The 57,671-nt window shown below is 64.7% G+C and carries 48 protein-coding genes (2 of these 48 cut by a window edge); 31 read left to right on the plus strand and 17 right to left on the minus strand.

Features of this window, described 5'->3' with window-relative positions; all coding sequences use genetic code 11:
* The 3 genes from AB4Y73_RS07805 to AB4Y73_RS07815 all read right to left on the minus strand — a co-directional run.
* A protein-coding gene (locus AB4Y73_RS07805) for a fumarylacetoacetate hydrolase family protein (protein ID WP_441870580.1) crosses the window boundary here: on the minus strand, positions 1 to 609 show its 5' portion. It extends 225 nt beyond the left edge of the window; only the first 609 of its 834 coding nucleotides appear in the window; it begins with the start codon at positions 607 to 609; its stop codon lies off the left edge, out of view.
* Positions 606 to 1,739, minus strand: coding sequence for a cupin domain-containing protein (locus AB4Y73_RS07810; protein WP_441870582.1), 1,134 nt, complete (start codon positions 1,737 to 1,739; stop codon positions 606 to 608). Before AB4Y73_RS07810 ends, AB4Y73_RS07805 begins: the two co-directional genes overlap by 4 nt.
* A gap of 116 nt (positions 1,740 to 1,855) precedes the next feature.
* Positions 1,856 to 2,701, minus strand: coding sequence for an IclR family transcriptional regulator (locus AB4Y73_RS07815; RefSeq protein WP_441870584.1), 846 nt, complete (start codon positions 2,699 to 2,701; stop codon positions 1,856 to 1,858).
* Positions 2,702 to 2,749: 48 nt separating this feature from the next.
* On the opposite strand from AB4Y73_RS07815, the gene AB4Y73_RS07820 reads away from it, so the two are divergent.
* The 6 genes from AB4Y73_RS07820 to AB4Y73_RS07845 all read left to right on the plus strand — a co-directional run bounded on the left by AB4Y73_RS07820 (position 2,750) and on the right by AB4Y73_RS07845 (position 8,201).
* Positions 2,750 to 4,087, plus strand: a complete 1,338-nt coding sequence (locus AB4Y73_RS07820) for an MFS transporter (RefSeq protein WP_441870586.1) — start codon at positions 2,750 to 2,752, stop codon at positions 4,085 to 4,087.
* Positions 4,080 to 5,330 (plus strand): FAD-dependent oxidoreductase, encoded by a 1,251-nt coding sequence (locus AB4Y73_RS07825; protein ID WP_441870588.1) that lies wholly within the window; start codon positions 4,080 to 4,082, stop codon positions 5,328 to 5,330. The genes AB4Y73_RS07820 and AB4Y73_RS07825 overlap by 8 nt, the downstream gene beginning before the upstream one ends.
* Positions 5,331 to 5,499: 169 nt before the next feature.
* Positions 5,500 to 6,009, plus strand: coding sequence for an HAD domain-containing protein (locus AB4Y73_RS07830; protein ID WP_441870590.1), 510 nt, complete (start codon positions 5,500 to 5,502; stop codon positions 6,007 to 6,009).
* Positions 6,010 to 6,161: 152 nt separating this feature from the next.
* Entirely contained in the window at positions 6,162 to 7,379 is a 1,218-nt protein-coding gene (locus tag AB4Y73_RS07835; protein ID WP_441870592.1) for an anion permease, read from the plus strand.
* On the plus strand, positions 7,376 to 7,597 hold the full coding sequence (locus tag AB4Y73_RS07840) for a hypothetical protein (protein ID WP_441870594.1): 222 nt from the start codon (positions 7,376 to 7,378) through the stop codon (positions 7,595 to 7,597). Before AB4Y73_RS07835 ends, AB4Y73_RS07840 begins: the two co-directional genes overlap by 4 nt.
* Before the next feature lie 43 nt (positions 7,598 to 7,640).
* Complete coding sequence (locus AB4Y73_RS07845) at positions 7,641 to 8,201, plus strand: dihydrofolate reductase family protein (protein WP_441870596.1); 561 nt, start codon at positions 7,641 to 7,643, stop codon at positions 8,199 to 8,201.
* Here the strand turns inward: AB4Y73_RS07845 and AB4Y73_RS07850 are convergent.
* Positions 8,190 to 8,663 carry a hotdog fold thioesterase gene (locus AB4Y73_RS07850; protein WP_441870598.1) on the minus strand — a complete coding sequence of 158 codons (474 nt, stop codon included), beginning with the start codon at positions 8,661 to 8,663 and terminating at the stop codon, positions 8,190 to 8,192. The two genes, AB4Y73_RS07845 and AB4Y73_RS07850, sit on opposite strands and share 12 nt — an antisense overlap.
* 199 nt (positions 8,664 to 8,862) lie before the next feature.
* Between AB4Y73_RS07850 and polA the strand changes: the two genes are divergently transcribed.
* From polA to rpsA, 4 genes are all read left to right on the plus strand, one after another.
* Positions 8,863 to 11,505, plus strand: a complete 2,643-nt coding sequence (polA, locus tag AB4Y73_RS07855) for a DNA polymerase I (RefSeq protein WP_441870865.1) — start codon at positions 8,863 to 8,865, stop codon at positions 11,503 to 11,505.
* 78 nt (positions 11,506 to 11,583) lie between these two features.
* Entirely contained in the window at positions 11,584 to 12,867 is a 1,284-nt protein-coding gene (locus AB4Y73_RS07860) for a GNAT family N-acetyltransferase (RefSeq protein WP_441870868.1), read from the plus strand.
* Positions 12,868 to 12,894: 27 nt separating this feature from the next.
* Complete coding sequence (locus AB4Y73_RS07865; RefSeq protein WP_441870600.1) at positions 12,895 to 13,833, plus strand: polysaccharide deacetylase family protein; 939 nt, start codon at positions 12,895 to 12,897, stop codon at positions 13,831 to 13,833.
* A 202-nt stretch (positions 13,834 to 14,035) separates the two neighbouring features.
* On the plus strand, positions 14,036 to 15,514 hold the full coding sequence (gene rpsA / locus AB4Y73_RS07870; RefSeq protein ID WP_190989028.1) for a 30S ribosomal protein S1: 1,479 nt from the start codon (positions 14,036 to 14,038) through the stop codon (positions 15,512 to 15,514).
* A gap of 76 nt (positions 15,515 to 15,590) precedes the next feature.
* Here the strand turns inward: rpsA and AB4Y73_RS07875 are convergent, their stop codons facing one another.
* Together AB4Y73_RS07875 and AB4Y73_RS07880 are read right to left on the minus strand one after the other, a co-directional pair.
* Complete coding sequence (locus tag AB4Y73_RS07875) at positions 15,591 to 16,136, minus strand: GNAT family N-acetyltransferase (protein ID WP_441870602.1); 546 nt, start codon at positions 16,134 to 16,136, stop codon at positions 15,591 to 15,593.
* Entirely contained in the window at positions 16,120 to 16,815 is a 696-nt protein-coding gene (locus tag AB4Y73_RS07880) for an IMPACT family protein (RefSeq protein WP_441870604.1), read from the minus strand. Before AB4Y73_RS07880 ends, AB4Y73_RS07875 begins: the two co-directional genes overlap by 17 nt.
* Positions 16,816 to 16,899: 84 nt before the next feature.
* Between AB4Y73_RS07880 and coaE the strand changes: the two genes are divergently transcribed.
* The 3 genes from coaE to AB4Y73_RS07895 all read left to right on the plus strand — a co-directional run bounded on the left by coaE (position 16,900) and on the right by AB4Y73_RS07895 (position 21,544).
* Entirely contained in the window at positions 16,900 to 18,129 is a 1,230-nt protein-coding gene (gene coaE / locus AB4Y73_RS07885; RefSeq protein ID WP_441870606.1) for a dephospho-CoA kinase, read from the plus strand.
* Positions 18,130 to 18,193: 64 nt separating this feature from the next.
* Complete coding sequence (gene uvrB, locus AB4Y73_RS07890; RefSeq protein ID WP_441870608.1) at positions 18,194 to 20,293, plus strand: excinuclease ABC subunit UvrB; 2,100 nt, start codon at positions 18,194 to 18,196, stop codon at positions 20,291 to 20,293.
* 222 nt (positions 20,294 to 20,515) lie between these two features.
* Positions 20,516 to 21,544 (plus strand): TerC family protein, encoded by a 1,029-nt coding sequence (locus tag AB4Y73_RS07895; RefSeq protein ID WP_441870610.1) that lies wholly within the window; start codon positions 20,516 to 20,518, stop codon positions 21,542 to 21,544.
* 157 nt (positions 21,545 to 21,701) lie between these two features.
* Here the strand turns inward: AB4Y73_RS07895 and AB4Y73_RS07900 are convergent, their stop codons facing one another.
* Genes AB4Y73_RS07900 through AB4Y73_RS07915 form a run of 4 tightly spaced genes read right to left on the minus strand, consistent with a single transcriptional unit; the run spans position 21,702 to position 27,574 of the window.
* Complete coding sequence (locus AB4Y73_RS07900; protein ID WP_441870612.1) at positions 21,702 to 23,087, minus strand: alpha/beta fold hydrolase; 1,386 nt, start codon at positions 23,085 to 23,087, stop codon at positions 21,702 to 21,704.
* Complete coding sequence (locus AB4Y73_RS07905) at positions 23,080 to 23,580, minus strand: GNAT family N-acetyltransferase (RefSeq protein ID WP_441870614.1); 501 nt, start codon at positions 23,578 to 23,580, stop codon at positions 23,080 to 23,082. Before AB4Y73_RS07905 ends, AB4Y73_RS07900 begins: the two co-directional genes overlap by 8 nt.
* A gap of 47 nt (positions 23,581 to 23,627) precedes the next feature.
* Positions 23,628 to 25,016, minus strand: a complete 1,389-nt coding sequence (locus tag AB4Y73_RS07910) for a CoA transferase (RefSeq protein ID WP_441870616.1) — start codon at positions 25,014 to 25,016, stop codon at positions 23,628 to 23,630.
* 11 nt (positions 25,017 to 25,027) lie between these two features.
* Entirely contained in the window at positions 25,028 to 27,574 is a 2,547-nt protein-coding gene (locus tag AB4Y73_RS07915) for a DEAD/DEAH box helicase (RefSeq protein WP_441870618.1), read from the minus strand.
* A 96-nt stretch (positions 27,575 to 27,670) separates the two neighbouring features.
* Here AB4Y73_RS07915 and AB4Y73_RS07920 point away from each other — a divergent pair, with 96 nt between their 5' ends.
* From AB4Y73_RS07920 to AB4Y73_RS08000, 17 genes are all read left to right on the plus strand, one after another.
* Entirely contained in the window at positions 27,671 to 28,456 is a 786-nt protein-coding gene (locus AB4Y73_RS07920; protein WP_441870620.1) for a trans-aconitate 2-methyltransferase, read from the plus strand.
* Between the two features lie 165 nt (positions 28,457 to 28,621).
* Positions 28,622 to 30,361: an ABC transporter ATP-binding protein gene (locus AB4Y73_RS07925; RefSeq protein WP_441870871.1), complete on the plus strand. Its 1,740-nt coding sequence runs from the start codon at positions 28,622 to 28,624 to the stop codon at positions 30,359 to 30,361.
* 86 nt (positions 30,362 to 30,447) lie between these two features.
* The gene (locus tag AB4Y73_RS07930; protein WP_441870874.1) at positions 30,448 to 32,157 is read left to right on the plus strand and encodes an ABC transporter ATP-binding protein; all 1,710 of its coding nucleotides are present in this window, start codon (positions 30,448 to 30,450) and stop codon (positions 32,155 to 32,157) included.
* A complete protein-coding gene (locus AB4Y73_RS07935) occupies positions 32,154 to 32,534 on the plus strand; it encodes a GntR family transcriptional regulator (protein ID WP_441870622.1) in 381 nt (126 codons plus the stop codon). Before AB4Y73_RS07930 ends, AB4Y73_RS07935 begins: the two co-directional genes overlap by 4 nt.
* A gap of 46 nt (positions 32,535 to 32,580) precedes the next feature.
* Positions 32,581 to 35,508, plus strand: coding sequence for an excinuclease ABC subunit UvrA (gene uvrA, locus AB4Y73_RS07940; RefSeq protein WP_441870624.1), 2,928 nt, complete (start codon positions 32,581 to 32,583; stop codon positions 35,506 to 35,508).
* Between the two features lie 77 nt (positions 35,509 to 35,585).
* Positions 35,586 to 36,299 carry an HAD hydrolase-like protein gene (locus AB4Y73_RS07945; protein WP_441870626.1) on the plus strand — a complete coding sequence of 238 codons (714 nt, stop codon included), beginning with the start codon at positions 35,586 to 35,588 and terminating at the stop codon, positions 36,297 to 36,299.
* On the plus strand, positions 36,286 to 36,954 hold the full coding sequence (locus AB4Y73_RS07950; protein WP_441870628.1) for a lysophospholipid acyltransferase family protein: 669 nt from the start codon (positions 36,286 to 36,288) through the stop codon (positions 36,952 to 36,954). The genes AB4Y73_RS07945 and AB4Y73_RS07950 overlap by 14 nt, the downstream gene beginning before the upstream one ends.
* 19 nt (positions 36,955 to 36,973) lie before the next feature.
* Complete coding sequence (gene uvrC / locus AB4Y73_RS07955) at positions 36,974 to 38,980, plus strand: excinuclease ABC subunit UvrC (protein WP_441870630.1); 2,007 nt, start codon at positions 36,974 to 36,976, stop codon at positions 38,978 to 38,980.
* A 71-nt stretch (positions 38,981 to 39,051) separates the two neighbouring features.
* Complete coding sequence (rapZ, locus tag AB4Y73_RS07960; protein ID WP_441870632.1) at positions 39,052 to 39,975, plus strand: RNase adapter RapZ; 924 nt, start codon at positions 39,052 to 39,054, stop codon at positions 39,973 to 39,975.
* The gene (locus tag AB4Y73_RS07965) at positions 39,975 to 40,994 is read left to right on the plus strand and encodes a gluconeogenesis factor YvcK family protein (RefSeq protein ID WP_441870634.1); all 1,020 of its coding nucleotides are present in this window, start codon (positions 39,975 to 39,977) and stop codon (positions 40,992 to 40,994) included. The genes rapZ and AB4Y73_RS07965 overlap by 1 nt, the downstream gene beginning before the upstream one ends.
* A 9-nt stretch (positions 40,995 to 41,003) precedes the next feature.
* Complete coding sequence (gene whiA, locus AB4Y73_RS07970; protein ID WP_108597830.1) at positions 41,004 to 41,984, plus strand: DNA-binding protein WhiA; 981 nt, start codon at positions 41,004 to 41,006, stop codon at positions 41,982 to 41,984.
* A 112-nt stretch (positions 41,985 to 42,096) separates the two neighbouring features.
* Entirely contained in the window at positions 42,097 to 42,723 is a 627-nt protein-coding gene (locus AB4Y73_RS07975) for a superoxide dismutase (RefSeq protein WP_441870636.1), read from the plus strand.
* A 263-nt stretch (positions 42,724 to 42,986) separates the two neighbouring features.
* Positions 42,987 to 43,997, plus strand: a complete 1,011-nt coding sequence (gene gap, locus AB4Y73_RS07980) for a type I glyceraldehyde-3-phosphate dehydrogenase (RefSeq protein ID WP_275215062.1) — start codon at positions 42,987 to 42,989, stop codon at positions 43,995 to 43,997.
* Positions 43,998 to 44,007: 10 nt separating this feature from the next.
* Positions 44,008 to 45,234, plus strand: coding sequence for a phosphoglycerate kinase (locus AB4Y73_RS07985; RefSeq protein WP_441870639.1), 1,227 nt, complete (start codon positions 44,008 to 44,010; stop codon positions 45,232 to 45,234).
* A gap of 86 nt (positions 45,235 to 45,320) precedes the next feature.
* Positions 45,321 to 46,136 (plus strand): triose-phosphate isomerase, encoded by an 816-nt coding sequence (tpiA, locus tag AB4Y73_RS07990; protein WP_441870641.1) that lies wholly within the window; start codon positions 45,321 to 45,323, stop codon positions 46,134 to 46,136.
* A gap of 50 nt (positions 46,137 to 46,186) precedes the next feature.
* The gene (gene secG / locus AB4Y73_RS07995) at positions 46,187 to 46,444 is read left to right on the plus strand and encodes a preprotein translocase subunit SecG (RefSeq protein WP_164199881.1); all 258 of its coding nucleotides are present in this window, start codon (positions 46,187 to 46,189) and stop codon (positions 46,442 to 46,444) included.
* Between the two features lie 123 nt (positions 46,445 to 46,567).
* Positions 46,568 to 46,963, plus strand: coding sequence for an RNA polymerase-binding protein RbpA (locus AB4Y73_RS08000; RefSeq protein WP_441870643.1), 396 nt, complete (start codon positions 46,568 to 46,570; stop codon positions 46,961 to 46,963).
* Here AB4Y73_RS08000 and pgl read toward each other — a convergent pair.
* From pgl to tkt, 6 genes are read right to left on the minus strand one after another with little or no spacing between them, the layout of a single operon-like run.
* The gene (gene pgl / locus AB4Y73_RS08005; protein WP_441870877.1) at positions 46,916 to 47,686 is read right to left on the minus strand and encodes a 6-phosphogluconolactonase; all 771 of its coding nucleotides are present in this window, start codon (positions 47,684 to 47,686) and stop codon (positions 46,916 to 46,918) included. The genes AB4Y73_RS08000 and pgl overlap by 48 nt on opposite strands.
* 37 nt (positions 47,687 to 47,723) lie before the next feature.
* Positions 47,724 to 48,665 carry a glucose-6-phosphate dehydrogenase assembly protein OpcA gene (locus AB4Y73_RS08010; protein WP_441870645.1) on the minus strand — a complete coding sequence of 314 codons (942 nt, stop codon included), beginning with the start codon at positions 48,663 to 48,665 and terminating at the stop codon, positions 47,724 to 47,726.
* On the minus strand, positions 48,662 to 50,233 hold the full coding sequence (zwf, locus tag AB4Y73_RS08015) for a glucose-6-phosphate dehydrogenase (protein ID WP_441870647.1): 1,572 nt from the start codon (positions 50,231 to 50,233) through the stop codon (positions 48,662 to 48,664). The genes AB4Y73_RS08010 and zwf overlap by 4 nt, the downstream gene beginning before the upstream one ends.
* A gap of 15 nt (positions 50,234 to 50,248) precedes the next feature.
* Positions 50,249 to 51,883, minus strand: coding sequence for a glucose-6-phosphate isomerase (locus tag AB4Y73_RS08020; RefSeq protein ID WP_441870649.1), 1,635 nt, complete (start codon positions 51,881 to 51,883; stop codon positions 50,249 to 50,251).
* A 6-nt stretch (positions 51,884 to 51,889) separates the two neighbouring features.
* A complete protein-coding gene (tal, locus tag AB4Y73_RS08025) occupies positions 51,890 to 53,005 on the minus strand; it encodes a transaldolase (protein WP_441870651.1) in 1,116 nt (371 codons plus the stop codon).
* 23 nt (positions 53,006 to 53,028) lie between these two features.
* Positions 53,029 to 55,146, minus strand: a complete 2,118-nt coding sequence (tkt, locus tag AB4Y73_RS08030) for a transketolase (protein WP_441870880.1) — start codon at positions 55,144 to 55,146, stop codon at positions 53,029 to 53,031.
* 505 nt (positions 55,147 to 55,651) lie between these two features.
* Here tkt and AB4Y73_RS08035 point away from each other — a divergent pair.
* Positions 55,652 to 56,611: a heme o synthase gene (locus AB4Y73_RS08035; protein ID WP_441870653.1), complete on the plus strand. Its 960-nt coding sequence runs from the start codon at positions 55,652 to 55,654 to the stop codon at positions 56,609 to 56,611.
* Between the two features lie 303 nt (positions 56,612 to 56,914).
* Here AB4Y73_RS08035 and AB4Y73_RS08040 read toward each other — a convergent pair whose 3' ends face one another.
* On the minus strand, positions 56,915 to 57,671 hold the 3' portion of the coding sequence (locus tag AB4Y73_RS08040; RefSeq protein WP_441870655.1) for a COX15/CtaA family protein. It continues 188 nt past the right edge of the window; 757 of the gene's 945 nt are visible here — the last part of the coding sequence; its start codon lies beyond the right edge, outside the window; the stop codon is at positions 56,915 to 56,917.

Genomic DNA, 57,671 nt, shown 5'->3' on the forward strand with positions numbered 1-57,671 from the left:
TACTTCACCATCGACGGCGGTGGTCATCAGGCCGCCGCTGAACTCGTCCTTAGTGACCAGGGCGGGGCCGAACGGGGTGGACTTCTCCCAGGTCTTGCCCTGCAGCCACTGGATGGTGCGGAACTGGTAGTCGCGCATGGAGACGTCATTCAGGACGGCGTAGCCGGCGATGTGGTCCGCGGCGTCGGCTTCGGAGATCCGGCGGCCCTTCTTGCCAATCACGACGGCGAGTTCGGATTCCCAGTCCACGGTGTCCGATTCCTGCGGCAGGGCCAGGTCGTCGTTCGGGCCGATGAGGGACTCGGCGTACTTGGCGAACAGGGTGGGGTACTCGGGAACTTCCCGGCCCATTTCCTTGATGTGGTTGCGGTAGTTGTGGCCCACGCAGATGATCTTGCCCGGGACCGGGACCACGGCATCAAGGTCGGCGCCTTCGAGCGGGTGCGTGGTGCCGGAAGCGGCGGCGGCGATGGACTCCCAGGCTGCGTCCTTCAACAGGGCCCCGACGTCGGAGAACCCGTCGATTTCGGTCAGGGTGTCGCCGTCCTGGCGGACAGCCTTCGTGACGGTTTTGTCCCCTTGGGCGAGGCGGAGTGTCAGGAGTTTCATGCGTTCTTGCGTCCTTCGGTGTAGGTGCGGTTAAAGTCCAGCCGTTCAAAGATGGGGGCGTCGCTGAAGCGGAACAGATCAAACTCTGTCTCGGCCTGCAGGGACCATTCAGCCCAGGACGGGACCACAAACAGGTCCCCCGTCTCCAGGGTCCGGGTCTCGCCGTTCAGGACCACACTGCCGGAGCCTTCGAAGACCTGCCAGACGCTGGAGCCGACCTCACGGACCGGCTCGGTGGACGCGCGGGCCCGGAAGCGGTGGAATTCCGCCCGGATGGTGGGCATGACGTCCCCGCCGGTGGTCGGGTTGGTGTAGCGGACGGCCGCGTGGCCCTGGGAGACGGTGGCCGGGTGGCCCTCGTCTTCGAGGAGGAGCTGTTCACGCAGGGCGGCGTCGGTGTACTTCCAGCGGTACGCGGCGATCGGGGAGCTGGTGGTGTCATCCAGGCCCGAGAGCGGACGCAGGCCAGGGTGGGCCCAGAGCCGCTCGGAGCGGGAGATGTCCGGGGTCGCTTCGTCGGTGACGCGCTCGGTGCCGAACTCGAAGAACCCGGCGTCCGCGTAGTGCACGAACGGGATGTCCAGGCCGTCGATCCAGGCCATCGGTTCATCGGTGTCGTTGTGGTGGCCATGGAAGTTCCAGCCCGGGGTCAGCAGGAAATCGCCGCGGGACATCCGGACCGGGTCCCCGTTAACAACGGTCCAGACGCCTTCGCCTTCGACGACGAAACGGAACGCGTTCTGGGAGTGGCGGTGCTCCGGGGCGGTCTCCCGGGCGCCGAGGTACTGGATGGCAGCCCACAGCGTCGGGGTCGCGTACGCGGTACCGGCCAGGCCCGGGTTGGCCAGGGCGATCGCGCGGCGTTCCCCGCCCCGGCCCACCGGCACCAGGTCACCGGCACGGGCAGCCAGGGGGTACAGATCACTCCACCGCCACACATGCGGCACAGCCTTCGGCGACGGGACCATCGGCATCAGATCCGCGATCTGGGTCCAGAGCGGGATCAGGTTCTCCCGGTCAAAATCCTTATACAGCTGTTCGAGCTGCGCCGCCTCTTCAGGCGTCGGCCCAGGGACAGTCTGCCCCGCGGCCACTGATTCATGGGTCGTGTTCTCGGCGCTGATGGACACGTCGGCCTCCTCTAAGGTCAAAACACTATTTGGCGTAGTCAGACTCTACGGATACGCCCGTGTGACCCCCAACATATTCTGCCAGTCAGAATTAGCTCGGGAGACTTGCTTTTCACTCAGTCCTCATCGGCCGGATTAGCGGCAATGTCAATCTCGAGTTGCCGGCAGGTTTCCCGCAGGGCGGGGACTAGTCCGGCGTCGAACACCTTGCGGAAACGCGTGGCGGGAGTGGCAACGCTGAGTGCACCGACCACGTGCCCGTGCCGGTTGTGCAGTGCCATCCCCAGAGCGCTCACGCCATCCTCGGTGCCTTCGAAATTCGCGGCGAAGCCGTTGCTGCGGATGGATTCGAGCTCCCGCAGAAAGGCCGGGTAGTCCTCTGCGGGAATCGTGTCGCCGCCGATTTCCGCGTTGCTGCTGCGGAAGAGTTGCTCAATCATCGGGGGTTCAAGCTCGGCCAGCATGACCTTGCCGCCGGAGGTCTTGTCGGCCGGCATCACCGTTCCCTGCCGGTCGCCAATACGCAGGACATTGTTTCCCTCCACCGTGGCCAGGAAACGCACTTTTGTTCCCACGCGCACCATGAGGTTGACCGTCTCGTTGAGGCGGGCGGAGAGCAGTTCCATGTGCGGCTGCGCGAGCGAGCGGAGCAGCCGGGACCAGCTCAGCCCGGCGGGCCCTACACCCATGGCTGGGCCGGGAACGTAACGGCGGGTTTCGTCCTGAATCGCAAAACCCCTGTAGACCAGCATGGCCAGCAGCCGGTGGGCGGTGGACGGCGCGACGCCCAGCTCATGCGCTGCGTCTTTAAGGCGCAAGGTTCCGCCGTCGCGAAGCAACTGCAACAGCTGCAAAGCATTATCTACTGCCTCGATGGAATACGTGGGGCGCTTCTGAAGGGGCTTCCGGGCAGGCCTCGCCGCAGGATTGGGCGCGGACGGTGAGGTGGGGTTTTTCTGCACATCAGAATTGTATTGTGGTTCACCTTAGGGTGCCATGACAGTAGTGGGATGAATCACACACTTCCCGCTGCAGTGCCGCAACGGCCTTCGCCGGGGGCTTCCGGCCCGCTCGCCGCCGACGGTCCTGTCACGCGGTTCTCCAAAGCTTCGGCCGCGGCCGTCCTCGTTTGTTGGCTTCTGGTGGTCTTCGATGGGTATGACCTCATCGTGTACGGCACCGTCCAGTCCTCCCTGATCTCCGAGACCGGCTGGGGCCTGACCAAGGCCACCGCCGGAACCATCGGATCCATGGCCTTCGTCGGCATGATGATCGGGGCGATCTTCGCCGGCCGCATGGCCGACTCGTGGGGCCGGCGCCGCACCATCCTCGGCTGCGCTGTCGTCTTCTCCGTTTTCACCGTGCTGTGCGCATTCGCTCCGAATGCCGCCATCTTCGGCATCCTCCGGCTCCTGGCCGGTATCGGGCTCGGCGGCCTGGTGCCTTCCGCGAATGCCCTGGTGGCAGAACTGGTCCCGGCTAAATGGCGGTCCATCATCGCCACCCTGATGATGTCGGGTGTCCCGATCGGCGGATCCATCGCCGCTCTCGTGGGGATCCAGCTCATCCCCGCCTTTGGTTGGCAATCCATGTTCCTTGTGGCCATCCTGGCCCTGGTGGTCGTGGTGCCGCTCGGGCTGAAGTACCCTCCGGAGACCCTGGCCCCGGCCAGCGCTGCCGAGAGAGCGGCCCGCAAGGCCGCCGGCAAGGACAAGGCAGACCAGCAGCCCGCCGGCTTCTCGTCCCTGCTCCGCGCCCCCTACCTGGGCATTAGTCTGCTTTTTGCCGTGGCAACGATCGCCACACTGTTTGCCTGGTACGGGTTGGGCACCTGGCTGCCAAACCTCATGCAGCTCGCCGGGTACAACCTGGGTTCTGCGCTGACCTTCGCCCTGGCCCTGAACCTGGGTGCGGTGGCCGGTTCGGTGATCACCGCCTGGGCCGGAACCCGATTCGGGCCGGTACCCACCGCCATCGCCGCAGCCCTCGTTGCCGCCGTCGCGCTGATGGTCCTGGTCACGGGGCCGCCAGTCACGGTCGTGTATCTCATGCTGGTCCTCGCCGGCGTCGGAACTCACGGCACGCAGTGCCTTATTATCGCCGCGGTCGCCAGCCACTATCCCGGACACCTCCGGGGAACAGCTCTCGGCTGGGCACTCGGCACCGGCCGTATCGGTGCCGTCGCAGCTCCCCAAATCGGTGGCCTCCTGCTGGCTGCCGGGCTGGGCGTCAATTCCAACTTCCTGGCCTTCGCCGGTGCAGCCGCCGTCGCCGCGGTCCTGCTGGCCGCCGTCGGCATGAATCTCAAGTCAAAACTCGCAACATCTCAAGGAGCAAACAATGTCTGAGCACGCCACATCCACTGATGTCCTCGTCATCGGAGGAGGAATGGCCGGGCTGGCCGGAGCCCTCGCACTGCGTGAAAACGGCGCCGAGGTGACCCTGGTGGAGCGGGCTCCTGAATTCGGCGAGGTGGGCGCGGGCCTGCAGATGGCCCCCAACGCTTCCCGCGTACTTCAGCGCTGGGGCCTCCTGGAAAAAGCGCTTGAAATCGGTGTCCAGCCCAAGCACCTGGTCTTCCGCGACGCAGTCAGCGGCGAGGAACTCACCCGCCAGACCCTCGGCGCGGAATTCGAGGAGCGCTACGGCGCCCCCTACGTTGTGATCCACCGCAGCGACCTGCACCGTGTCCTGCTCGAGGGCTGTGAAGCTGCGGGCGTCAAGCTTGTCAACGACGTCATGGTCGAAAGTGTTGAAACCGTGAACGGCCGCGGCGTGGCCCACACCGCTGCCGGCGTTGACTACGAAGCTGACGTCGTGATCGGTGCCGACGGCCTCCGCTCCACCCTTCGCCCGCTCGTGGCCAACGATGAGCCCGTCTCCTCGGCCTACGTCGCCTACCGCGGTACCGTGCCGATCACCGAGAACACGCCCAAGGCTGACCTGGAAGATGTCATCGTCTACCTCGGACCGGACTGCCACCTGGTGCAGTACCCGCTGCGCAAGGGTGAGTTGCTGAACACCGTGGCCGTCTTCAAGTCGCCGTCCTTCGAGGCCGGCGTTGAACAGTACGGTGGAGTGGACGAGCTTGAGGCAGCCTACAAGGACTGCGTTCCGGCCGTGCAGGAAGCACTCAAGAACCTGGCTACGGGCATCCGCTGGCCCATGTACGACCGTGACCCCATCGAGAACTGGGTTGCCGGCCGTATGGTCCTGATGGGCGACGCCGCACACCCAATGCTGCAGTACCTCGCCCAGGGCGCCTGCCAGGCCCTCGAAGACGCTGCCGTACTGCAGGACGCCACCAACGGAACTGTCTTCACCGCCGAAGGGGCAAACCCCGGTGCCTGGGACGCTGCCATCAAGGAATTCAACGGCATCCGTGCCGGCCGCACCGCCCGGGTCCAGCGGACCGCGCGCGTCTGGGGCGAGTCCTGGCACGTCTCCGGCCTGGCCCGGACGCTGCGGAACCTGCTGTTCAAGAGCCGCAAGGACGGCGATTTCCAGTACAACGACTGGCTGTACGGCCAGGACCAGCCCGGCACGCCGGAGCGCCGCGAAGCCACCAAGACGGCGGCGCTTTCAGCCTGAGCTGAAGTCCGCTCCAGCCGGGGCCGGACTGACTCCCAGTAGTCCTTGAGAAGGGGCTGCACGCAATGCAACCATTGATGCGTGCAGCCCCTTCTGCATTTAACGGCCGGTCCGGTGTTGAGGGCTGGCCTGGGATGGCGGTCCGGGGCCCTTATTGAGGGGAGCCCCCTTGCTGAATGTCACCATGTATTTGGACGTCGACGGCGTCGTGTGCCCGTTTGGAGCGACCGGAACCACCCCGTGGGGATCTCCCTGGAGCCTGGCGAACGCAGGCATGCTTGAAGTGGCGTACGCCGCGGAACTGGTGGCCGGGCTGAACGGCCTCGCCCGGTTTCCGGGCCTGCGCTGTGTCTGGTTAACCAGCTGGGAGGACATGGCTCCCCGGTACCTCTGCCCGGCCATCGGACTGGCCGGCGGCCGGTGGCCCTGGCTCACAGCCGAGGGTCCCGGGGTGGGGGAGGGCTGGTGGAAGCTGGGCGCCCTCCAGGCAGACCTTGCCGCCGCGACCCCGAAACGGATCGTCTGGATCGACGACCAGCTCCGGTATGAGCGGGATGCCCAGGATTGGGCCGGCTTCCTGGGGGCACGCATCCTTGCCGTCTCGCCTGATCCTCGCCGCGGAATTTCGCCCGGCGAGTTGGCCGCCGTCAGCGCTTTCGTCACCGCGCCCGTGTTTTGACCTAATGCCGCGGGCGCGTACGATCGATGAGGTTTCAAGCTGGTCCCATTAACACGGCAGGTCATTCCACGTGAACTCCACGTGAATTATGCTGTGCAGGGCAGGCGGGGTTAAGGAACTGCTGAACGTCGACTCTGCAGATTGGGCAACAGGTGGATATCACCTTCATGGTGGCGCTGGTCATCGCACTGGCACTATTTTTCGACTTCACAAACGGCTTCCATGACACCGCCAACGCGATGGCCACACCCATCGCCACCGGTGCCATCAAGCCGAAAACCGCCGTGACCCTGGCCGCAGTCCTGAACCTGGTGGGTGCCTTCCTCTCCACGGAAGTTGCCAAGACGGTTTCCGGCGGCATCATCCGCGAAGGCTCTGACGGCGTCCTGATCACCCCCGACATCATCTTTGCCGGCCTGATGGGTGCCATCCTGTGGAACATGATCACCTGGCTGAAAGGCCTGCCGTCGAGTTCCTCCCATGCACTGTTCGGCGGCTTGATCGGCGCGGCCATCGCGGGGATCGGCTTCAATTCCGTGAACCTGGAGACCCTCCTTCAAAAGGTCATCCTGCCGGCCGTTTTCGCCCCGTTGATCGCCGGGATCGTGGCCTACGTCTGCACCAGGCTCGCTTACGCACTCACGGCCCGCCACGACCCCGAAAGCGGAAGCAAGCTCACCCAGAAGCGCGGCGGTTTCCGCACCGGCCAGATCTTCACCTCCAGCCTCGTTGCCTTGGCCCACGGCACCAACGACGCCCAGAAGACCATGGGCATCATCACCCTGGTGCTGATTTCCGCCGGTACGCAGGCGCCCGGTTCCGGCCCGCAGTGGTGGGTCATCGCAGCCTGCGCCCTGGCGATCGCCATCGGCACATACGCCGGCGGCTGGCGCATCATCCGCACCATGGGTTCAGGCCTTACCGAGGTCAAGCCCGCCCAGGGCTTCGCAGCGGAGACCAGCACTGCCTCCGCCATCCTGGCCTCCTCCCACCTGGGTTTCGCCCTCTCCACTACGCAGGTGGCCTCGGGTTCCGTCATCGGCTCGGGGATGGGCCGCAGGGGCACCACAGTGCGCTGGAACATGGTGGGCAAGATCGCCCTCGGCTGGCTGTTCACCCTGCCGGCCGCCGGCATTGTGGGTGCGCTGACGGCGCTGCTTGTGAAGACCGGGGTGGTGGGCCTGGTGATCGCCGCCGTCGCTGGAACAGCAGCGGTGTTGTTGATGTTCTTCTATTCCCGGAAGTCCCATGTGAGCCACCACAACGCGGTGGAGGTCGAGGAGGCAGGGCAGGCCGTCCGCTTCGCCAAGAAGAAAGCACTCGCCCGTGCGCGCGCCAGGGCGAATGAGCGTAAGGATACTCAGCGATGAAGTGGTTGGAACTGCTGACGGTGGGCGGCGCAACGCTCGTGGCCGCCGTGACCGTGGTGGTCCTTTATTCGCTGGGCGTCCGGCTGACGGCCATTGCCGGGGACGCCCGGCAGAGCTCACCCCGAAGCAAGCGCGCCCTGGCAAACATGTGCTTCGGGCTCTGCGGCGTGGCCGTCCTGTTCGGTCTGTACCTGATCATCCCGTACTTCAGCAGGTAGGCGTTCCTTAGCAACTGTGCACCGTCACGGCTACGCTGGGTCCATGTCCAGGATCCAGTATTTTGTTGCAGCCTCCCTCGACGGCTTCATCGCCACAGCCAAGGATGACCTCACCTGGTTGCTCGAGTTTGACGGTTTCGAGGGCGGCAAGGAAAGCTACGAGTCCTTTATGGACGGGGTCGGCTGCATTGTGATGGGCGGCGAGACGTTCGCTTGGCTGATGGAGCATGAGCCGGGCAAATGGCCATACCTCGGCACGCCCTGCTACATCTTCACCCACCATGAATTCGCGGCCCCGCCGGGTTCGGACGTGACATTCGTCCGGGGTCCGGTGGAGGAGTTCATCGCAGACTTCATCTCAGACGCCGGCACAAAAAACATCTGGGTGGTGGGCGGAGGCAACCTCGCCGCGCAGTTCGCTGCCGCCGGGCGGCTGGACGACATCATCCTGTCCGTCATCCCCGTTGTGCTGGGTGACGGCAAGCGCCTGCTGCCGTTGGACGGCCCGACGCCGCCGCTCGAGCTGACGGCGTCCCGCACCTTGGGGCGGGGGATTGTGGAGCTCCGCTACAGTTTCGGTTCCCGGGAGCAGTCAGCGGTCTGAAGGCGAATTGTCCCGCAGCATGTTGGTGATGCGGGCGGTCGAGAGGCGCCTGCCCTGTTCGTCGGTCATCACAATCTCATGCGTGGTCAGGGTCCGGCCCAGGTGGATGGCGGTGCAGGTCCCAGTGACAGTGCCTGCCGCAACGGCGCGGTGGTGGGTGGCACTGACTTCAATTCCGAGTGCATGCCGGCCGGTCCCTGCATGCATTCCGGCCGCGAAAGAACCCAGCGTTTCAGCGAGGACCACATGGGCGCCGCCGTGCAGGATGCCAGCCACCTGCGTATTGCCATCCACCGGCATGGTGGCCACCGACCGTTCCGGGCTCATCTCCAGGAAGTGGATCCCCATCTTGACCACCAGGGCGCCGATGCCGAACGGGCCAAGCCAGCCATGAAGGTGCTCCGGTATTCCGGCTGTGACTAATTCCTCAGTGAAGGGGCCGGGCGTGAAATTGTCCATCATGGGAACTAGGCTGGCACCTGTGAGTGAAACTACCAAACCGGCCCCTTTCCCGTCTGAAACCGCTGTGCTTGACGCAGACGCCGCTGCCCTGCAGGACGTCAGCGTTCCGCCGTCGGCCGGGGGCCCGGTTTCCGCCACCGAGGCTCCCGTCGTCCCCCTGACGGACCAGCCGCGCCTGTTGGTGCTGGATGGGCACTCAATGGCCTTCCGTGCCTTCTTCGCCCTGCCGGCGGACAAGTTCTCCACTGCCAACGGCCAGCACACCAACGCGATCCACGGCTTCACGTCCATGTTGATCAACCTGATTAAGGAACAGAAGCCCACCCACGTCGCCGTCGCTTTCGATGTTTCGGACGACACCACTCACCGCAAGGCGGAGTACAGCGAGTACAAGGGGGGCCGCAATGAAACTCCGCGGGAGATGAGCGGCCAGATTGACCTGATTGACAAGGTCATGCAGGCCTGGGGCATCAAGACCATCAAGATGCCCGGCTACGAAGCTGACGACATCCTGGCCACCCTTGCCACGATGGGTGAAAAGGCCGGCTTCGAGGTGCTCCTCGTCTCGGGCGATCGTGATGCCTTCCAGCTAATCACCGAGAACGTCTTTGTGCTTTACCCGCGCAAGGGCGTCAGCGACATCCCGCGCATGGACGCGGCGGCCATCCAGAAAAAGTACTTCGTAACCCCGCCCCAGTACTCAGACCTCGCTGCCCTCGTCGGCGAGACTTCGGATAACCTGCCCGGCGTCCCTGGCGTCGGGCCCAAGACTGCGGCAAAGTGGATCAACCTGTACGGCGGCCTCGAAGGCGTCCTTGAACACCTGGACGCCATCGGCGGCAAGGTGGGTGATGCCCTCCGCGAGAACGTCGAGGACGTCAAGCGCAACCGGCGCCTCAATAGGCTTCACACGGATCTTGAGCTTCCAGTCACGCTGGAGGACCTCGCGGACCCGCGGCCGGACGAGGCCGCCCTCGAGCAATTGTTCGATGAGCTCGAGTTCAAGACCATTCGTGCGCGGCTGTTCGACCTCTACGGCAGCGAGGACCTCGAGCCGGCCGAACGGGAAAGCGTAGACATCCCGGAATACGTGACGCCCGCCGAAGCAGCCCAGCTGACGGCGTTCCTCGCCGCCGGAGCCGGGAAACGCTCGGCCGTGGCCGTCGACCTCGTACCGGGAAGGATCGGCGAAGACGCCGCAGCCATCGCCATCGTCCGTGACCACGCGGGCGTCTACATTGACCTGGCCGCCCAGGATGCTGAAGCCGAAAACGTCCTGGCGGACTGGCTGCGGGACCCCGCTTCCCCAAAGGTCATGCACGGCTACAAAGCCGCCCTGAAAGCCCTCTCCAGCCGTGGCCTTGGCTTGGAGGGCGTGGTGGATGACACCTCCATTTCCGGCTACCTCATTCAGCCTGACCGCCGGACGTATGAGCTGGCCGAGCTGGCACAGCACCACCTCAACGTCAGCATCTCGGCCGAGACGTCCAAAGCTGGCCAGCTTGAGCTGGCGTTCGACGGCGACGACGCCGCGGCCGCGGACGCACTGGTTCAGGTGGCGGCCGTTGTGCAGGCCCTCAGCCGGCACTTCGAATCGGAATTGACCGAACGCAAGGCGGGCGACCTGCTCACCACGCTCGAGCTGCCGGTCAGCCGTGTCCTTGCCGAGATGGAAACCGCCGGAATCGCCGTCGACATGCAGCGCATGGACGAGCAGCTCGCTGATCTGGCCAAGGTCATCGACAATGCGCAGGAGTTGGCCTTCGCCGCCATCGGGCACGAGGTCAACCTTGGATCGCCCAAACAGCTGCAGACCGTCCTCTTCGACGAACTCCAGCTGCCCAAAACCAAGAAGATCAAATCCGGGTACACCACCGACGCCGCCTCTCTCAAGAACCTGCTGGAAAAGACCGGACACGAATTCCTGGTCCAGTTGATGGCTCACCGGGAATCCTCGAAGCTGCGCCAAATGCTGGAGTCGCTCAAGAAGTCGGTTACGGAAGACGGCCGGATCCACACCACCTATGCCCAGAATGTCGCGGCGACGGGCCGGATCTCCTCCAACAACCCCAACCTGCAGAACATCCCCATCCGCAGCGAGGAAGGCAGGCGCGTCCGCGGCATCTTCGTGGTCAGCGATGGCTACGAATGCCTGCTGTCCGCCGACTACTCACAGATCGAAATGCGCATCATGGCGCACCTGTCCGGGGATGCCGGCCTGATCCAGGCATACCGGGACGGCGAAGACCTCCACCGTTTTGTGGGCTCGAACATCTTCCACGTGCCCACGGACCAGGTCACCAGTGCCATGCGTTCCAAGGTCAAGGCCATGTCCTACGGGCTTGCTTACGGTTTGACCTCCTTCGGGCTGTCCAAGCAGCTGGAAATTTCCGTGGACGAGGCCCGCACGCTCATGAAGGACTACTTCGACCGGTTCGGCGCCGTGCGTGACTACCTCCGCGGTGTTGTTGACCAGGCGCGTATAGACGGCTTCACGGCCACCATCGAAGGCCGGCGGCGGTACCTCCCGGACCTCACCAGCACCGACCGGCAGCTGCGTGAAAACGCCGAACGCATTGCCCTGAACTCTCCCATCCAGGGATCGGCCGCGGACATCATCAAGCGCGCCATGCTCGGCGTGCAGGCTGAACTGGCATCTCAGGGCCTCAAATCGCGCATGCTCCTGCAGGTCCACGACGAACTGGTACTGGAAGTCGCGCCCGGAGAACGGGAAGCAGTGGAGAAGCTTGTCACCGAACAAATGGGATCAGCGGCAGACCTCAGCGTCCCGTTGGACGTCCAGATCGGCGTCGGGCCCAGCTGGTACGACGCCGGCCACTAGGCCGGGCGGCCAGGCGGCGGGCGTGTTCCCGCTGGCCAGGGGCGGGAGTGATTGGTTAGGCTCGGCGTTGTGGCTGAACTGAGTGATGACTACGAAATCCGGCGTTTCGCCGCGGCCGTCAAGGGGGAACCCGGATATCCGGAAGCGGAAAGGTGGGTCACGGCGGTCTCGTTCGGCTTCCATGAATCCACGCGGACAGCGGAACACGTAGCCAAGTCACTGGAGACCTACCGCGCCGACCGGCGGATCCTGACCGGCGCCTACCAAAAGCAGGACGTCGCGCCCCGGTCCCTGCCGGCGGACGTTCCGGTGGCCACTTTCGGCACCTTGCGAAAGACCCTCAACATCGGCTTCGGCAGGATGCTGGAGACCCAGCTGGTCACCGCCGTGACAGTGCGGACGTCACATCGGCGCCGCGGCCTGCTTCGCCGCATGATGTCGGAGGACCTGGCGCTGGCCAAGGCCGAAGGCGTGGCGATGGCGGCCCTGACAGCCTCTGAAGGGTCCATTTATGGACGCTTTGGTTACGGAGTGGCCACTTTCGAGCGCACCGTCAAAGTTGATACCACGGCCCGGTTCCGGCTTAACCACCAGCCCGTCGGCAGCGTCGATGTCGCAGAGCCAAAGGTACTTCTTGATGTGGCACCTGAAGTTTTCGACCGCGTACACCGGCTGACCCCGGGGTCGATCGGCCGCCAGGAGTGGTACCGGCAGTTGGCCTCAGGCTCCATTGCCCGCGACGGCAAGGAGGACCCCGCTGTCAAGGTGGCCCTGCACTACGGCCCGGACGGCAGCGTGGACGGTTACGTGTCCTACAAATTCCTGGGCTGGGATACGGAGCCACACACGATGCACGTGGTGGACCTGGTGGCGGCCACCCACGGAGCCTACTTGGAGCTCTGGCAGTTCCTCGCCGCCATTGATCTTGTCGAACGGATCACATGGGAGGAAGCGCCACTGGATGACCCCCTTACCTTTGCCCTGGCCGATCCACGCTGTATCGATTCGTCGGACAGCAGGGACATGCTGTGGCTCCGCATCCTGGACGTCGTCCAGGCTCTGGAAGCGCGGCACTATCCGGTGAACGGCCGGCTGGTGCTGGAGGTCCTGGACCCCCTTGGTCTGACGGCAGGAACCTTCGCGCTCGGCGCCAGTGGCGGTGAGGCCGCCGTCGAACGCGTTGACTCCGATCCGGACCTGACATTGGATGTCTCCGCGCTGTCATCAATTTTCCTGGGTGCGGTCTGTCCGGTTACGCTGACGGCGGCTGGGCGAATCCGCGAACACAGGCAGGGCGCGTCGCTCCAGGCCCGTGGGCTGTTCGCCGTCGAGCGCGCCGCCCACTGCCTGACCCATTTCTAGGGCTCCTGCGTCATCGAAGGAATACCAATGGGGGACATCCCCGCGCGGAAAATGCCCGGGCGCCGGTCCTTGCTGCTCGGAATGGCCGGGTTGGCGTCAGTAGCGCTCTCGGGGTGCACGGTCACCCCCGGCACCGCGCAGGAGGAAGTGCCCCCAACACCGGAAGCATTGACCCTTGTGGATCCGGCGGCTGCCGCGCCCTCACGTACGGCCCCGGCGGAAGCCCCTACGGATGAGCCCTACCGTCCGGCGCCACCGACGAAGCAACAGATCATTGCCGAATTCGGGTCGCGCAAACCCCAAGAGTGGGGGCTGCAGGTGACTGGCACCGTGGGCAAGTCGCCCGCTCGGGACATAGCGCTGACGCTCGATGCCTGCGGAGGCCAGGGCGGCACCGCGTGCGATCAACAGCTGCTGACGACCCTGCGGAAGCTCAATGTGCCGGCCACCCTGTTCCTCAACGAACGGTGGATCAAGGCGAACCCGGCGCTGACAGCGGAGTTGGCCCGAGACCCCCTTTTTGAACTCGCAAACCATGGATTCCTGCATCGTCCGCTATCCGTCAGCGGGAAATCGGCCTATGGCATCACAGGAACAACGGACATAGGCCAGGTCTATGACGAGGTCATGGGAAACCAGGCTGTCCTCCAGGACGTGATAGGCCACGTCCCGGCGTTCTTCCGGCCCGGAACGGCGTATTACGACGACGTTGCGGCGGCCATCACGCGCCGCCTGGGCGTCGTGCCCGTAAATTTCTCCATCAATGGTGACGGCGGCGCCACCTTCGCACCGTCCACCGTGGCGGCCGAGGTCGGCAAGGCCCGGAACGGGGACATTGTTATTGCCCACTTCAACAAGCCTGGCAGCGGCACCGCCGCAGGGCTTGCGCAGGCCCTGCCCCGGCTCCTGGGCCAGGGTGCAACGTTTGCAAAACTGGGGGCGGTCCTGCATTATGACCTGCCCTGACTTTGACCCGTGTTGGCCGCTGCGACTAGAATAAGTGGGCGCGTACTACGTGCGCGTTCTCTGCAGTTAATAAACACCAATCCACAAAATCAGGATGACCCGGCGGATCTCCGTGATCCGCCGCAATCTGTGCCTGCGTTCCATAACGCGGATGCAGTGGTTGGCCTGACCAACTAACTATCCACAACGGAGCCCCTACTACATGACCATCACCTCCACCGAGAAGCCCGGTACCCCCGTAGTCGCGATTAACGACATCGGTACCGCTGAGGACTTCCTCGCAGCAGTCGACGCCACGATTAAGTACTTCAACGACGGAGACCTCGTCGAAGGTACCGTCGTCAAGGTCGACCGCGATGAAGTTCTGCTCGACATCGGTTACAAGACCGAAGGTGTCATCCCCTCCCGCGAGCTGTCCATCAAGCACGACGTTGATCCCGGAGACGTCGTCTCCGTTGGCGATCAGGTCGAAGCCCTGGTGCTCACCAAGGAAGACAAAGAAGGCCGTCTGATCCTCTCCAAGAAGCGTGCTCAGTACGAGCGCGCCTGGGGCGACATCGAGAAGGTCAAGGAAGAAGACGGTGTTGTCACCGGTACCGTCATCGAGGTTGTCAAGGGTGGTCTTATCCTCGACATCGGTCTGCGCGGCTTCCTGCCCGCATCCCTCGTCGAGATGCGCCGTGTGCGCGACCTGGCTCCGTACATCGGTCAGCAGATCGAAGCCAAAATCATCGAGCTGGACAAGAACCGCAACAACGTGGTCCTCTCCCGCCGTGCATGGCTCGAGCAGACCCAGTCCGAGGTCCGCTCCACGTTCCTCAACAAGCTGGAAAAGGGCCAGGTCCGTCCCGGCGTCGTTTCCTCCATCGTCAACTTCGGTGCCTTCGTGGACCTGGGCGGCGTAGACGGCCTGGTTCACGTTTCCGAGCTGTCCTGGAAGCACATCGACCACCCGTCCGAGGTTGTCGAAGTTGGCCAGGAAGTCACCGTCGAGGTTCTCGAGGTCGACCTGGACCGCGAGCGTGTTTCCCTGTCGCTCAAGGCTACGCAGGAAGATCCGTGGCAGACCTTCGCCCGCACCCACGCCCTGGGCCAGGTTGTTCCGGGTAAGGTCACCAAGCTGGTTCCGTTCGGTGCGTTCGTTCGCGTCGAAGACGGCATCGAAGGCCTCGTGCACATCTCCGAGCTGGCTGTCCGCCACGTTGAACTGGCCGAGCAGGTTGTCTCCGTTGGTGACGAGCTGTTCGTCAAGGTCATCGACATCGACCTGGAACGCCGCCGCATCTCGCTGTCCCTCAAGCAGGCCAACGAGGGCGTCGACGCCGACAGCACCGAATTCGATCCGGCTCTCTACGGCATGGCCGCTGAGTACGACGAAGAGGGTAACTACAAGTACCCGGAGGGCTTCGATCCGGAGTCCAACGAGTGGCTTGAAGGCTACGAGAACCAGCGCGCCGCCTGGGAGCAGCAGTACGCTGACGCTCAGACCAAGTGGGAAGCACACAAGAAGCAGGTTGCCCAGCACGCTGCCGACGACGCTGCAGCTGCAACGTCCGGTGACAGCGATTCCGGCACCACCAGCTACTCCTCGGAGCCTGCTGCTGAGTCCAACGCCGGTGCAGGCACGCTTGCATCCGACGAGGCACTCGCCGCTCTGCGCGAGAAGCTGACCGGCAACTAATTGCCACCGGCCCGGTTTCCCGGGCCAACACAGCGGGCCCCTGCGAAAGCGGGGGCCCGATGTGTTTAACCCCGGGCTACAGGATGACCTCGGCCCGAACCGTCCCGTCGTCGTGGTGCGTCAGTTTGGCCCCGGCGCCGGCAAGGAGACGCTGGGCGCCGAGGTTGCCGGCCAAGGTGCGGGCCATCACCCGGGAGAGGCCGGATTCGCGGGCCTTCGCCAGGACGAGGCGCATCGCGGCGCTTCCGATGCCGTGGGAGCGGAAGCTCCGCCCCAGCCAGATACCCGTTTCCCCAGCAGCCCCGGCACGGTATGGCTCCGCACTGCCTGATTCCAGGCGGCGGAGGCGGATGGACCCCGCAAGGCTCCCGCCAGCCACAATGCCCCAGGTCTTTTCCCCGGTATCCCCGTCCAGCCCAGAGGCAGCGCGATGGTAGTTGAGGAACCACGCCGTACGCTCTGGATTCCATCCCGGGCCGCCCAGCGGGGGAGCAACCTCGTCCGGGGAGGCGTCGTGTTTCGCCAGTTCGAGGAGTTTTTCCAGCACCGAGTCGTCCACGTCCACCAGGCCCACGTCAGCGGGGCCCACGTCAGCCGCGCGGACCTCAGGGGTGCGGGACATCGAGCCACTCCGTCCCGCCGGGCGTGAGCTCCACTGTTCCGGCAGTAAACGAAAGCGTGCGCTCCGCGGCAGCCGAAAGTTCCGCCGCGTTATCAGGGATTGCCACCCGCAGCACGGTCTCCCGGGCGCCGTAACTGGTTTCCGCCATGACGAACCCCGCCGCCCGCAGATCGTTCTCCAGCCGGCCAGCGGCGGAGTGGGGCACGGATGCCGAACAGATCCGCAGCCGGCGGCGCCGAACCAGCGGTGCCCGGTCAAGGGCAGCGGACACCGATTCCGAATAGGCGCGCACCAAGCCACCGGCACCCAGCAGGATGCCACCGAAATAGCGCACGACGACGGCGCTGACGTCGCTAAGGTCCGTCACCTCCGGTGCGGTTTCCCGCTTGAGAATCGCTTCCAGCATGGGGATACCCGCCGTGCCGGAGGGTTCGCCGTCGTCATTGGAACGCTGGATGTCCCGGTCCGGTCCTAAGACGAAGGCTGAGCAGTGGTGGCGGGCGTCGTGGAATTCGCGCCGCAACCCTGCCACGAGGTCCCGGGCGGTGTCCTCGTTGTCGGCGCGGCGCAGCACCGTGATGAACCTGGACCTCTTGATCTCAATCTCGTGCCGGAAATCCGGACCTGCCGCGAGTGCGGTGTACGAGGTTACCCGGCTCTCCTGCTCTTGCTTCTGCACGGCCCAAGTCTATTCCCACCGTCCCCTCAACTCGCTGCGCCCGGCCAGGGGCCCCCGGCAGCGTGGCCCTAGTAGGCTGATGGCGTGCTGAAGATTGGTCTGACGGGCGGCATCGCCTCAGGGAAGTCAGTGGTGGCCTCGCGCCTGGCTGAGCTGGGGGCTGTGCTGGTGGATGCAGACGCCCTTGCCCGGGACGTGGTTGAGCCCGGTACGCGAGGCCTGGCCAGGGTGGTGGAGGCTTTCGGGGCGGACATGCTCGACGCCGGCGGCCGGCTTGACCGCGCCAGGCTTGGATCTGTGGTTTTTGGCAATCCCCCTCAGCTGGCCGTGCTCAACGGTATAGTTCACCCGCTGGTCCGCGAGGCAGCGAACCGCCTCATCGACCAGGCACCGGCCGGCGGCATCGTGGTCCAGGACATACCGCTGCTCGTGGAGTCGGGCCAAGCCGGCACGTTCCATCTGGTGCTGGTGGTGGATGCACCCGACGACGTCCGCATCGCCCGCATGCTCGACCACAGGGGAATGACCCGGGACCAGGCTTTGTCACGTATGGCGGCGCAGGCCACGCGTGCCGACCGGCTGGCGGCGGCGGACGTGGTTCTGGACAATTCGGGCTCCGTGGATGCGCTGCTGGCGCGCGTGGACAGGCTCTGGGCCGAACGGTTGGTGCCGTTCGCGGACAATCTCCGGCGCGGTGTCAGGGCGGCCCGGGCAGGCTCAGCCGTCTTGTCGCCGCCGCAGGCTGGCTGGGCGGCCCAGGCTGCACGGCTCCGAGCCCGGGTCTTGGCCGCAGCACCAGATGACATTCTGTCCGTTGACCATATTGGCTCTACCGCGGTGCCGGGGTTGGCAGCCAAAGACGTGATCGATCTCCAAGTGACCGTGGCAGGCCTCGATGTCGCGGACAGGATAGCGCCGCTGCTGTCGGATGCCGGGTTCCCGGCCGTGCAGGGGGCCAACTTCGACACCCCGAAGCCGCCTGCATCGGACCGGGCGGACTGGGAGAAACGGTTCCACGCCAACGCGGACCCCGGCCGTGCCGTGAACTTGCATGTCAGGCCGGCCGGATCGTCCGGTTGGCGGTACGCGCTGCTGTTCCGCGACTGGCTCAGGAGCGACCCCGAAGCCGCCGCGTTGTATGCCGGGCATAAACGCGCCCTGACCGAACAGATTGCCGAGACCAAAGGCACCCACGCCTACGCTGAGGCGAAGGAGCCATGGTTCACGGAAGTAGCGTGGCCGCGCATGGATGCGTGGGCTGCGCACACAGGCTGGCAGCCGCCGTCGTACGTCTCCGAAAGTCCCAGCCCCTGAACCGGGCTGTTCGCCTGTAACGGATCCGGGCCTTGCTGTCGGTCCCCGGTTGTAGATTAGATGCATGAGCCTTGCGCAGGAGATCAACCGTTTCGTGGCCCCCTTTGAGGTCATCAGCGAATTCCAGCCCGCCGGTGACCAGCCCGCCGCCATCACCGAACTGACGGAGCGCATCAAGAACGGCGAAAAGGACGTTGTCCTGCTCGGCGCCACCGGTACCGGCAAGAGCGCCACCACTGCCTGGCTCATAGAACAGGTCCAGCGGCCCACCCTGGTGATGGTGCAGAACAAAACCCTCGCGGCGCAGCTCGCCAACGAATTCCGGGAACTGCTGCCCAACAACGCAGTGGAGTACTTCGTCTCCTACTACGACTACTACCAGCCCGAGGCGTACGTCGCGCAGACGGACACTTTCATCGAGAAGGACTCCTCCATCAACGAGGAAGTCGAACGGCTACGGCACTCCGCCACTAACGCCCTGCTGACCCGACGTGACGTCATCGTGGTCGCCACCGTGTCCTGCATCTACGGCCTGGGCACCCCGGAAGAGTACATCGCGGGAATGGTCACGCTCCGCAAGGGTGCCGAGATGAACCGCGACGACCTGCTCAGGAAATTCGTCTCCATGCAGTACGCCCGCAACGACATGGACTTCCATCGTGGCACGTTCCGGGTCCGTGGCGACACCGTGGAGATCATTCCGATGTACGAGGAACTGGCCATCCGGATCGAGTTCTTCGGGGATGAGATTGAGAACATCCACACACTTCACCCGCTGACCGGCGAAGTGATCCGGGACGAAGAGGAGATGTACGTCTTCCCGGCCTCGCACTATGTGGCCGGTCCCGAGCGGATGGCCCGCGCCATCAAGCGGATCGAGGACGAGCTCGCTGAACGGCTGCAGGTCCTGGAGAGCCAGAACAAGCTCGTGGAGGCCCAGCGGCTCCGCATGCGCACCACCTATGACCTTGAAATGATGCAGCAGATGGGCTTCTGCAACGGCATCGAAAACTACTCGTCACACATCGACGGGCGCGCCCGCGGGACCGCTCCACACTGTCTCCTGGACTACTTCCCGGACGACTTCCTGCTGGTGATCGACGAATCCCACGTCACCGTGCCGCAGATCGGCGCCATGTACGAAGGCGACATGTCCCGCAAGCGCAACCTCGTGGACTTCGGCTTCCGGCTGCCGTCTGCCATGGACAACCGCCCCCTTAAATGGGATGAGTTCCTCGAACGCGTGGGCCAGACCGTCTACCTCTCGGCCACCCCGGGCAAGTACGAGCTCGGCAAGGCCGACGGCTTTGTGCAGCAAATCATCCGGCCCACCGGCCTGATCGACCCCGAGGTGGTGGTCAAGCCGACCAAGGGCCAGATCGATGACCTTCTCGGTGAGATCAAGACCAGGACGGCGAAGAATGAACGCGTCCTGGTCACCACCCTCACCAAGCGCATGGCCGAGGACCTCACGGACTACCTGCTGGGCCATGGCATCAAGGTAGAGTACCTGCATTCCGACGTCGATACGCTCCGCCGGGTGGAACTGCTCCGCGAACTCCGAATGGGCGTCTTTGATGTTTTGGTGGGCATCAACCTCCTCCGCGAAGGCCTCGACCTGCCCGAGGTGTCGTTGGTGAGCATCCTGGACGCGGACAAGGAAGGCTTCCTGCGGTCCTCCACGTCGTTGATCCAGACCATCGGCCGCGCCGCCCGAAACGTCTCCGGACAAGTTCACATGTACGCGGACCGCATCACCGACTCCATGGCACACGCCATTGATGAGACCAATCGGCGCCGCGCCATCCAGGTGGCGTACAACACGGAAAAGGGCATCGATCCGCAGCCGTTGCGGAAGAAGATCGCGGATATCACCGATCAGCTGGCCAAGGAAGATGCGGACACGCAGGAGCTCCTCAACAACAACCGCCTGGCCAAGGGCGCGAAGCGCGGGAAGTCTGCGGCCAAGGGCGCAGCCCAAGTCCGCAAGGATGGCCTCGCCGCTGCCCCGGCCGAAGACCTCGTGGGCCTCATTGAACAGCTGACCGAGCAAATGCACGGCGCCGCAGCCGAGCTGCAGTTCGAGGTGGCCGCGAGGATCCGGGACGAGGTCAGTGAACTGAAGAAGGAGCTCCGGCAAATGCAGGCGGCCGGCCACGCCTAGGGCCACCTGACTCGCCGGCATCAACGCACGGATTTAGTCCGGCGGATTCGCGTGCCTGCTGTAGAGTTAACCCCACGTAGGGGAGTATCCCAAGTGCTACGATCGTCAACACGCCAGGCATGGTTGCCTGGCCGGGCGTAGCGGGTCGCCAATTCAGCACCAAGTGCACAGGCCGGCCGGAGAGACTTACACCATTTCTCTGTGCCCTGCGAAAGGCTACCTGTGCTCGATTTACCCGTGTGGTTTGAGGTCGGCTCCTTTGTGGTCCTCGGCCTGATTATTCTCCTGGACCTTCTGCTTGTTGTCCGGCGCCCGCATGAACCGTCCATGAAGGAAGCCGGCCTGTGGGTGGCTTTCTACGTCAGCCTGGCCCTGGTGTTCGCCGGCGCCATGTTCGCCTTCACGGGCGCTGAACACGGCGGCCAGTTCGTTGCCGGCTGGGTCACCGAATACAGCCTCAGCATCGACAACCTGTTTGTCTTCATCATCATCATGGCCAGGTTCTCCGTACCCCGGAAATACCAGCAGGAAGTCCTGATGGTGGGCATCATCATTGCCTTGATCCTGCGCGGAATCTTCATTCTCCTCGGCGCAATCGTTATTGAGCAGTTCAGCTGGGTCTTCTACATCTTCGGCGCGTTCCTGCTCTGGACCGCGTGGAAGCAGGCCCAGGATGAAGGCGAGGACGAAGAGGACAAGGAAAACCCGCTCATCGCCCAGATTCGCAAAGTCATCCCCATGTCGGAGAAGTTTGACGAAGGCAAGCTGCGCACCACGGTGGACGGCAAGAAGGTCTTCACTCCGATGTTGGTCGTGTTCGTCACCATCGGCCTGACCGACCTCCTCTTTGCAGTGGACTCCATTCCCGCGATCTTCGGCCTCACGCAGAGCCCGTTCATCGTGTTTACTGCGAACCTGTTCGCGCTGATGGGCCTGCGCCAGCTCTACTTCCTTCTCGGTGGGCTGATGAACCGCCTCATCTACCTGAAGCATGCACTGTCCTTCATCCTCGCGTTCATCGGTGTGAAACTGGTACTGCACGCGATGCACGTGAACGAACTCCCGTTCATCAACGGTGGCAACCACATCGAATGGGCTCCGGAGATCCCCACCTTTGTCTCCCTGGCCGTTATTGTCGGCACCATCATCGTTGCCGTCATCGCCAGCCTCATGAGCTCCAAGGCTGAGGCAGCCCCGATGGACCCGCGCCTCGAGGAAGACGCCCGGAAGAGCCTCAGCGACTCCGAGTAGTCAGTACGCCGTGCATGGTCACAGCAGTCCCGGTCGCCCAGCGGCCGGGACTGCTGGCGTTAATTCCCCTGTAGGAGCAGACCGGTGAGGACTATGCTCCTTGCCCAGCTCAGCGGCCGGTCCTGTCGGCGGCTGAGCGGCCGCATGTGCTTCCGAGTCAGCCGCCAGCCGTGGTGCCGGCCGGGCGCACCATCGCCAGGAGGCGGCTGAAGATGGCTTCGCCGTCGTCGGAGATGCCGTCGTGGTGGAACTCGGCCGTCTCCCAGACCTGGAGGCCGCGCACGGCGGCAGCGGTTTCCAGCGACAGTTCACGGTCCACGTAGATATCGTCGCGGTAGACCGCGGCGGCCGTAGGAACGGTGTTGGCGGCCAAGCGATTGCGGTCATACAGCGGCTTCCAGTCAGGCTTGGCGGCGAGCAACTGGGCCACGTCCCGGAGTGGTTCCAGCGCCGGGTCCTGCTCGAAGTACCACGGGTACACCATCTCGCCGGTCAGCAGCAGCGGCTGCGCATCGGGGCGGAATTCCGGATACTCGTCCAATACGCGCCAGGCGGCCCAATCGGTGGGCTCGCCCTGACCGTAAATGGACTCGTGCATCAGGGCATAGAGCGGATTACTCCGGCGCGACACTATTCCCTCCACCTGGTCCAGAAATGTATCGGACAGCCTGGGTCCCTCCGGCGTGTCAGTGAAGGCTCCCTCGAGGAGGTAGTGCAGGCCGTCCACGCGGGTGTTTCCGCCGAGAAAGGCGCCCACCATCTGGAAGCGTTCCACCGTCAGCCTGCCGCCGTCGGGAAGGAACTCTTCGGTGAGGCGCAGGTGGTCGGCAATCCGCTCCACGGCCAGGCGGTCTTCCGGATACCACTCAAAGTATTCGGTGTTACGCGCCGCGACGCGACTAAAAGTGGCGCGGTAGACGTCGTCCGCAGGCCCGCCCAGCGGCGCCAGGCCTCCAGTGATGAGGGCCTCCTTGACACCTTCCGGGGCGAAGGAAAGGTACGTGAGCGCGCAGAATCCGCCATAGCTTTGTCCGTAGATGCTCCAAGGCCCGGAGCCGAACGCTGCACGGATGAGTTCCGCATCGGCCACGATGGAGTCGGCGCGGAAGTGTTCCAGATAGGCAGCCTGTGCCTCGGCCGTTCCCCGGACCGGCAAGGAGTTCCGGTCGATGGGTGCGGAAAGGCCGGTGCCGCGCTGGTCCAGCATGAGGATCCGGAATTCCCGGGCGGCTGCCTTGCTCCAGCCGCCCAGCGAAGCCAGTCTGTTGCCGCGGCCGCCGGGACCGCCCTGGAGGAAGAGCAGCCATGGAAGGTCTTCGGCCTCAGCACCGGAGTGGTCCGAGGAGACGTACTCCCGGGCGAAGACAGTGATGGTCTCCGGCCCTGCGCCGCTGCCATCGGCTGCAGGCGCGAAATGGTCCAGCGGCACCGTGAAGTAGTGCTCGGCGGTGCGCATGCCCCGGAATTCGTGGCGGGCCTTGACACTGTGGCGGACAGGGAGCACCGTGCGTAGGGCTCCGGCGGCGCCGTCCTGTTCAGGCATGTGCGGCTGCCGGCGTGTTGGTGCCAAAGCTCTCCAGCGCGTCGCCGGTCAGCCGGAAGGTGGACCAGCCGTCCATCGGATTGGCGCCAAGGCTGCGGTAGAAGTTGATGGACGGCTCGTTCCAGTCCAGGACGCTCCATTCCACCCGGGCGTAGCCGTTTTCGACGGCGGTGGCGGCCAGGTGCTTCAGGAGCGCCTTGCCGTGGCCTTCGCCGCGGGCGTGCGGGCTGACGTAGAGGTCCTCCAAGTAGATGCCGTGGACACCTTCCCACGTGGAGTAGTTCAGGAACCAGAGCGCAAACCCCTGGACCTCGCCCCCCGCGTTTTCAGCCATGGTGGCAAACACCCGGGGGTTCTCGCCGAACAGGGCCTCGGACAGCATCTCCGGCGTGTTGCGGACTGCGTCCGGTTCCTTCTCGTAGATGGCCAGGTCATGGATCATCTGCAGGATGGCGGGGACGTCTTGCCGGGTGGCGGGGCGGATTACACTCATGGGTCGAGTTTACAAGGGGTCTGTTGAACAGGGTGCCGCCGGCCTGCTTACCGCCACCGGAGCTGGGAGCTGCCGTACAGGACCGGGCCCGCGGCATATCCAAGCGGCACACCGTCCGCCAGAATGGGTGGCCCCACAAAGCGCAGCTTCCCGTATGGGCCCTGCAGCACGTGAAAGTCCGGTTCAGGCAGGCTACCACCGGCGACGCGTACGTCCGGGAGCCGCAACAACTCCTCAGCGGTCCGGGCCAGGGACAGCCGGGCCACTCCGCCATTTCCGCTGCTGCGCCTCTCGGCCAACAAGGCGAGGGCTGCTGCCGCCAGGCCATAACCCGTAGCGTGATCCAGGGCCTGCACCGGGAGTGCGCCGGGCATCCACCCGTTGCCGGCTGTGTGGCCGTACTTTGCAGCGATCCCGCACGCTGCCTGCACCAGGCTGTCGAAACCCCGCCGGCCGTTCCACGGGCCGCCGTCACCCCAGGCGCTGAGCGTGACCACCACAAGGCCGGGCCGGGCCGACATCAGCGACTCAGCCCCCAGACCGAACCGGTCGAGCCCACCGTCCCGGTAACCGGTCACCACCACGTCCGCGGAATCAACGAGGCCCCTCACGGTCTCCAATGCCGCGGGATTCCGGAGGTCCGCCACTGCGCTGCGTTTGTCGAAGCCCGAGTCAATGAACGCATCGGTCAGCTCCGGAAGGTGCGGCGGGTCGACGCGCAGGACATCGGCGCCGAGGGCTCCCAGCAGGCGTGTGGCGGTGGGGCCGGCGATAACGCGGGTCAGATCCAGCACCTTGAGCCCCGCCAGTGGACGTCGGGGATCCGGCGAGGGCTTCCATGACGGGAACGCGACGCCTCGTCGGGACTGTTCGGGTCGTCCGGACTGTTCGGGCGGGCGGGAGATGCGGATCCACGGCCCTGCGCCGGCCGCCGCGTGCATGGGGGTCGCCAGCCAATCCCCGCGCCTGCGGACGGCAGCGGCCACGCCGTTGTGCGCCGTGATGGCCTCCTCCGCCCCGAGGGACGTCATGCGGAGGAGGGCTTGGTCAACGTCCGGTGGTGTGGCCGCGGAGAGCGCCGCCATGAGGCGGGCCGCGTGGTGCGGATAGTTGGCATGGAGCCGGATCCAGCCGTCCGAGGTGGGGCGGAACCCCGATAACGCAGCGAAACCTTCCGCTTTCTTGCCCGCGATCCGCAGGTGCCCCAGTGAATCGAAGGAAGCGGCCGTGGAACCTGCGGACACGGCATATCTCCCGGGAGCCGCCGTCAGGGCGTTCAGCGCCGTGGCGGCCGCCTGGACTGCGCCAAGGGCCAGGCCTTCAACATCCAGCGGGCCGTGCCACCACTGCCGCGGTCCCTCGCACTGCGCCGCAGGCTGGGACCTCAAGGCGTCCAAAACCCGCAGGCTGGCGGTCAGGTCGGGAACGGAGTCCATGGCACGATCACTTACAGCCGGTTGACATCGGTGACTTGGACCACGGCAGTTCCGGTTTCGTCCGACGCCGCCAGGTCCACCTCGGCTGAGATACCCCAGTCATGGTTGCGGGCCGGATCGTCGAAGATCTGCCGGACCTTCCAGAGCCCCGGTTCCTCGGTGATGATGAGCAGCCCGGGGCCACGGGCGTCCGGCCCGGTGCCGATGTCGTTGTGTTCGTCAAAATAGTCGTCCAGGACGTCTTCCCACCGGTCGGCATCCCAGCCCGCGCCGGCGTCGAGCTCACCCAGCGCGGCCGCGTCCTCGTCGGCGAACAGTTCCACGCGCCGGAACATCTCGTTGCGGACCATCACGCGGAAGGCCCGGATGTTGGAGGTCAGCGACGGCGGCGGGGGAGGGGGAGCGTCGTGCGGGGTGGGTGCCGCGCCGGAGGTCAGCTCCTCCCATTCGTCCAGGAGGCTGGAGTCCACCTGCCGCACCAGTTCACCAAGCCACGCGATGAGGTCCTCGAGATCCTCCCGCAGCATGTCCTGCGGCACGGTCTGGCGCAGCGCCTTGAAGCAGTCCGCGAGGTACCGCAGGATGATGCCTTCGGAACGGGCCAGGCCGTAAAACTGGACGAACTCGCCGAAGTTCATGGCTCGTTCGTACATGTCCCGGACCACTGACTTGGGCGCCAATTCAAAGTCGCCCACCCATGGTGCGGCCTTGCGGTAGACCTCGAATGCTTCGCCCAGCATTTCCGCGAGCGGCTGCGGGTAAGTAACCTCCTCCAGCATCGCCATCCGCTGGTCGTACTCTATGCCGTCCGCCTTCATCGCCGCGATGGCTTCCCCACGGGCCTTTTTCTGCTGGGCGGACAGGATCTGCCGGGGCTTTTCGAGCGTCGCCTCGATCACGGATACCACGTCCAGGGCGTACGACGGCGAGTCCGGGTCAAGCAGTTCCAGTGCCGCCAGCGCAAACGGCGAGAGCGGCTGGTTCAGCGCAAAGTTGGCCTGCAGGTGGACGGTGAGCCGGACCGTCCTGCCGTCTGCACCCTGTTCCGCCTCGGGAATGCGCTCCACCACCTCGGCGGCAAGGAGCTCACGGTAGATTCCCAGGGCGCGTTTCATCAGCCGCAGCTGCGAGGATCGCGGCTCGTGGTTCTCGGTCAGGAGCCGTCGCGCCGCGGCGAACGGGTCCCCGGGCCGTTCCATCAGGTTCATCAGCATCGAGTGCGTGACGCTGAAGCTCGAGCTCAAGGGATCCGGCACGGACTCGACGAGCCGCTTGAACGTTGGTTCGCCCCACGACACGAAACCCTCGGGCGGCTTCTTCCTGACTACCTGGCGAAGCTTCTTCTGGTCATCGCCGAACTTGGCCGTGGCCTTCGCCATGGCTTTCACGTTCTCGGTCACATGCTCCGGCGCCTGGACCACCACCGTCCCCGCGGTGTCGTACCCGGCGCGACCGGCCCGGCCGGCAATCTGGTGGAACTCCCGGGAGTTGAGCAGCCGGGTGCGTACGCCGTCGTACTTGCTTAGCGCGGTGAGCAGGACGGTACGGATGGGCACATTGATGCCCACCCCCAGGGTGTCTGTTCCGCAGATCACCTTGAGCAGCCCGGCCTGTGCGAGCTGTTCCACCAACCGCCGGTACTTCGGCAGCATGCCGGCGTGATGGACGCCGATGCCGTGGCGGACAAGCCGGTTGAGGGTCTTGCCGAACCCCGCGGCGAAACGGAAATTGGCGATCAGCTCCGCGATTTTGTCCTTTTCCTCACGCGTGCAGACGTTGATGCTCATCAGGGTCTGGGCGCGGTCAATGGCCTCGATCTGGCTGAAATGCACAACGTAAACGGGCACCTGCCGGGTGGAAAGCAGCTCCTCCAGCGTCTCGTGGACCGGAGTCTCGTGATAGTAGTAGTGCAGCGGAATGGGACGCTCGGCCGAACTGACTGTGGTGGTGGGGCGGCCCGTGAGCTCGGTGATCCCCTCCTCGAAGCGGCTGACGTCACCCAGCGTGGCGGACATCAGGAGGAACTGGGCCTGGGGAAGCTCCAGGAGGGGCACCTGCCACGCCCAGCCACGCTGCGGGTCAGAGTAGAAATGGAATTCATCCATGATCACCGAGCCAAGATCGGCGGCCTCGCCCTCTCGCAGGGCGATGTTCGCGAGGATTTCTGCCGTGCAGCAGATGATGGGCGCATCCTGGTTGACCCCTGAATCACCGGTGATCATGCCGACGTTTTCGGCGCCAAAGATGTCGCACAGCGCAAAGAATTTCTCGGAGACCAAGGCCTTGATAGGTGCCGTGTAATAGCTGCGCTGCCCCCGTGCCATGGCCTGGAAATGCGCCGCGATGGCAACCAGCGATTTACCCGACCCCGTGGGCGTAGCGAGAATGACGTTGGCGCCCGTGGCCAGCTCCATAATGGCCTCGTCCTGGGCCGCGTACAGCTCGAGGCCGCGGCTCTCGGTCCATTCGAGGAACCGGCTGTAGAGCGCGTCCGGGTCGATGCCTGCGGCCGGGCGGTTCGAGGCGGACAGGACAGGCAGCTGGTCAACGAGTTTCATTGATTTCCAGCTTAGTGCCCTCACGTGCCCGATATCCGGGCCCCACGGGGTTAGGCTCGCGGTACTGCCAGGCAGCACCGGATCGTGGAGGAAACTGTGAAGTGGGATCCCCTGAAGTACGTCCAGTTCGGCGACTACCGCGACCGGCCGTTTTTTGACCTGACAGGCCGGATCCATGCCGACCTGCCGCGCTATGTGGTGGATCTGGGCTGCGGACCCGGGAACCTGACGGCCACCCTTGCCCAGCGGTGGCCGGACGCAGAGGTCGTAGGGCTCGACACGTCGGCCGAGATGCTGGCCAAGGCCGCCACGCAGGCCGAAGGGCATCCCGGCCTGGCCTTTGGACTCGCCGATATCGCCCACTGGATGCCCACACCCGAAACCAACGTGGTGGTCACCAACGCGGCGCTGCAGTGGGTGCCCGGGCACCAGGAAATGCTGGAGCGTTGGCTGGCGGCCCTGAGGCCCGGGACGTGGTTCGGCATGCAGGTGCCGGGAAACTTCAACGCCCCTTCCCACACCCTGATGCGCGAACTGGCCGCCACGGCCCGCTGGCGGCCCCTCTTGGAGGACGTACTCCGCGGCGGGGAATCCGTGGGGGAGCCGGCCGACTATCTCCGCATCATGCTGGACGCGGGCTGTACAGCGGACGCTTGGGAGACCACCTACCAGCAGGTCCTCCCGGGAACAGACCCTGTGCTCGAATGGGTGCGCGGCACGGCCCTGAGGCCGGTGCTGGCGGTCCTGTCGGTCGAGGAGGGCCGGGCCTTTGAGGCTGAATATGCTGCCGCGCTGCGGGTTGCCTACCCGGGGACCCCCCACGGCACGGTTTTCCCCTTCAGGCGGATCTTTGCCGTAGCGCAAAAGCAACTTACCGCCTAAACTCCATTCGATCGATGTTCTTTACAAAGCCCGTATAGCCATGTGACCGGCAGTGAAAGTCGATGCCGCCGACGAGGTGCCTACGGCCTCTTGGGGATGGCCGCAAGCCGCAACCTCATCGGTCTCCCCACCAATCCAGGAGGTGCAGTGCTTTTCGCCTTATTGATGAGGTTGCTGGCGGGCCACAAGGGCCGGGTTGCCGCCATCATTGCCCTGCAGTTGGTGCAGACCGCTGGCATTCTGCTCCTGCCCACCATCAACGCCGCCATCATCGACGACGGCATCGTGGCTGGGAACACCCCCGAAATTTTCCGGCTCGGCACGGAGATGGCCTTAGTGGCGGCCGTCCAGGCGGCGGCGGCTGTGGCCGCCGGCTACCTCGGTGCCGTGGTGGCTATGACCCTCGGCCAACAATTGAGGGGTGAGGTTTTCACGAAGATTCAGTCGCTTTCGTCCCAGGAGGTGGCAGGCTTTGGCGCCCAAAGCCTTGTCACCAGGGCAACTAACGACACCCAGCAGATCCAGTCGTTCGCCGTCCTGGTGTTTACCATGCTGATGGCGGCACCGGTCATGGCCGTGGGCGGCGTGTACCTTGCCTGGCAGCAGGACATCGTGCTTTCGAGCATTGTCATCGTCATCATGCCGGTGCTCCTGCTCATCATGTACCTGATCGTCCGGCGCCTGGTGCCTCTCTACCGCGACGGCCAGGAGTTGCTCGATGCGACCGGGCAGATCCTGCGCGAGCAGATTATTGGTGCCAACGTCATTCGTTCCTTTGTCAGGCAGGGACACGAAGCACGCCGTTTCGCCCGGGCAAACACAAAGCTGACGGGAAACAACCTGCAGTCAGCACTGCTCATTGCCGCGATGCTTCCGCTCATTATGATCGTGGTGAACCTCTCATCGGTGGCGGTGGTGTGGTTCGGCGGACACCGGGTGTTTTCCGGAGAAATGAACATCGGGGCCCTCACAGCCTTCATCGCCTACATCATGCAGATTCTTCTTGCCATCATGATGGCCATGTACGTGCTGACCACGGCACCGCGTGCCGCGGCGTGTGCAGAACGGCTCAACGCGGTACTCAACACCCAACCGTCCGTCAGGGACGCCGCGCAGAGCGGTAGCGGCAGCGACACGGTGGACGCCAGGGAAGCCATCGGCGGGGGCAGCATCACCTTCACGAATGTCCGCTTCGCCTATCCGGGCGCCGAAAGTCCGGTGCTCCAAAACATCAGCTTTACCGCAAATCCCGGCACCACCGTTGCCGTCATTGGCTCAACCGGCAGCGGCAAATCAACGCTACTCGGCCTGCTGCCCCGGTTCCTTGAAGCCACTGCCGGAACCATCACCATCGCCGGCCGGAATATCCGTACAGTCCCGTTGGACGTCCTCCGCCGGGCCATGGCTGTTGTTCCGCAGCGGTCGTATCTGTTCACCGGGACCATCGCCCATAATCTGCGGATCGCCGACCCTGCAGCCAGCGACAGCCGGTTGTGGCAGGCATTGGAAACGGCCCAGGCCGCAGGGTTCGTCCGCGACCTGCCCCTCGGGATGGCCACTGAAGTCGGCCAAGGAGGAACCAATCTCTCCGGCGGCCAGCGCCAACGTATCTGCATCGCCCGCGCACTGGTCCGGCAGGCGCCCATCTACCTTTTTGATGACAGTTTTTCCGCGCTCGATTTCGGCACGGAGAACCGGCTCCGGGACGCCCTGGCGGACACCCTGACCGATGCCGTCGTAATCGTGGTCGCCGAACGGATCTCCACCGTCGCGGGCGCGGACCGGATATTGGTGCTCGACGACGGACGGCTGGTCGCGCAGGGGACCCACCTTGAGCTGCTGGAAACCTCCACGACCTACCGGGAAATCGCCGAGTCGCAATTGGCGCTGGAGAGCCTGCCGTGACCGGACCGCTCGCGGGAGGAGGAAGTAAAGCGTTCTGGCCGGCTGCCCGCCGACTGCTCAGCCTGCTGCACCCGTTCAGATGGCGGATGCTTGGTGCTGTAGTAGCCACATGCTGCTTTGCCGGCCTGAACGTGGCGGCCCCGAACTACCTCGGTGATGCCACGGATATCGTGGTCGACGGGGTTTACAGCGGCGTGTTCGAGCAGGAGCGGCTGGGACGTCTGCTTGCAGTCGTCGCCTTGATGTACGTCGGGGCTTCACTTTTCAACTGGATTCAGGGAAAGCTGACCGCGGGCTCGGTCCAGGGCCTGATGCACAGCCTCCGCGCAGCGGTGGAGGAAAAGCTGCACCGGCTTCCCTCCACCTACTTTAACGAGAAGTCCCGCGGCGATGTCCTGAGCCGGGTCACCAACGACATAGATAACATCTCGCAGTCGCTGAGCCAGGTCCTGACACAACTGATCATCTCCGTTCTGATGCTGTCCGGTGCTTTGGCCATGATGCTCTGGATATCTCCCCTCCTTGCATTGATTGCCCTCGTCTCAGTGCCGGTGTCCACCTTGATCACGGTTCTGGTGGCCCGCAAATCCCAAGCACATTTCGCGAGCCAGTGGACCGAAACCGGCGCACTGAATGCGCACGTGGAGGAATTCATCACCGGCCATGAGGTCATCATGGCCTTTGGACACCAAGACCAGGCAGCGGTGGTCTTCCGTGCGAGCAACGCCCGCCTGGCCCGGGCCTCCGCCCTCGCCGAATATTCTTCGGGGCTGGTGCAGCCGCTCATGATCCTGATTTCCAATCTGACTTACATTGCAGTCGCAGTGGTGGGCGCGTTCGAGGTCACCCTCGGTGCCATGACCATCGGCGGCATCCTGGCGTTTATCCAATTCAGCCGTTTGTTCACGCAGCCCGTCAGTCAGGTCGGCGGCATGCTGAACGTCATTCAGTCCTGTGCGGCTTCGGCCCACCGCGTCTTCGAGCTCCTTGACGCCGAAGAGATTCCTGCTGAGCCCGAAAAAGCCGGCCCACACGCCAGGTTGGGCGGACGCATCGTTTTTGACCACGTCACCTTTGGCTACGCGCAGGAACCGGTTATCCGTGACCTCACGTTTACGGTGGAGCCTGGCCAGACCGTGGCAATCGTCGGGCACACCGGCGCCGGTAAGACCACGATTGTGAACCTGCTCATGCGGTTCTACGAACCTGGCGCAGGACGGATCACCATCGGCGGAACAGACATCGCCGCCATTCCCCGGGATACCCTGCGTGAGGGTTTCGGGGTAGTGCTCCAGGATGCCTGGCTGTTTGCCGGCACCATCAGGGAGAACATCGAGTACGGCCGGCCCGGCGCCACAGACGCTGAGGTAATCGCGGCCGCGGAGGCCAGCCACCTGGACCACTTCGTGCGATCGATGCCGGCCGGCTACGACTCAGTCCTGGACAGCGGCGGCGAGCCGCTGAGCCACGGGCAACGCCAGCTCATCGCGATTGCCCGGGCGCAGCTCGCGGACCGTGGGGTGCTGATCCTCGATGAAGCCACGAGTTCAGTCGATTCGCGGATCGAAGTGCTCATCCGGCAGGCCATGCAGAGATTGCGGCGAGGCAAGACAAGTTTTGTCATAGCCCACCGTTTGTCTACGGTGCGGGACGCTGATCTAATCTTGGTCATGGATCACGGACGCATCGCAGAGCAAGGTACCCATCAGAACTTGCTGGCTGCCAACGGCCATTACGCAAGGCTGTACAAGGCCCAGTTCGCCGGCCGGGCAGGAACCCTGGAGGCAGGGCGGTGACTCCCGTGGCTGCGTTCCCGGGGACCTGGAAGCCCAACCAAGCCAGCACGGTGGCACTCTTTGAACAGCTCCGGCTGCAGGTGATCCGCCTGGCGGACAGCGGTGACCTGCCCCCGGGCACCAGGCTCCCGGCGGTCCGTGCACTGGCGGAACTGCTTGACGTGGCCCCTCACACGGTGGCACGTGCTTATAAGGAGCTCGAGGCAGCCGGCGTGGTGACCACCAAGGGCCGGAACGGCACCGTCGTCAGCGCGCGTGATGAGCGGTCGGATGCGCTCTCTGCCGCCGCCAACATCTATGCGTCGGTGGCCAGGGCCCAGGGGGCCACGTTTGCCGAAGCAGTCAAGCTGCTGGCGGCCGCCTACGACGCCCACTGACCTACCCGCATGGAAATTCGAAGAAGTTTTCGATTAGCATTAGTAAGTGCCTAAAGCCGTAGCTGAAGAAACAGCAGTCGAATCCGTCCCCGTCACCATTGTCCAGGGCGGAGCCACGCCTGCCCGCCCTGACCTGTCCCGCCTCGTCGTCAAGGGAGCGCGGGAGCACAACCTGCGGAACGTGGACCTGGACTTGCCCCGCGACGCCATGATCGTCTTCACGGGGCTGTCCGGATCCGGAAAGTCGTCCCTGGCGTTCGACACCATCTTTGCCGAGGGCCAGCGGCGCTACGTTGAATCGCTGTCGGCCTACGCCCGGCAGTTCCTGGGCCAGGTGGACAAGCCGGACGTCGACTTCATCGAGGGGCTCTCTCCGGCCGTTTCCATCGACCAGAAGTCCACCAGCAAGAACCCGCGCTCCACGGTGGGTACCATCACCGAAATTTATGATTACATGCGCTTGCTGTGGGCGCGCGTCGGACGGCCGCACTGCCCCGTCTGTGGTGAGGTCGTCGCCAGGCAGACACCGCAGCAGATTGTGGACCAGCTGCTCGAGCTTGAAGATGGCACCCGGTTCCAGGTCCTGGCGCCGGTAGTCCGGGGACGCAAGGGCGAATTCGTCGACCTCTTCAAGGAACTGACCGCCAAGGGCTACTCCCGCGCCAGGGTGGACGGTGAGCTCATCCAGCTCAGTGAGCCGCCGAAACTCGGGAAGCAGTTCAAACACACCATCGAAGTGGTGGTTGACCGGTTGGTGGTCAAGGAAGGCATCAGCCAGCGCCTCACCGATTCGGTCGAGACGGCGCTGGGCCTCGCCGAAGGCCGCGTGCTGGCGGAGTTCGTGGACGTGGATGCCGACGCCCCTGGCAGGCTTCGGGCCTTCTCGGAGAACCTGGCCTGCCCCAACGAGCATCCCCTGGCCATCGACGAGATCGAGCCGCGCTCGTTCTCCTTCAACAATCCGTTCGGTGCCTGCGCGGCCTGCAGCGGCATCGGCACGCGGCTGGAGGTGGATGAAGACCTGATCGTCCCCAACCCGGAGCTGTCGCTGTCTGAAGGTGCCATCGCGCCCTGGTCACTGGGAACGGCCACCACTGAGTATTGGAACCGCCTGCTGGAAGGCCTGGCCAAGGAACTGGGCTTCTCCATGGTCACGCCCTGGGAGAAGCTGGGCAAGGACGTCCGCCAGACCGTGCTGCACGGAAAAGACCACAAGGTGGTGGTGCAGTACAAGAACCGGTTCGGACGTGAACGCAAGTACAGCACCGGCTTCGAAGGCGCCATCCAGTATGTCCACCGGAAGCACGGCGAAACGGATTCTGAATGGGCACGCGACCGCTACGAAGAATACATGCGGCAGATCCCTTGCCCGGCCTGCAACGGCGCCCGGTTGAACCCCGCTTCGCTGTCCGTGCTGATCAATGGCAAGTCCATCGCCGACGTCGCCGCCATGCCCATGCGAACCTGCGCTGACTTCCTGAACAACCTTGTACTGACCGGCAGGGAAGCCCAGATCGCCCATCAGGTGCTCAAGGAGATCCAAGCCCGGCTGACCTTCCTGCTCGACGTCGGGCTCGAATACCTCAACCTCGAGCGGCCCTCCGCGACCCTGTCCGGCGGTGAAGCCCAACGCATCCGGCTCGCCACGCAGATCGGCTCCGGACTGGTAGGGGTCCTGTACGTCCTCGACGAGCCCTCTATCGGCCTCCACCAGCGGGACAACCGCCGGCTCATCGAAACCCTCACCCGGCTGCGGGACATGGGGAACACCCTCATAGTGGTGGAGCACGACGAAGACACCATCCATGTGGCTGACTGGATTGTGGACATCGGTCCCGGTGCCGGCGAGCACGGCGGCCAGGTGGTGCATTCGGGTTCCTACAAGGAGCTGCTCGAGAACACCAACTCACTGACCGGCGATTACCTGTCCGGCCGCAAGAAAATCGACGTTCCCAAAAAGCGGCGCAAATACGACAAGAAGCGCGAGCTCAAGGTCATCGGCGCCCGGGAAAATAACCTGGTCAACGTGGATGCGGCGTTCCCGCTGGGGCTCTTTACCGCAGTAACCGGCGTCAGCGGCTCCGGCAAGTCCACCCTGGTCAACGAGATCCTCTACAAGGTGCTGGCCAACAAGCTCAACGGTGCCAAGCAGGTTGCCGGACGCCACAAGAGCATCCAGGGCCTGGAGCACCTCGACAAGGTGGTCCACGTGGACCAGAGCCCGATCGGTCGCACCCCCCGGTCCAACCCGGCCACGTACACCGGCGTGTTTGACAACATCCGCAAGCTTTTCGCGGAGACCACCGAGGCGAAGGTCCGCGGTTACCTGCCGGGCCGGTTCTCGTTCAACGTCAAGGGCGGGCGCTGCGAGGCCTGTTCAGGTGACGGCACGCTCAAGATCGAGATGAACTTCCTGCCGGACGTTTATGTGCCGTGCGAAGTGTGCCATGGTGCCCGGTATAACCGGGAAACGCTCGAGGTCCACTACAAGGGTAAAACCATCGCCGATGTCCTGAACATGCCCATCGAGGAGGGAGCGGAGTTCTTTGCAGCCTTCTCGCCCATCGCCCGCCACCTGAACACCCTGGTGGACGTTGGCCTGGGCTATGTCCGGCTCGGGCAGCCCGCCACCACACTGTCAGGTGGCGAGGCGCAGCGCGTCAAGCTGGCGGCGGAATTGCAGAAGCGGTCCAACGGGCGCAGCGTGTACGTTCTCGACGAACCCACCACGGGCCTGCACTTCGAGGACATCCGGAAGCTCCTGATGGTGTTGCAAGGCCTCGTGGACAAGGGAAACACCGTGATCACCATCGAGCACAACCTTGACGTGATCAAGAGCGCCGACTGGATCGTGGATCTGGGCCCGGACGGCGGCTCAGGAGGCGGCCAGGTGGTAGCTACGGGTACCCCCGAGCAGGTGGCGAACTCCACCACGAGCCACACGGCCTCGTTCCTCGCGGAGATTTTGGCCTGAGTGCCCGTCCACATGCATGTATGCCGTGTCGGGCATGCGAGTTTCAGCCATGCGCGGTGTCGTGAGAAACTAAGCCGGTGACTCAAACAACAGTGCCCGTGATCTTTGACCTGGACGGCACTCTTGTCGATCCGGCAGGCGGAATAACCGGCGGCATCGAGGCGGCTCTGGTGGCCTCCGGCCTCCCGGTTCCCAGCCCCGACCTGCTGGCCGCAATGATTGGCCCCAAGCTCAGCGATTCGCTCCTCAGTGTTGCCATGGTGCCGGCGGAGAAGCTGGCCAGCGTCATCCGGCTATACCGGCAGCACTACCTGGCGACGGGCATTGCGCAGAGCCGCCTTTACCCCGGGATCAAGGCTGTGCTGGAGGGATTTGCGGAAGCGGGCAGGCCGGTGGCCGTCGCAACCCAGAAACCCGAAGGGCTGGCGCACATCGTGTTGCAACACCACGGCATCGCCGGCCTGTTCCATACGATCAGGGGATCCTTGGATGACGAGTCATCCACCGACGGTCCTGTCGGCAAAGCGGACATCATTGCTGCCGCCCTGGCTGATCTTTCCACCCACCACGCCGTGATGGTGGGGGACCGCGCCCAGGACGTGGCCGGCGCCATCGCAAATGGGCTCGACTGCATCGGCGTGCGTTGGGGTTTCGCCCCCGACGGCGAACTGGAGGTAGCCGGTGCCATCACGGTGGTGGAAGATACTGCTGAAATGGTCAATGCCATCGAACGGCTCGATTCCATCCACACCGCTGCGATGAGTGAGGTGCGCAACGATGGCATTGTTTGAGGCGGTCCGCTGGACATTCCGCGGACTCGTCGCGGGCACCTGCCGGCCCACCGTCGTCGGCCTTGAAAACGTTCCCAAAGAGGGGCCCTTCATTGTGGCCCCGAATCATCTTTCCTTCTTTGACAGCGTCATTGTCCAGGCACTGATGCCGCGACCGGTGGCCTTCTTCGCCAAGGCCGAGTACTTCACCACAGGTGGCGTGAAGGGGAAGGTCATGAAGTCGTTCTTCGAGTCTGTGGGCTCAATCCCCGTGGAACGCGGCGAGCAGGCGGCAAGTGTCCAGGCACTCAAAACCCTTCTGGACATCCTCGAGGCGGGCAACGGCATTGGCATCTACCCTGAAGGCACACGCTCACGGGACGGTATCCTCTACCGCGGGCGCACGGGCGTGGGCTGGCTCGCCCTGGCAACCGGAGCTCCCGTGATTCCCGTTGGACTGATCGGGACGGAGAACCTGCAGCCGGCCGGTGAGAAGGGCTTTAAGCCGCATCATTTCACCATGAAGGTTGGTGAACCCCTGTACTTCGACAAGACCGGCCCGGACCATTCACTGCCGGCACGCCGGCAGGTGACGGACCGGATCATGGACGCCATCGCCGAACTCAGCGGCCAGGAACGTTCCACCAGCTACAACCAGAGCAAGGCGACGGACTAAGGATCAGTAGAATTAAGTAGTGGCAGATCCAGCAACTTACAGGCCTCAGACGGGTGAAATTCCCACCAACCCCGGGGTGTACCGGTTCCGTGATCCCCATGGCCGGGTCATCTACGTCGGCAAGGCAAAAAACCTCCGCTCCCGCCTGAACTCCTACTTCGCGAACCCGGCGGGCCTGCTGCCGAAGACCCATGCAATGGTCTATGCGGCCAGCAGCGTGGAGTGGACCGTGGTGGGAAGCGAGCTGGAGTCCCTGCAGCTCGAATACACCTGGATCAAGGAATTCAAGCCCCGCTTCAACGTCGTTTTCCGCGACGATAAAACCTATCCCTACCTGGCGCTGACCATGAGCGAGAAGCTGCCCAGGGTCCAGGTAATGCGGGGCGACCGACGCAAGGGGACCCGCTACTTCGGTCCCTATACCGCCGGGGCCATCAGGGAAACCATGGATACGCTCCTGCGCGTCTTCCCCGTGCGCAGCTGCAGCGCAGGGGTGCTCAAGCGGGCCCAGGCCAGCGGCCGGCCCTGCCTCCTGGGTTATATCGACAAGTGCTCCGCGCCCTGCGTCGGCCGGGTGACTCCGGAGGAACACCGCGCCCTGGCCGAGGACTTCTGTGCCTTCATGGGCGGCGAAGCCAAGCGGTTCATCGCAAAACTCGAAAAACAGATGGCCGAAGCGGTATCCACTCTCGACTACGAGCGTGCGGCCCGGCTCCGGGATGACATCTCCGCCTTACGGAAAGTCTTTGAACGCAACGCAGTAGTGCTCGCCGAAGACACCGATGCCGATGTCTTCGCCCTGCACGAGGACGAACTCGAGGCCGCGGTCCAGGTCTTCCACGTCAGGGGCGGCCGGGTCCGTGGCCAGCGGGGCTGGGTTGTGGAAAAAGTCGAAGACTCCACCACTCCCGACCTGGTGGAGCACCTGCTCCAGCAGGTTTACGGGGAGGACAGCGACAGCCATGGCCGGCTGCCGCGCGAAGTCCTTGTCCCGGTGGCGCCCAGCAACGCGGCCGAGCTGACCGAATGGCTGGGTGGCCTCCGTGGAGCCAAGGTGGACATCCGGGTGCCGCAGCGCGGCGACAAAGCTGCGCTGATGTCCACGGTCCGCGAGAACGCCGAGCACGCGCTGAAACTGCACAAGACGCGGCGGGCAGGCGACCTGACAGTCCGTTCGCAGGCACTCCAGGAGTTGCAGGAAGCCCTGGACCTGCCCGTGCCGCTGCTGCGGATCGAGTGCTATGACGTCTCCCACGTCCAAGGTACCAACGTGGTGGCCTCCATGGTGGTGGTGGAGGACGGCCTTCCCAAGAAGTCCGACTACCGCAAATTCTCCGTCACCGGGCCCGCGGCGGCGGACGACACCGCTGCGATGCACGATGTCCTGACCAGGCGCTTCCGCTATTACGTGCAGGACAAGTCGGCGCAGGTTGAAGCCGCCGCACTCAAGGGGCACCAGGCGGCACTGGATGCGGCGGGCGATGCCGCGGTCCTTGACACCACCACAGCCGCGCCGCGGGCAAAATTTGCCTACCCGCCGAACCTGGTGGTGGTGGACGGCGGCCAGCCCCAGGTGAACGCCGCTGCCCGGGCGCTGGCGGAGCTCGGCATCGACGACGTATACGTGGTGGGCCTGGCCAAGCGCCTGGAGGAAGTTTGGCTTCCTGACAGTGACTTCCCGGTGATCTTGCCCCGGACGTCCCAGGGCCTGTACCTGCTGCAGCGGATCCGTGACGAAGCGCACCGCTTCGCCATCACCTTCCACCGGCAGAAGCGCGGCAAGGCCATGACCCTCTCGGCCTTGGATGGGGTGCCGGGCCTGGGGGAGTCCAAGCGCAAGGCCCTGGTGGCCCACTTCGGCTCCATCAAGGGCGTGAAGTCTGCCACCGAGGCTGAGCTCACGGCCGCCAAAGGCATCGGTCCGTCCCTGGCCAGCGCCATCGTATCCCACTTCAATGCGGAGGAAACTGCGGGCGGGACGGTTCCGGCCATCAACATGACCACCGGCGAAATCATTGAAACCTAGGTAGGGTAAGGAACGCAGGTTTCCGCCGACGCGGTTGCATGCTGGACCAGGACAGGAACGGGGCGGAACGAATGGCAGATTCAACGGCGGAATCCGGGACGGGGCAGGACGGCATGACGCCGATCAAGCCTCTCGAAGCGGAGCTGCTGGTGGTCACGGGCATGTCCGGGGCGGGGCGCAGCACTGCCGCGGACGCGTTGGAGGACCACGGGTGGTATGTCGTCGAGAACCTGCCGCCGCAGATGCTGGGCACCCTCGCTGAACTGGTGTCCCATGCACCGCAGTCCATTCCGCGCCTGGCTGTGGTGATGGACGTCCGCAGCAAGGGTCTTTTTGCCGATATGCGGGCCACGCTTGGTGCCCTCGCCGCAAGCGGGGTGACATTCCGGGTCTTGTTCCTGGACGCCAACGACGACGTCCTGGTCCGCCGCTTCGAGCAGGGCCGCAGGCCCCATCCGCTCCAAGGGGGCGGCCGGATCCTCGACGGCATAGCAGCCGAGCGTGAGGTGCTGAAGGAGCTGCGGGAAAGCTCCGACGTCGTTCTGGACACCTCCGATTACAACGTCCACGGCTTGGCGACGGCCATCACGGAACTTTTCAGCGAGACCGGCCCGGTGGCCCTCAGGCTCAACGTGATGAGCTTCGGCTTCAAATACGGCCTGCCGGTTGACTCCAACTACGTCGCGGACGTCCGGTTCATCCCGAATCCGCACTGGGTGCCGCAGCTGCGCCCCCACACCGGCCTGGACCAGGACGTCAGCGATTACGTCCTGGAAGCCGAAGGTGTCAAAAATTTCGTGGACCGCTACGTGCTGGCGCTGGAGCCGGTCCTTGACGGGTACCGGCGCGAAAACAAGCACTACGCCACCATTGCCGTGGGCTGCACCGGCGGCAAGCACCGCTCGGTAGCGGTCGCCGTCGAGCTTTCCAAGAAACTGGCGCAGTATCCCCGCGTAACGGTCACCACAACACACCGGGACCTGGGCCGCGAGTAATGGGGATGCTTACCGGGCCGCTGCCGTTGATACCGCTTTCCAGCGGAACGGCAGGCGGCCAGCAGGACAAGGGTCCTAACGTGGTGGCGCTCGGCGGCGGCCACGGTCTGTCAGCATCGCTGTCAGCCCTGCGGCTGCTCACCACCGAACTGACCGCCATCGTCACGGTGGCAGACGACGGCGGGTCATCCGGGCGTCTGCGCGAAGAGTACGGCGTCCTCCCGCCCGGAGACCTGCGCATGGCGCTCTCCGCATTGTGCGACGACACGGACTGGGGCCGCACCTGGCGGGACGTGATGCAGCACCGCTTCCGGCCCGGGAAGGGCAGCGGCGGGTCCCTCGATGACCACGCAACCGGAAACCTCCTCATTGTTACCCTTTGGGAACTGCTTGGCGACGCCGTGGCGGGCCTTAAGTGGGCCGGTGCGCTGCTGGGGGCGCGTGGACAGGTCCTGCCGATGTCCACCGTGCCGCTCACCATCGAGGGCGACATCCGCGTCACCTCACCTGACGGCGAATCGGTCCTGCAGACGGTCAGCGGGCAGGCGCGCTGTGCCGTGGCAGGTTCGCTGGAACAGGTCAGGCTCCTGCCCGAAGATGCGCATGCATGCACCGAGGCCCTGACAGCCATCGAACTGGCCGACTGGATCATTCTCGGGCCCGGGTCCTGGTACACCTCCGTACTGCCGCACCTGCTGCTCCCGGAAATGCGCGACGCCCTCAGTGCGACCGCAGCCAAACGCTGCCTGACCATGAACCTGGCCACCGACACCAAAGAGACCACCGGCATGACGGCAGCCGACCACCTCCACGCCCTGCGCCGGTACGCGCCGGACTTCAGTATCGACGTCGTCCTGGCCGATCCCGCCTCGGTGCCCGACCGGGAAGAATTCGAGAAAGCGGCCGCGATGATCGGCGCCGAGGTTGTCTTGGGTAAAGTGGGGGCGTCGGGCCGCCGACCCGTCCATGACCCATTGCGTCTGGCAGCGGCGTACCACGACATTTTTGGGAACAGTTAGGAAGGTGCCATGGCACTGACATCATCGGTCAAGGAAGAACTGTCCCGGCTGGACATCAAGAAATCTTCGGTACGCAAGGCTGAGGTCTCGGCGATGCTCAGGTTCGCCGGCGGCTTGCACATCATCTCCGGCCGTATCGTGATCGAGGCGGAAGTGGACCTCGCGTCCACGGCCCGCCGTCTGCGTGCAGCCATCGCCGAGGTTTATGGGCACCAGAGCGAAATCATCGTGGTATCCGGCGGCGGCCTGCGCCGCGGCAGCCGCTACGTGGTGCGAGTAGTCAGGGACGGTGAATCACTGGCGCGGCAGACCGGGCTCCTGGACGGCCGCGGGCGTCCGGTACGCGGCCTGCCGTCAGCCGTGGTCAATGGGTCTGCCGCCGATGCTGAGGCCGTGTGGCGCGGCGCCTTCCTGGCCCATGGTTCCCTCACCGAGCCGGGCCGATCGTCGTCCATGGAAGTCACCTGCCCGGGCCCCGAATCAGCACTCGCCCTTGTAGGTGCCGCCCGCCGCCTCGGCATCCAGGCAAAAGCCCGCGAAGTCAGGGGAGTGGACCGCGTCGTGATCCGCGACGGCGACACCATCGCTGCGCTGCTCACCCGCATGGGCGCCCACGACGCCCTGATGGTCTGGGAGGAGCGCCGGATGCGCAAGGAGGTCCGTGCCACCGCCAACCGCCTCGCGAACTTCGATGACGCCAACCTGCGCCGCTCCGCCCAGGCAGCCGTCGCGGCAGGTGCCCGGGTTGACCGTGCCCTGGAGATCCTTGGCGACGACGTCCCGGACCACCTCAAATACGCCGGCGAACTCAGGGTGGCCCACAAGCAGGCAAGCCTGGACGAGCTGGGGCGCCTGGCCGATCCTGTGATGACCAAGGACGCCATCGCCGGCCGAATCCGCAGGTTGCTTGCCATGGCTGACAAACGCGCCATCGACCTCGGCATCCCCGGCACGGACGCCAATGTGACGCCTGAAATGCTGGACGAGTAGCGGCGCCCTAGAATCAGAGCGTTCACCCAGATCTTCCGGATGCCCGTCATCCGGATGCACAATCCGAGAGTTAGCAAACCGGACGAACCCGTCCACGATATTGGAGGATTTTGTGACCGAGTACGTACTGCCCGAACTTGACTACGACTACGCCGCGCTTGAGCCGCACATTTCAGCGCGCATCATGGAGCTGCACCACAGCAAGCACCATGCAACTTACGTTGCCGGCGCCAACAACGCGCTGAAGCAGCTGGCCGAAGCACGCGATAAGGGCGACTTCGCCAACATCAACCGCCTGTCCAAGGATCTCGCGTTCCACACCGGCGGCCATGTCAACCACTCGGTGTTCTGGAAGAACCTGTCCCCGGACGGCGGCGACAAGCCCGAAGGCGAACTGGCCGCAGCCATCGACGACGCCTTCGGGTCCTTCGACGCTTTCCGTGCCCAGTTCTCCGCAGCGGCCCTCGGGCTGCAGGGATCCGGCTGGGGCTTCCTGGGCTACGAGCCCATCGGCGGCAACCTGGTCATCGAACAGCTCTACGACCAGCAGGGCAACGTGGCACTTGGCACCACGCCGCTGCTCATGCTGGACATGTGGGAGCACGCCTTCTACCTGGACTACGTCAACGTCAAGGCTGACTACGTCAAGGCCTTCTGGAACATCGTGAACTGGGCCGACGTCGCGAAGCGCTTCGACGCTGCGCGCACCAACGCCACGGGTCTCATCACCCTGCCGTAGTGACGCGCAGTACATGCGCGTGTAACAAACTTCACATTTCGGCGTGATTTCGGCTGGATTGTGGAAGGTCCACCCCCGCACTTGCGGGGGTGGACCCACTTAAACGTAAGATGGATCACGGAAGGCGGTCAGCCTTCAGCAACGTGGCTGGTCGCCCTCCGTTCTGTTAATCATCTCTGCCCAATGGCGTGCGGGATCTGTTAGTTGGCTTCAACGCCCGCTCAACTAGTTGTGCTTCATCAAGCACCAAGGAGACTGAAAAAGTGACGACCCGTATTGGTATCAACGGCTTTGGCCGCATCGGCCGCAACTACTTCCGCGCAGCACTCGCACAGGGCGCGGACCTTGAGATCGTGGCAGTCAACGACCTCACCAGCCCTGAGGCACTGGCCCACCTGTTCAAGTACGACTCCGTCGGCGGCCGCCTGAAGGAAACCATCGAGGTCAAGGACGGCAACATCGTCGTCAACGGCAATGTGGTCAAGGTCCTCGCCGAGCGCGATCCTGCCAAGCTTCCCTGGGGCGAACTCGGCGTAGACATCGTCATCGAGTCCACCGGCTTCTTCACTAAGGCAGCCGACGCGCAGAAGCACATCGACGCCGGTGCCAAGAAGGTCCTCATCTCCGCCCCCGCCTCGGACGAGGACATCACCATCGTGATGGGAGTCAACGACAACCTTTACGACTCCGCCGCGCACCACATCATCTCCAACGCTTCCTGCACCACCAACTGCCTGGGCCCGCTGGCCAAGGTCGTCAATGACGAGTTCGGCATCGAGCGCGGCCTGATGACCACCATCCACGCCTACACCGCCGACCAGAACCTTCAGGACGGACCGCACAAGGACCTTCGCCGCGCCCGTGCCGCAGCCATTAACATGGTCCCCACCTCCACGGGTGCGGCCAAGGCAATCGGCCTGGTCCTTCCAGAGCTGAAGGGCAAGCTGGACGGCTACGCCATCCGGGTACCCGTTCCCACCGGTTCCGCGACCGACCTCACCGTCACCGTCTCGCGCGAGACCACCGTTGAGGAAGTTAACGCCGCACTGAAGAAGGCGTCCGAATCCGAGGCGCTCCAGGGCTTCCTGACCTACACGGACGAGCCGATCGTCTCCTCCGATATCGTCGGGGACCCGGCGTCGTCCATCTTCGACTCCGGCCTGACCAAGGTCATCGGCAACCAGGTCAAGGTTGTTTCCTGGTATGACAACGAATGGGGCTACTCCAACCGCCTCGTGGACCTCACGGAGCTTGTCGCAGCCAAGCTGGGCTAGGGTTAGACACATGACATTCCACACCCTCAACGAACTGATCGCTGAAGGTGTCCGCGGGCGGTACATTCTGGTTAGAAGTGACCTGAATGTGCCGCTCGACGGCTCTACAGTGACTGACGACGGCCGTATCAAGGCCTCACTGCCAGTGCTGACGAAGCTCACGGACGCCGGTGCCCGCGTGCTGGTAACAGCCCACCTCGGACGGCCCAAGGGCGCGCCCGAAGACAAATACTCCCTCAAGCCTGCCGTGGCGCGTCTGGCGGAACTCGCCCCGTTCAGCGTCACCCTCGCCGGTGACACGGTGGGTAACTCCGCCAAAGAGCTGTCCGCGTCCCTGACGGACGGCCAGGTGCTCGTGCTGGAGAACGTCCGTTTCGACGCCCGCGAAACCAGCAAGGACGACGCCGAGCGCGGCGCCTTCGCGGATGAGCTGGTGGCACTGACCGGCGACAATGGAGCGTACGTTGACGACGCCTTCGGTGCGGTGCACCGCAAGCACGCCAGCGTTTACGACGTGGCCACGCGGCTGCCGTCCTACCAGGGCGACCTCGTGCACACCGAAGTGGAGGTTCTGCGGAAGCTGACAGCTGATACGCAGCGCCCCTACGTCGTTGTACTCGGCGGCTCCAAGGTTTCGGACAAGCTGGCAGTCATCGACAACCTCATCGGCAAGGCCGACACCATCCTGGTGGGCGGCGGCATGCTGTTCACGTTCCTCGCAGCGGAGGGCCACAGCGTGGCCGGCAGTCTCCTGGAGGAAGACCAGATCCCTGTCGTCCAGGACTACCTCAAGCGGGCGGCGGACGCCGGCACGGAATTCATCGTGCCGACCGACGTTGTGGTGGCCAGCAAGTTTGCTGCAGACGCAGACCACGAAACCGTCCCCGCGGACGGCATCGAAGGTAGCAGCTTCGGGGCACAGGGTATTGGCCTGGACATCGGCCCGGACTCTGCAGCAGCCTTCGCAGACCGGATCAAGGGGGCCAAGACGGTCTTCTGGAACGGGCCCATGGGCGTCTTCGAGTTCGAAGCGTTCTCCGGTGGAACCCGTGCCGTAGCCAAGGCCCTGACCGAAGCTGACGCGTTCACAGTAGTGGGCGGCGGAGACTCGGCCGCAGCAGTGCGCACCCTGGGCTTCGCGGATGACCAGTTCGGCCACATTTCCACCGGCGGCGGCGCCAGCCTGGAATATCTTGAAGGCAAGGAACTCCCGGGACTCAGCGTCCTGGACCGCTAGGAACCTGGGCTGCCAAGTCCTCCGGCCGGCAGTGTGCCCGCGGGCACCCTGCCGGCCGCATACATATCAAGACTTTTGGAGAACACGTGACTACGTCAACGAACGGCGCTTTTGACCGCACGCCTCTCATTGCGGGCAACTGGAAGATGAACATGGACCATGTCCAGGGCATCACCCTCCTGCAGAAACTGGCCTGGACGCTCTCCGACGCCAAGCACGACTACAACCGTGTGGAGGTTGCGGTCTTTCCGCCATTCACCGACCTCCGCGGTGTGCAGACCCTGGTCCAGGGCGACGAACTGGACATCGCCTATGGTGGGCAGGACCTCTCCCAGTTCGACTCCGGAGCCTACACCGGCGACATCTCCGGCCAGTTCTTGAACAAGCTGGGATGCCGTTACGTGCTGGTGGGACACAGCGAACGCCGCACCATCCACAAAGAATCGGACGAGGTACTCAACGCCAAGGTCAAGGCCGCGTACAAGCATGCTGTTACCCCGGTGCTGTGCGTCGGTGAAGGACTGGAAATCCGGCAGGCCGGTAACCACGTGGAGCACACCCTTACCCAGTTGCGCGCCGACGTTGCCGGCCTCAGCGACGAACAGGCTGCCGAGCTCGTAGTGGCTTACGAGCCTGTTTGGGCCATCGGCACCGGGGAAGTGGCGGGACCGGAAGATGCCCAGGAAATGTGCGCGGCCATCCGTGCCGAACTCGCCACCATCTTCGGCGATGACGTTGCGGCGAAGATCCGGCTGCTCTACGGCGGCTCGGTCAAGGCAAACAACGTTGCTGCAATCCTGAACGAACGGGACGTTGACGGCGTGTTGGTGGGCGGGGCCAGCCTGGACCCCGCGGAGTTTGCTAATATTGTCAGGTTCGAGAGTCACCTGCTGACGGACTAGTCCGTCTGCAGCACCCGGCTCCCGTCATTCCAATCTTCTGAAAGGCCGTCGTGGACGTTCTTCATGTCATTCTGCAGATTCTCCTGGGCATCACCAGCCTTCTGCTGACACTGCTCATCCTGCTTCACAAGGGACGGGGCGGCGGGCTGTCTGACATGTTCGGCGGCGGTATGAGTTCCGGCCTAAGCTCCTCGGGCGTGGCGGAGCGGAACCTCAACAGGTTCACCGTTGTCCTGGGCGTCACGTGGGGCGTCGTGATCATCGCCCTGGGGCTGCTGATGCGGTTCAGCGGGGCAGGCGACTCCTAGAACTTCAAACGGATCGTGGCGCGGCACTGCCCCCACGGGAATCTCCGAACTAGACTGTGGCTGTTGGCTTCCAACAGCCACAGTTTCGTTTAAACAGTGTCGTTTAAGCAGCCAGGAGTCCCGATGGTCCATAGTGCGTCAGCGTTCCGCGGCACCAGGGTAGGTGTTACCGAAGGTACCGGTCCCAAGAACCAGTCCGAAGCGGCCTCCGGCGAAAGACTACCCAGGATCCGGGTCACCTATTGGTGTGCCAAGGGCCATGAGACACACCTCGTTTTTCTCCGACTGCCTGATGAGCAGATCCCCGCCAGCTGGGACTGCCGGCGGTGCGGTGCACCGGCGTCGCGGGACGGCCAGGAAGCTGCTCAAGACGAACAGTTCGACGAGGGCTACAAAAGCCACCTCGAGTACGTTAAAGAGCGGCGCTCCGACCAGGACGCCGAAGATGTCCTGGCCGGAGCGCTCGAAAAACTACGCGCCAGCGGCGTCCTTCCGGACGAGCTGCTGAGGGACCCTTGATGCAGCGTTTTCATCAATAAGCCACAGCGTGCGGGAAGTTCCGCGGGGCCCCGCCGCAGGCACCTGCACCGGGTTGGCACCGGCCAGCGCCAGGCCAACGGCCCCGGCCTTGTCCTCTCCGGCCACCACCATCCAGACCTCAGCGGCCGTGTTGATGGCAGGCAGGGTCAGGGAAATCCGCTGCGGCGGCGGCTTGGGGGAGTTTCGTACCCCCACCACCGTCCGCTCCTTCTCCCGGATTCCGCCCTGCTCAGGGAACAAGGAAGCCACGTGGGCGTCCGGGCCGACCCCAAGCAACACCACGTCCAGCCGGGGGAGCTGCCCTGCCTCATCGGGCCGTTCATCCGACATGTCTGCAGCGTGCTCGGCCGCGGCTGCCTCCCGCAGGCGCCTGGCGTAGTCCTCCGCCGCTTCCTCGGGAGTGCCAAAGTCGTCCGTGGACGCCGGCTCGTTGATCCTGGCCGGATCAACGGGAATATGCGCCAGCAGGGCATCAAATGCCTGCCTGGTATTCCGGTCGGGATCATCCGCAGCGACGAACCGCTCATCACCCCACCAAAAATTGACCTTCGACCAATCGACCGCGGGCGCCGCCGGAGAGTCCGCCACGGCCTTCAGAGTACCGATACCAACCGTGCCACCCGTCAGCACCACTGTGGCATCACCGTACTTGTCCTGAACGTCCACCAGCTTGGTGATCAGGCGCGCCGCGATGGCAGCCATCAGGACAGACGAATCAGGGTGGATGCTTACTCTGGGCTCAACGCTCACTGGGCCGGACGCTCCTTAGATTGGTACGTGGAAGTCCAATAGTAATCACTTCTCCAAAGACTTCGTCGGGGTCGAGGCGGCGGAGTTCTTCGGCGAGGCAGTCTTTGAGGCTGCGGCGCGGGAGGGAGATGCGTTGGGCGGGCTGGCCGGGTTGGGTGAGTTCGGCGATGGACAGGCCGGGCCGGTAGAGCTGGACGTCGCCGCTGCGTCGGGTGAGGCGGACGCGGCGGATCCCGGTCCCGGCGGGGTCCGCGACGATGGTCACGGGCGCATCCAGAGCCAGGGTCAGCCACGCCGCGAGCAGGATCGTGGACGGCGAGTCCGAGGCACCTTCGACGGCGACGGCGGTGACCGGGGAGGAATCGGTCTGGTCCAGGACGGCCGCGAGCTGGATCCGCCAGTTCGTCAGCCGTGTCCAGGCAAGGTCGGTGTCTCCGGCTTTGTAGGTGGTGCGGATGTTCTCCAGCGCGCGCTGGGGGTCCGGTTCGTTCGCCGAGTCGGTGATCCGGCGGTGCGCGATCCGGCCCACGGAGGTTTCGCACGCGTTCTCCGGTGCCCCGTGCGGCCACCAGGCCACGATCGGGGCGTCCGGGAGCAACAGCGCCGCGACGAGGGACTCGCTTTCATGGGCGAGTTCGCCGTACCCGCGCAGCACGATCACTTCGGAGGCGCCGGCGTCTCCGCCGACCCGGATCTGGGCGTCGAGCCGGTTCGGGGCCTCGGCGCCGGCGTCGGCGAGCACGATGATCCGGCAGGGATGTTCGCGGCTGGCCTCGTTCGCGGCCTCGATCGCTTCTTCCTCCAGCCCGGAGCGGGTCACGACCACGAGGGTCAGGACCCGGCCCAGGGCGATCACCCCGCCCTGCTCACGCAGGGACATGAGCTTTTTGGAGATCTTCGAGGTGGTGGTGTCCGGCAAATCGACAATCATGGCCTTCTCCAGGTTCGTCCGTCACGGGCCAGCAGCTCGTCCGCGCTGGCAGGTCCCCAAGACCCGGGAGTGTAGGGTTCGGGCTGTTCATCCAGGGAGGCCCAGTAGTCTTCGAACGGGTCCAGGATCTTCCAGGACAGTTCCACTTCCTCATGCCGCGGGAACAGCGGCGGCTCCCCCAGGAGCACGTCCAGGATCAGCCGCTCATACGCCTCGGGGGAGGATTCGGTGAAGGAATGCCCGTAGCCGAAGTCCATGGTCACGTCGCGGACTTCCATCTGCGTGCCCGGGACCTTGGACCCGAACCGGATCGTCGCGCCCTCGTCGGGCTGGACCCGGATCACTACCGCGTTCTGGCCGAAGTCATCCTCGCCGTGGTCACGGAACAACAGGTTCGGGGCGCGTTTGAACACCACCGCGATCTCGGTCACCCGCCTCCCCAGGCGTTTCCCCGCGCGCAGGTAGAACGGGACCCCCGCCCAGCGCCGGGTATGGATATCCACCCGGATCGCCGCATACGTCTCCGTTTTCGAATCCGCCGGGATACCCTCTTCTTCCAGGTAGCCCTGGACCTGTTCCCCGCCCTGCCAGCCGCCGGCGAACTGCCCGCGCGCCGAGTGCGTGGACAAGTCCTCGGGGAGTTTGACCGCGGCGAGGACCTTTTCCTTCTCCGCGCGCAGGTCATCGGCGTTGAAGGAGATCGGTTCTTCCATCGCGGTCAACGCGAGCAGCTGCAGGAGGTGGTTCTGGATCACATCGCGGGCCGCGCCGACGCCGTCGTAATACCCGGCACGGCCGCCGGTGCCGATGTCCTCGGCCATGGTGATCTGGACATGGTCCACGTAGTTCGCGTTCCACAACGGCTCGAACAGCTGGTTCGCGAACCGCAGCGCCAGGATGTTCTGGACCGTTTCCTTGCCCAGGTAATGGTCGATCCGGAACACCGCGTCCGGCGGGAACACCGACTCCACAATGTCGTTCAACTGCCTGGCCGACTCCAGATCATGCCCGAACGGCTTCTCGATCACCACCCGCCGCCACTTCTGACCGTCCGCCTGCGCCAAGCCGTGCTTGGAGAGCTGCCGGCACACCTGCTCGAACGCCTTCGGCGGAATCGACAGGTAAAACGCGTGATTACCCCGCGTGCCGCGCACCTCGTCGAGCTCGGCGAGAACCGCACCGAGCCGCTCAAACGCGTCATCGTCGTCGAAATCGCCCTGCACAAAACGGATGCCCTCGGAGAGCTGGTTCCACACCTCCTCATCAAACGGCGTCCGCGCCGAAGCCCGCACGGACTCCTCCACCTGGGCCGCGAACTCCTCATGGCTCCAGCCGCGGCGGCCGAACCCCACCAACGCGAAACTCGGCGGCAACAACCCCCGGTTCGCCAGGTCATACACCGCCGGCATCAGCTTCTTCCGGGCAAGATCGCCCGTCACCCCGAAGAGCACCAACGAGGACGGACCGGCAATCCGGTTCAGACGACGGTCCCGCGGGTCCCGAAGCGGATTACGCCCCGATTTTCCCGTACGCAGCCCGGACGTTCTGCCGTTTTCAGTATCTGGCATGGTTGCTGTGGAACCTTAGCTGTCGGTGACGGAAGCGGACCGGGAGCCCAGTGCTGCGATGATGCCCCGCAGCTGAGCTACGCCCGCGGCGCGGTCGGTGAGGTGCAGGCGCAGGACCGGCCGGCCGTGACCGGCCAGGACCTGGGCGTCGCCCGCGGCCTGGGCGGCAATCAGTTCCCCGAAGGTGAAGGGACGGTCCGGGATGGCGAGGTCCTCTGCGGGAGCCGCGGTGACCTGAAGGAAGACGCCGATGGCGGGGCCGCCCTTGTGGAACTGTCCGGTCGAGTGCAGGAAGCGCGGTCCCCAACCGAACGTGACGGGCCGGCCGCTGGCGTCGGCGAGCTGGTCGCGAATGCCTTCCAGTTTGGCGAACGCCAGCCGGTCGAAGTAGGCCTGGACGCTGAGGTAGCTGTCGTCGTCGAGTGTTCCCAGAAGAGCGCCGACGGCTTCCTCAGCGGTGGCCGCACCGCGGAGCCAGTCACCGCCGCGGACCTCGATGGCGCCGTCGGTGAACGCCGCCGGTGTGGGTTCGGGCTGCGCGTCCAGCAGGCCGCGGGCGGCCACCTTGGCGGCCTCCACATCAGGCTGGTCGAACGGGTTGATGCCCAGCAGGCGTCCGGCCACGGCCGTGGCAAACTCCCACACCATCATCTGGGTGGCCAGGCCGCCGGCAATTGCCACTTCGTTTTCACCGAGTTCGACGTCGGCGTCCGCGGCTACCAGCCTGACTACCAGGACGTCGCCCGCACCGGAGGTGACCTCCGGGGAGTTGGGGCCGGCCACCACCGGCAGGACGCCGGTGCCGAGCTTGCCCGTGGATTCGGCGATGAGCTGTTCGGCCCAGTCGGCGAAGCCCACGATCCCGGACCCGTCCTCGGCAATGACAATCTTGTTCCGCAGCGGATTGGTTCCGCCCAGGGCCGTCCCGAGGGCCAGCCCGATGTTCTCCGGGGCATCCACGTTGAGAATCTCAGCAGCTTCCTCTGCCTCATCCAGGAACGCCTGGATATCCACGCCGGCCAGGCCCGAAGGGACCAGGCCGAAGGCGGTGAGGGCCGAGTACCGGCCGCCAACGTTCGGGTCCGCGTTGAAGACGGCACGGTAGCCGGCCTCGCGTGACGCCTTGTCCAGCGGGGAGCCCGGATCAGTGACGATGATGATCCGGCTCTTCGCGTCGATGCCGCCCTCGTTGAAGGCGTGTTCGAAGATGCGGCGCTGGGAGTCGGTCTCCAACGTGGAACCGGACTTGGACGAAACCACAATCGCGGTTTCAGCCAGCCGGTCGGCGAGGGCGGCACGGACCTGGTCCGGGTCCGTGCTGTCCAGCACAGTCAGCTCGACGCCAGCGGTGCCGGCGATGACCTCGGGGGCCAGTGATGATCCGCCCATGCCGCAAAGCACGATCCGGGTCACGCCGTCGGCCTTCAAGGCATCGCGGAGCTCGAGGATGCTGCCCACGAGTGCCTGCGAGACGGTTGCAGCCTCGACCCAGCCCAGGCGGACGGCGGACTCGGCTTCGGCGTCGGGACCCCACAGGGTGTGGTCCTTGGCGAAGATCCGGCTAGCGATGCGGTCCGCCACAAGGGTGGGCATGTGCTGCTCGAGTGCCTGCTGGGCGGCACCGGTGGCGTCGTAGCTGAGTGTGCTCATAGTGGGTTAGGAAGCCTTCCGTGCAGAGGCAAGGGCGCCTTCGACGTCGGCCAGCAGTTCTTTCCAGCTGGCCACGAACTTGTCCAGGCCCTCGGATTCGAGGAGGGCCACCACCTCGTTGTAGGAGATGCCCAGTGCGTCCAGTGCGTCCAGCGTGGCATTGGCCTCCGTGTAGGTGCCGGAGACGGTGTCGCCGGTCACGACGCCGTGGTCGAACGTGGCGTCGAGGGTCTTCTCGGGCATGGTGTTGACTACGCCCTGGGCGACGAGCTCGGTGACGTACAGGGTGTCCGGGTAGGCCGGGTCCTTGACGCCGGTGGAAGCCCACAGCGGACGCTGGGGGAGTGCGCCTGCCTCTGCGAGGACTGCCCAGCGCTCGGTGGAAAAGAGCTCTTCGTACACCTGGTAGGCGAGGCGGGCGTTGGCCACCCCGGCTTTGCCCTTGAGTGCCTTGGCTTCGTCGGTGGCGATGGCGTCGAGGCGCTTGTCGATCTCGGTGTCCACGCGGGAGACAAAGAACGACGCGACGGAGTGGATCTTCGCGAGGTCGTGGCCGTTCTCCTTGGCCTGCTCCAGGCCCGACTGGAAGGCGTTAATGACAGCCCGGTAGCGCTCCAGGGAGAAGATCAGGGTCACGTTGACGCTGATGCCTTCGGCCAGGGTTGCGGTGATGGCTTCGAGGCCTTCGAGCGTTGCCGGGATCTTGATGTGGACGTTGTCCTTGTTGACCTTCTTGTAGAGGTGCTTGGCTTCGGCGATGGTGCCGGCGGTGTCCCAGGCGAGGCGCGGGTCAACTTCGATGGACACGCGGCCGTCAACACCCTTGGTCGCTGCTGCCACAGGGGCGAACAGGTCGCAGGCGTCGGCGACGTCGGTGGTGGTGATTTCAAAAATGGTGTCTTCGACGCTGGCTCCGGCAGCGGCCTGCGCGGCGATGGTGGCGTCGTAGTCAGTGCCGGCCGTGATGGCGGCATGGAAGATGGACGGGTTGGTGGTCACACCAACCACGTTCTTCTCTTCGATGAGCTTGCGCAGCGTGCCCGTTTCGAGGCGGCTGCGGGAAAGGTCATCAAGCCAGATGGAAACTCCGGCGTCGGAGAGCTGCTGTGTAGGGGTAGTCATGGTGTTATCTCCTGGAATCTGGATTAGGCCTGCAGGCCGGCGAGGGAGTCCTTGGCAGCGGCGGCGACGGCCTCCGCAGTGATGCCGAACTCCTTGAAGAGGCGCTTGTAGTCGGCGGAAGCGCCGTAGTGTTCTAGGCTGATGGAGCGGCCGGCGTCGCCGACGAACTCACGCCAGCCCAGGGCCAGGCCGGCCTCGACGGAGACGCGGGCCTTGACGGCGGCGGGCAGCACGGACTCGCGGTAAGCCGCGTCCTGCTTGTTGAACCATTCAACGCACGGCATGGAGACCACGCGGGCGGCGATGCCCTCGGCCTGGAGCGCTTCGCGGGCCTGGACGGCCAGCTGCACCTCGGAACCGGTACCGATGAGGATCACGTCGGCCGGCACGGTGGCGCCGTGCTTGGACGCTTCGGCCAGTACGTAGCCTCCCTTGGCGACGCCGGCAACGGAACCGAAGGTGTCGCCGTCGGCTTTGCCTTCCCCACGTGCGTAGGTGGGGATGTTCTGGCGGGTCAGGACGATCCCGGCCGGGTTTTCGTGGTTCTCCAGCATGGTCTTCCAGGCCACGGCCACTTCGTTTGCGTCGCCGGGGCGGACTACGTCCAGGCCCACAATGGCGCGCAGCGAGGCGAGCTGCTCCACCGGCTGGTGGGTGGGGCCGTCCTCGCCCAGGCCGATGGAGTCGTGAGTCCATACGTACAGCGACGGGACGCCCATCAGCGCGCCGAGGCGGATGGCCGGGCGCTGGTAGTCGGAGAAGATCAGGAACGTGCCGGAGAATGCGCGGGTGTTGCCGTGCAGCGAGATGCCGTTCACGATCGAGGCTGCGGCATGCTCGCGGATGCCGAAGTGCAGGACGCGGCCGTACGGGTTACCTGACCACGCATCCGTCTGCCTGGACGCCGGGATGAACGACGCCGAGCCCTCGATGGTGGTGTTGTTGGACTCGGCGAGATCCGCAGAGCCGCCCCACAGTTCGGGCATGACCGGGCCCAGCGCATTCAGGACCTTTCCTGACGCGGCGCGGGTGGAAACATCCTTGCCGGCTTCGAAGACCGGAAGGGCGGCGTCCAGGCCTGCGGGCAATTCGCGGGCCTCGATGCGCTGCAGGAGTGCTGCGCCTTCAGGGTTGGCCGCCTGCCAGGCGTTGAAGGACTCTTCCCATTCCTTGCGGGCAGCGGCTCCACGGTCCACGACGGCGCGGGCGTGGGCCAGGACATCCTGGTCAACGTCGAAGGACTTCGCCGGGTCAAAGCCCAGGACCTCCTTCAGGCCTGCGACTTCCTCGGCGCCGAGGGCGGAACCATGGATCTTGCCGGTGTTCTGCTTCTTCGGCGCCGGGTAGCCGATGATGGTGCGCAGCGAGATGATGGACGGCTTGGAGGTCTCAGCCTTGGCGGCGAGCAGGGCCGAGTAGAGCTCCTGCACGTCTTCGACGTATTCGCCGGTCTTGGTCCAGTCGACGCGCTGGGTGTGCCAGCCGTACGCTTCGTAGCGCTTCAGGACATCTTCGGTGAAGGAGATGTCGGTGTCGTCCTCGATGGAGATGTGGTTCTCGTCGTAGATCACCACGAGGTTGCCCAGTTCCTGGTGGCCGGCCAGGGACGATGCCTCGGACGTGACGCCTTCCTGAAGATCGCCGTCGGAGGCGATGACCCAGATGGTGTGGTCGAACGGGGACGTGCCCTCGGCAGCGTCGGCGTCGAACAGGCCGCGCATCCGGCGCTGCGAGTACGCGAAACCTACCGAGGAGGCCAAACCTTGGCCCAGCGGGCCGGTGGTGATCTCCACACCGGCGGTGTGCTTGTATTCGGGGTGTCCCGGCGTCAGCGAATCCCACGTCCGGAGTGCTTCGAGGTCCTTCAGTTCCAGGCCGTAGCCAGAGAGGAACAGCTGGATGTAGAGGGTCAGCGAGGTGTGGCCCGGGGATAGGACGAAACGGTCGCGTCCCAGCCAGTCCGGGTTACGGGGGTCGTGGCGCATGAGCTTCTGGAAGAGAAGGTACGCGGCCGGGGCCAGGCTCATGGCCGTACCGGGGTGGCCGTTACCGACCTTCTCCACAGCGTCTGCGGCCAGAACACGGACGGTGTCCACCGCGCGCTGGTCCAAGCTGGTCCATGACAGTTCTTGCTCTTCCAAATGTGGCACGAAAACCGGGCCCCTCTCTATGCTGATGGCGGCACGGCGGACCCGGCCCGTGGCACGCTGAGGTGCCGCTGCGGTGAGTACCAGCCGTTCACCATCGAAACGTGGATCTGTAACTCAGACACTGACCATGGGAACGCGGTTTCCACTGCGCTCTTTTGGCGTGCTGATCTGGTGACAGCTTAGCTCCATTCCATTCTGCGGGCGGCGCAAATCTCACGTTTTGGACGCAATTTCGCTTTATGTGAATGAGTCTTCCGCGAGGTTGAGTTAATCTGCTCGAATCGGGCGGCGAGCGATCATCAGGGCCTATTGGCCGGGGATCTGTTGCAAATGCGCACGGTATGATATTTGGAGGCCGACGCCGCATAGCCGTGCCCTTCGGGGCCTGCGGGCCAGCGGCACTGCCGGGATCCTGAACCGATGACAATGGCGGGCGCCCGGGCAGGCGGCCGCGAGATCCAGCTGCACTGACAGACAGAACTGCCAACAAGAACGGGTGACTGCCACCGTGAGCACAACCGATACGCCGCTAAACGCTGCCCCTGCCCGAGGGAGAGCCGGGCTGGCCCGGAAGGCCAAGGCGTATTTCGCCCTCACCAAACCGCGCGTCATCGAGCTGCTGCTCGTCAGTACGTTGCCCACCATGATTTTTGCCGAGCGCGGCTTCCCGTCAATCGGACTTATCCTTGCCACGCTGGTGGGCGGCGCTTTTGCCGCCGGAAGTGCCGGGGCGTTCAACTGCTACTTTGACCGCGACATCGACAAATTGATGCACCGCACCGAAAACCGGCCCCTCGTCACCGGCGAGGTGACCCCGCGCGAGGCGCTGATTTTCTCCTGGCTCCTCGGTGTGGCCGCCATTGCCATTCTCTGGATCGGGGCCAACCCCCTGGCCGCTTGGCTCGGGGTGGCCGCGATCTTCTTCTACGTGGTCATCTACACGTTGATCCTCAAACGCCGCACCGCCCAGAACATTGTCTGGGGCGGAGCCGCGGGCTGCTTCCCGGTGGTGATCGCTTGGGCGGCCGTGACGGAACGCGTGGAGTGGCCGGCCATCATCCTGTTCATGGTGATCTTCCTGTGGACCCCGCCGCACTACTGGCCGCTGTCCATGCGCTACGGCGAGGATTACCGTAACGCCAATGTGCCCATGCTCGGCGCGATCGCCGGCGCCAAGGTGGTGTCAGTCCAAGTTGTCCTCTACGCATGGGCCATGGTGGTCTGCTCGCTGCTGATGGTCCCGGCGGGCGGCGCAGGCTGGGTGTACACGGTGACGGCCGTCCTTGCCGGTGCGTGGTTCCTCTACGAATCGCATGGCCTGTACAACCGGGCGCAGCGCGAGGACATCCCGGATAAGCGGGCCATGAAGGTATTCCACGGCTCCATCAGCTACTTGACCCTGCTGTTCATCGCCCTGGCAGTGGATCCGTTTATCGGTTCCGCCATCATCGGCTAGTACCCCCACCCAACACACGCTCTCTCACTTAATGCTGGTTTTCGAGCGACGCTCTCTCACTTAACGCGGGGTTTTAGCGAACGCTCTTGCAGTACCTGCAGGAGCCTGAGGGACCCTTCCTCACCACCCGGTGGGGGAGGGTCCCTTGGCATCTGGGGCAGGTGATAGAGCGTTCGTGAAATTGCCGCGTTAGGTGACAGACCGTTAGCAAAATTGCCGCGTTAAGTGAGAGAGCGTTCTAACGGCGGAGTGCCACGGTTCGGGGAACCGTGGCACTTTGCCGTTGCGAGGCTAAAGCTGAGGCTACTTCGTGGGGCTGGAATGCGCGACGTCGGCGGCGTTCGTTGAGGCGCTCATCAACAGTGCCGCGCCCAGCATGTGGGCGCCCACCAGCAGGGCGGGAATTCCGTTGTAGTACTGCGTGAAGCCGATGACAGCCTGCAGGAGGGTCACAGCCAGCAGCATGACAGTTGCCGTCCGGAAGGAGCCCGGTATCCGGCGGGTAAACACCAGCACAAGCGCGAACAGGGTTCCCGCCGTGACCAGATAGGCCGGTACGGCATGGATGTGGGAGAACAGGTCCCAGTCCAGCCCGTTGCGCGGCGCGTCGGCATCCCCGGCGTGCGGCCCGGCGCCGGTCACCACCACGCCGAGCATGACGGCCACAGCCGAGAAGAGCGCGACGGCGGCGGTCACCGGGCGCAGTACGCCCGGCAGCGCGGGCAATGCGGCGGTGGCAAAGCGCCCGGTCCGCCCGTAGGCCCGGTTCACCAGCAGGGTGGCGATGACCACCAACGCCATGGACACCAGGAAGTGCAGGCCCACCACCCAGGGATTGAGGTTGGTCAGGACGGTAATGCCACCGATCACCGCCTGAGCGGGGATGCTGGCCAACAGGCCCAGGGCGAGCAGGAACAGGTCCTTGCGCTCCTTGCGAAGGTTCCACAAGTACACCAGCATCAGAAGGGCGACAGCCGCCAGGGCGAAGGTCAGGAGCCGGTTCCCGAACTCGATGAACCCGTGGATTCCCATTTCGGCGGTGTTGACCAGTGATGTGTCG

Source organism: Pseudarthrobacter sp. TAF60_1, from assembly GCF_052113505.1.
In the GTDB taxonomy this organism is placed as follows: domain Bacteria; phylum Actinomycetota; class Actinomycetes; order Actinomycetales; family Micrococcaceae; genus Arthrobacter.

What these genes read in the sequence shown, in the direction of transcription:
- AB4Y73_RS07820 (WP_441870586.1), top strand. Translation starts at nt 2,750, where the DNA reads ATGAATCACACACTTCCCGCTGCAGTGCCGCAACGGCCTTCGCCGGGG.
- AB4Y73_RS07825 (WP_441870588.1), top strand. Translation starts at nt 4,080, where the DNA reads ATGTCTGAGCACGCCACATCCACTGATGTCCTCGTCATCGGAGGAGGA.
- AB4Y73_RS07840 (WP_441870594.1), top strand. Translation starts at nt 7,376, where the DNA reads ATGAAGTGGTTGGAACTGCTGACGGTGGGCGGCGCAACGCTCGTGGCC.
- AB4Y73_RS07845 (WP_441870596.1), top strand. Translation starts at nt 7,641, where the DNA reads ATGTCCAGGATCCAGTATTTTGTTGCAGCCTCCCTCGACGGCTTCATC.
- AB4Y73_RS07850 (WP_441870598.1), bottom strand. Translation starts at nt 8,663, where the DNA reads ATGATGGACAATTTCACGCCCGGCCCCTTCACTGAGGAATTAGTCACA.
- polA (WP_441870865.1), top strand. Translation starts at nt 8,863, where the DNA reads ATGGCCTTCCGTGCCTTCTTCGCCCTGCCGGCGGACAAGTTCTCCACT.
- AB4Y73_RS07865 (WP_441870600.1), top strand. Translation starts at nt 12,895, where the DNA reads ATGGGGGACATCCCCGCGCGGAAAATGCCCGGGCGCCGGTCCTTGCTG.
- rpsA (WP_190989028.1), top strand. Translation starts at nt 14,036, where the DNA reads ATGACCATCACCTCCACCGAGAAGCCCGGTACCCCCGTAGTCGCGATT.
- AB4Y73_RS07875 (WP_441870602.1), bottom strand. Translation starts at nt 16,136, where the DNA reads ATGTCCCGCACCCCTGAGGTCCGCGCGGCTGACGTGGGCCCCGCTGAC.
- uvrB (WP_441870608.1), top strand. Translation starts at nt 18,194, where the DNA reads ATGAGCCTTGCGCAGGAGATCAACCGTTTCGTGGCCCCCTTTGAGGTC.
- AB4Y73_RS07900 (WP_441870612.1), bottom strand. Translation starts at nt 23,087, where the DNA reads ATGCCTGAACAGGACGGCGCCGCCGGAGCCCTACGCACGGTGCTCCCT.
- AB4Y73_RS07905 (WP_441870614.1), bottom strand. Translation starts at nt 23,580, where the DNA reads ATGAGTGTAATCCGCCCCGCCACCCGGCAAGACGTCCCCGCCATCCTG.
- AB4Y73_RS07910 (WP_441870616.1), bottom strand. Translation starts at nt 25,016, where the DNA reads ATGGACTCCGTTCCCGACCTGACCGCCAGCCTGCGGGTTTTGGACGCC.
- AB4Y73_RS07915 (WP_441870618.1), bottom strand. Translation starts at nt 27,574, where the DNA reads ATGAAACTCGTTGACCAGCTGCCTGTCCTGTCCGCCTCGAACCGCCCG.
- AB4Y73_RS07925 (WP_441870871.1), top strand. Translation starts at nt 28,622, where the DNA reads ATGAGGTTGCTGGCGGGCCACAAGGGCCGGGTTGCCGCCATCATTGCC.
- AB4Y73_RS07930 (WP_441870874.1), top strand. Translation starts at nt 30,448, where the DNA reads ATGCTTGGTGCTGTAGTAGCCACATGCTGCTTTGCCGGCCTGAACGTG.
- AB4Y73_RS07950 (WP_441870628.1), top strand. Translation starts at nt 36,286, where the DNA reads ATGGCATTGTTTGAGGCGGTCCGCTGGACATTCCGCGGACTCGTCGCG.
- rapZ (WP_441870632.1), top strand. Translation starts at nt 39,052, where the DNA reads ATGGCAGATTCAACGGCGGAATCCGGGACGGGGCAGGACGGCATGACG.
- AB4Y73_RS07965 (WP_441870634.1), top strand. Translation starts at nt 39,975, where the DNA reads ATGGGGATGCTTACCGGGCCGCTGCCGTTGATACCGCTTTCCAGCGGA.
- whiA (WP_108597830.1), top strand. Translation starts at nt 41,004, where the DNA reads ATGGCACTGACATCATCGGTCAAGGAAGAACTGTCCCGGCTGGACATC.
- AB4Y73_RS07985 (WP_441870639.1), top strand. Translation starts at nt 44,008, where the DNA reads ATGACATTCCACACCCTCAACGAACTGATCGCTGAAGGTGTCCGCGGG.
- AB4Y73_RS08000 (WP_441870643.1), top strand. Translation starts at nt 46,568, where the DNA reads ATGGTCCATAGTGCGTCAGCGTTCCGCGGCACCAGGGTAGGTGTTACC.
- pgl (WP_441870877.1), bottom strand. Translation starts at nt 47,686, where the DNA reads ATGGCTGCCATCGCGGCGCGCCTGATCACCAAGCTGGTGGACGTTCAG.
- AB4Y73_RS08010 (WP_441870645.1), bottom strand. Translation starts at nt 48,665, where the DNA reads ATGATTGTCGATTTGCCGGACACCACCACCTCGAAGATCTCCAAAAAG.
- zwf (WP_441870647.1), bottom strand. Translation starts at nt 50,233, where the DNA reads ATGCCAGATACTGAAAACGGCAGAACGTCCGGGCTGCGTACGGGAAAA.
- AB4Y73_RS08020 (WP_441870649.1), bottom strand. Translation starts at nt 51,883, where the DNA reads ATGAGCACACTCAGCTACGACGCCACCGGTGCCGCCCAGCAGGCACTC.
- tal (WP_441870651.1), bottom strand. Translation starts at nt 53,005, where the DNA reads ATGACTACCCCTACACAGCAGCTCTCCGACGCCGGAGTTTCCATCTGG.